This window comes from Enterococcus casseliflavus (assembly GCF_029215545.1).
Lineage (GTDB): Bacteria > Bacillota > Bacilli > Lactobacillales > Enterococcaceae > Enterococcus_D > Enterococcus_D casseliflavus.
The window spans coordinates 1,152,672-1,209,338 of the sequence record NZ_CP119393.1 but is presented as its reverse complement, the minus strand read 5'-3'; the positions used below and the strand labels follow the sequence as shown (position 1 = coordinate 1,209,338).

Here is a 56,667-nt window from a genome sequence, read left to right as displayed (position 1 = left end):
TAATAATAAACAACGTTAATGGTAACACAAAAAGACGCTCAATGGCGTCTTTTTCCTTTGTCTTTTTGCTTTTTCGTCTTTTTCTTGCTCTTTTTAACAGGAGTGTGTAAATTTTCAGGCGTTTTCTTGGAAATTTTCTGCACACTTGTTGTTTTCGTTTCTTTCTTGCTTTCTTTTTCGATAACAGGTGCTTCTGTGTGTAACTGTCCCCCATGCAGATAGACTTCCTTGAGTTCTATAGACAACTGATTGGCGATTTTTTTCAAATCCTTCAACGAATGGTCTTGAACGATCGTGACGACAGTTCCTTCTTTGCCCATTCTCCCAACGCGTCCTGCGCGGTGTAAATAGGATTCTTTTTCTAGAGGGACTTCTGTATTGATCACGTAAGGCAGATCCACGACATCTAAGCCGCGAGAGGCGACATCGGTCGTCAAAAGTTCCACTAGTTTGCCTTGACGAAAGCTCTCTAATGCGCCTTTTCGTGCAAGTTTGTTTTGATCAGATGCCAGAGAGGCCACCGGCAAGCCATGAAACAATAGCTTTTCTTCCGCATTCCCCATTGTGCTTAATTCATTGAAGAAAACCAAGGCTTGAAAGTTTGGTAAATGAGCAAAGCGTCTTAAAGCATCCACGATTCGTCGTTGCGGATAGTTCAAATAGTAATGATGGATGACGCCTTTGCTCTGATCTTCTTGGGTAACATCAATGATCAGCGGCTCTTTTGACACGAATGGTCGAATCTCATCGATCACTTCGTTCGCGGTTGCTGAAAAGAAACTATGCTGGATTTGTTTTGGTAATGTTTGATTGATCTTGGCTGCCAGGGTGAAGGCACCCTCTTTCAATAATTGGTCAACCTCATCCAATACCAACGATTGCAGCTGCTGGGTCTTGATTTTTTTGGCTTTGATCAACTCTAACACACGGCCTGGGGTACCGATCAAGACCTCGGGTTTGTCTTTTAGTTTTTCCACTTGGCGTTTTGTACTTGCGCCGCCAATTAGCGGCAGAACGGTCAAACCAATGGCTTGGGCCCATTCCCGTGCTACTTCTGTGACTTGCATCGCTAATTCTTGTGAAGAAGTCAAAATCAACAGCTGGTTGCCTTGCTTTTTTTCAACCTTTGTTAACAATGGCAAAAGATACGCCAAAGTTTTACCTGAACCGGTCGGTGAGATTCCTATGACAGACGCGCCGTCTTTTAAAGGACCAAAGGTTTTTTCTTGGATCAAGGACGGTGCGTGATACCCAGCCGCTTGCCATTTTTCCTGCCAGACGTCTGGCAATTGTGTCAATTCAAATACTGTCATAAATGTTCCATTCCTTATTTTTTATCTGCATCAAAAATGATGTCGGCCTGCTTACGCATCAAAGAGACGGTTTCATTGACACTGCGGGCAAGTTCCACCCATTCCTCATAGCGTTGTCCTTGTTTAGGATCATCTTTGTTTTCAATGATGTCTGCAAAGTCTTGCGCTTCTTCGATCATCGGATTGTCTAAAGCAGCGACTGCTAATGGATGCGTTTGTTTTGTTTGGCGTTCATAAAATGCTGCTTCTTCAATAGCATTGACGGCATTCAAATCTAATGTCCCGTCTTCAAAATAAATTTCTGATCGTAACTCTGAGTCAGCGATTTTGCCTGTTTGGATCGTGACATCAAAATCAGCATAGCGCAGCACAGCAGTCCCGATACCATCTACACCGGTCGGTAATTTGCGCGCAAAATAATGAACGTCCTGCGGTTTACCAAACCAAGCGACCGCCGCATATACTGGATACACACCCAAGTCGGCTAAAGCTCCGCCAGAAAAATGCGGAGAAAAGATATTTGGTTCCTCCCCAGCTAGTACAGCGTCATAACGAGACGAGTATTTCATATAAGAAAAGTTCGCCCCAAGAATGGCACCGCGTGTTGGTAAGAATTCGGCTACGGTTGAAAAACTCGCTTCATGAATGTTGCGAGCTGCTTCAAAGAATAAAACCTGTTGCTGATTTGCCAATTCGATGATCTCCGCCATTTCCTCAGGCGTTGAAAAGGCTGGCTTCTCCACAATGACATTTTTTCCTGCTAAAATCCCTTGCTTGGCTTGTTCAAAGTGCAAACTATTCGGAGACGCGATGTAGACCGTGTCCATATGAGCTAACCCAAAAAAAGTGGCCAAATCGGTCGCATATTCGATGTCTCCGTATTTTTCCCCAAAGCGTTGCGCTGTGGCTAATTTCCTTGAGTATACGGCTACCAATTGATACCGTTTGGTTTCGTGGGCTGCTTGTACAAATTGATCGGTGATCCAATTTGTGCCGATAATCCCTAAATGAATCATGTGTTTTCCTTCTTTCTTCTATAGATTGGGGTCGTCAAATTCGACGTTCAAATCAAAAGGGATCGGTTCTTTGACCGCGATCATCCCTTGGTTTACCTGGCAATTATAAGCAAACACTTCGACACCTTTGCTTTGCGCTTCAGCGATCTTATCGGCCAGATCCGGCTGCATCTGCCGATGGATCGTGGCGCTTTGCACCACTTCAAATTGGATCATGAACAAAACCGCCGCATAATAGCCTGCTTCTTTGGCATGGATCAATTCATTGACGTGTTTCAAGCCGCGAATCGTTGGCGCATCTGGGAAAGCGCCGATTTGCTTGTTTTCAAGTGTCATCCCTTTAATTTCTATAAACCCTTTTTCTTGTTCGTCTGTTTCAAAATAAAGATCAAACTTAGACATCCCATAGACGACTTCACGCCGCAAGAGGGCAATTTTCCCTTTGATATTTGGCAACTGGATCGTGCCATCCAAAAGGCCTTCATAGCCTAACCGATTGGGTACTTGACTATCAATATTGATCCATTGGTCTTCTTTCTTGACTGAGATCAAATCGTAATTGGTTTTACGCTTCGGATTGTCCCAATATTGGAGGGTCACGAGTGCCCCTTTGTGCAAGAGTTCTTTTCCTCGTCCCGTATTTTTCACATGGACGATCTCTTCTTGCCCATCGACTAGACATCGGGCAATGAATCGGTTGTCTCGAACGAGAAACGTGGCTAAGAGGGTATTCGGATAATTCATTTTCTCACCTGCTCTTTTGAATCATAGCATATTTTGATAAAAACTTCTAAACTTCAAACTAAAGTACCATGCTTTTTTACCTTCTCATGGTATACTTATGGCAATTATTTTCTAGTGTGCAGAAGCGGGCATCTTGTTCACAAGGTGCAACTAGATGAATCGTAAGTGATAGGACGTGTATAAATGAAGAAAAGGTCTCTATTGATTGGTTTATCTCTAGCAACGGGCGTGGTCAGCTCCTTGCTGTTGCGAAAGGAAAAACAAAAAAATGAAAACCGCCAAAATTTCATTGGAAATTGGCGTTTTACTTCAAAGACAAAAGAAGATGTCATTTTAGAAATTGCCAATGATTATTCATTGACCATCGAAGGCAAACCGTTGCCTGTTTCCATTGTTGAACTGACTCCGATGCGATTAGTGTTACTGGACACATTTGGCTATCATTTAGTCCTGGAACAAAAAGGCTCCGTTATTACTTTATATGATGAAGCAGAAGATTGCCACTATTCTTTGACAAAAATCACGTAAGGGACATGAGAAGATCGAGTTCATGTTTTCTTCACATTTTCTTCGGTCAATTCTCAGACTTTTTATCAGCATTTCCTGGCAATCCATGCTATCATTAACTTAACAAGTGGTTGAACAAGGTGTTCCGTTGAGTGATGTTTGATCGTTCATAGATTAAGGTGTAGGTTCGATTCCTACCTTCCACATTTATTTTAAACAGAAAGAAGGGATTTTTATGTTAACGACCTTTATTTCACTCTTTTCCATCTTTGCTTTAGCTGCGTTACTAGCTGGGACATTCTTTTTAGCAAAATTGGCCATGCAACAAGAAACGAGAGCAGTGAAAGTTCCCGTCAGAGCCCAAAACCAAAACCCGAGAATCCATTCCAATCGTCGCTAAGTGAAATCGTTTGACCCGATGTCAATTCAGAAAAACTTGTCTTCTTTATTAAATAGGAAGGCAAGTTTTTTTTGCTGTCTGTTGCCCTTAGGTCTTCTAAGTTGAAATGGTTTAACAACGCCCATTCCCCCTTTGAGCGGTCTTCTCGCAATTAAATGCTAAGTTTTCTCTTAGAGTATTGCAACAGCGGATACTCTTTGTTAAAATTTTTGCTTAGATACAACTTAAAAGGAGCTACTACATATATGCAGAAAATAACCAAGTTCGGGTATTCCTTCGTTGCTGCTTTGGCAATCCTCTTTGCTGCTGTCGGCATCCCCCTCGTTTCATATGCTGATGATACAGCAATGAGCATCGAAGAGATCCAAGATTTTTCGATTGACGCCAAAGCCGCCTACTCCATTGATTTTGACACAGGGAAAGTATTGTATGATCAAGATGGCGAGACAGCCATGGGTATTGCCTCCATCACCAAGATCATCAGCCTCTACCTTGTCGCTGAGCAAGTAGAACAAGGAACGATCGCTTGGGATGATCCTGTGCCGATTTCCGATTATGCCGCAAATCTCAGCGTGTCCCCTAACTTATCAAATGTCCCTTTGCATCAAGACGTTACCTATACTGTAAAAGATCTGTATGATGCCAGTTATATCCAATCTGCAAATGCTGCAATCGTCGCGCTCGCGGAGCTGATTGCTGGGTCTGAAAGTGCCTTTGTGGATTTAATGCAAGAAAAAGTGCAATCATGGGGCATCACCGATGCAAAGATCGTCAATGCTTCTGGCTTAAACAATGCTTATCTTGGGGAAAATATTTACCCAGGATCAACTTCAACTGATGAAAACGAACTATCCGCAAAAGATGTGGCATTGATTGCCCGTCATTTGTTACAAGACTTTCCAGATGTTTTGGAAGTAACCAGCCTTTCAACAAAACAATTTGGTGAAGGTTCCTATTCGCCTGTCGAGATGGTCAATTGGAACTGGATGCTTCCAGGTTTTACGAATACGAAAGATGGTGTCGACGGTCTGAAGACTGGTACGACAGATATGGCAGGTGCCTGTTTTGTCGGAACCGCCGTCAAAGATGGCCAACGAATCATCACCGTGGTGCTAAACGTCAATGGTCATGCAGAAAATCCAAGTGTTCGTTTTATTGAAACAGGCCGTTTGATGGATTACTCGTTTGATGCTTGGGAACAAGTAGAGATTTTACCAGAAAATGCGCAATTAGAAGATACCCAGACGGTTGCAGTCAAAGATGGGAAAGAATTGAGTGTGCCCGTTGCCTTAAATCAAGGTTTGACCTTATGGGTACGTGGAGATATGGATGCCACAGCCTTTGAAACAACCATTGACTTTAATGAGCATTATCGTGATTCTGCCCTGCAAGCGCCATTGACTGAGGGCACAGAAGTCGGTACCGTAAGTGCTTCGATTCCAGCTGATACGCTTGGTTATATTGATGATTCCGATCATGACGAGACTGCAGGATTGATCACAACACAAACGGTGGAAAAAGCCAACATCTTTGTTCGTGCTTGGCGCGGCGTGTCCAACTTTTTCAGTAATCTTTTTTAACCTAAACAAAAAAATCTGTCCGAAGCAAAGACTGCTTCTCGGACAGATTTTTTTATTCTACTGTTTCCACCGTTGCTGTTGCCAATGGCTCCACAGGGAAAAACAATTCAACTTCCCCCTCCTTAAAATGAGGAAGATACCTTTCTTGGATGGCAGCTGACAACTGGACGTTGTTTTCTGGTAAAACTTCCATCAGCATTTTTTCAGTCATCATCGTTAAGTTTTTTTCATCCGTTTTTACAACGAGATAGGTCATTGCGGGCATTTCCCAACGGACCCAACCGACAGGAGGAAAATTTTCTGTCTGGACTTGAACGCCTGCCAAGTAGCGACCGGTTTCTTGCCAAGGCTCTAACCAATTGGTGCCATCACTCATCAAGCCCCAAAATTCCAGTTCTTCTGCCTTTTGATCACTTACGAGAAATTCGATCTCTTCAAAATCCTTTGTTGCAAGTTCCCAGAGCGCTGGTACCCAAGAAGCACCTTCTTCTGCTAACCCCTTGCCCTCTTTTCCAATCACATAAAAAGCGGGTCGTTCGACGCGAATCACTTCACCTAATTGCATGTTCCTTCCTCCTTCTTTCCTTCATTTTAGCGAATTGCAAGAAATTCAGCAACTTTGACCTTAGCAACAAGCAATTTCTGTCATTTTTCGGTATACTAAGTGTATCGTTAAAGGAGTGAAAAACATGGATTTTACGCAATTGCTGATTTTTGCCATCAGCTATGTGTCGGGCGTGATCGTCGTTCAAAAATGGCGCAAGAAAAAAGATGATCCGGATATTTTCTTTTTTGAATGTTGTTGGACGATCTTAGCCCTGCTAATTTATTTAGCTGTCTCAGAATTACGGACAGGTAGTTTCTTTATTCTGATACCCGTCGCCTTCGCCGGCCTTTTTTTATTTTCTTATCGGCGCAACAAGCATCAACTCGTAAATGGCTTACTCTTTAATATGTTTGTGTTGGCTTTTGGCGGCTATTTAGTCATTAATTTATACCGAACCCAAGATATTCTTGTAGGTGGCCTATTGGCTGTTTTACTAGCGATTTTCTTTGCTGTACTATTATTCGGTTTGGCAACGCTCGTGGTCTTTCTTTACTGGAATTCCATTATTGTTCTACGAAGAGAATCGCGATCGATCGCCAATCTATTGACCCTGATCTTAGCGGTGGTTTTGACTGTATTACTATTTTCAGATACCCTTTTGCACTTTTTCCCAGATTGGATCCGAACCTTATTCGGCATTGTTCCCCTAAGTCTTTTGTATCTGTTTGTAGTCTTTTTGAACTTTTTATCCATTTCAGTCATTTATCAGTTCAACCATCCTCGCTATAATCAGGACTTTATCATCGTCTTAGGAGCAGGCCTTTTGAATGGCACCACGGTCTCCCCTTTATTGGCAAAACGCATCAATACAGCGATCTCGTTCTACGAAGCGCAATTTAAAGCCAAAAAAACCGCTCCTCGATTACTGATGTCAGGCGGACAAGGAAGCGATGAGCAGCTGCCGGAAGCTGTTGCTATGAAAGACTATGCGATTGCCCAAGGCGTACCAGAAGGTGAGATTTTATTGGAAACAAATTCCACGACTACTTATGAAAACATGAAATTTTCGAAAGAAATCATGGATTCGCTTAAGCCAAAGGGCTACAAAGCAATCTTTGCCTCAAACAATTACCATATTTTTCGTGCCGGTCTCTATGCGGATCAAGCCCAACTTAAAGCGGATGGCATCGGAGCACCTACTGCCTTTTACTATTTACCGAATGCCTTTTTAAGAGAATTTGTGGCAATCCTTTTTATGCACAAACGACGACATTTAACGGTATTGATCACCTTACTGATTCTCTATGCAGGAGCAGCGATCCTCCAACTTATTTTTGGCTAAACAAACAAAAAAAGTTCTTTGAACCAGTTGGTTCGAAGAACTTTTTTCTTATTGAATCGTGCGATGTTTCTTCCAGAAGCGTTGTTGCCATTTTTCTTTCATGCTGTCTGTAAGGGGTTCTGATGCTTCTTTGATCGCACAATATTTGTCCACCATCGTGACGATATAGCTTTCTTTATAGCGTGGCGGTGCAATCGTTGCTCCCCACATATGTTTCAAGATGATATCTTTTTCAAGATCACTAAGTTCAGTGATTTTTTCGGCATTTTTTACTGCGATTCGTGGATGCATGTACGCATGGGTACCTTCGTCAAACTTTGTAGTACGCCAATCGTAATAAAATAAATCATGAAGGAGTCCTGCACGAGCTGTTGCACGAGCATCGCCGCCCCATTTCTTGGCCAATTTGTAACTATAATAAGAGACGCTGATCGAATGTTCCAAACGTGTGGAGTTCATATGCTGCACAAAATTGGCTAATTTTTTTACAGCTTCTGTTTCTAACAGGTCAGCCACGTAAGACATATATTCGCTATCTTCTTGCCATTTTTCTGTCATAAATTTTTGTCTGCCACCTTTTTTTGATCTGCTTGATTGTTACAAGACAAAGTATAGCACCTATTCCTGCAAGTTTCTAGGTGAGGTGCAATAGATTCAAATAGTTTAACAGTTCCTTAAAAATCTAGCTGACAGCAAAATACATCAAAATACCTGCCGCAATGGCGACGTTCAATGATTCCGCCTGACCATAGATAGGAATATATAGATTTTTATCGGTCAATGCCAACAGTTCCTGATTGACCCCTTGCCCCTCGTTGCCTAAAATGAAGGCAGCCGCTTGTTCTTTAGGAAGCTCGGTATAAGGGACTGCTTCTTTGTTTAACTCGGTACCATAAATCGCCACACCAGCTGCCTGCAGCTGCTTTAAAAATGGCGGGATCGCTCCTTCTACGATCGGCAGATGATAGTTGCTACCTTGCATGCTGCGCAAGACTTTGGTGCTGTAGAGATCGGCTGTTCCTTCGCCGAGAAAAACCCCGCTGAATCCAGCGGCATCCGCTGTTCGAATCATGGTGCCAACGTTTCCAGGATCTTGCACATTATCTAAAATCAGCCAATTGCCCGTCAGTGTCTGTAAGTCTTGTTCTTGCTTTTCCACCACGGCAAAAATCCCTTGTGGTGTTGGCAAATCAGAAAGCATCGCTGCGATCTCCTCTGTGATCAAATAGCTTTCTTCCTGATAATCATCGAGTTGCCCGTTGGCTTCACTTAACCCTCGCGGGGTCACCAACAATGCTTTGATGGGTACTTGTGCATGCAATGCTTCTTGCACCAAATGCCAGCCATCAATCAAATAGCTATTGGTTTGTGTCCGATGTTTTTTTTGTGTTAGTTTTTTGATTTCCTTGATAAAGGTATTTTTTTTCGATTGAATTTCTTTCATCTTGTCACCTCGATTCATTATAGCATGAGTCAATCGATCTAACTTGTTCTTTTACTGAAAAAACGCTATCATATAAAGCAGAGGAGGGATTGTCCATGAAGAAACTACGAATCCATGTGCAAGGACGTGTCCAAGGCGTCGGCTTTCGTTATACCACAAAAATGCTTGCCGATCAGTTGGGCGTCACCGGATCTGTAAAAAACGAAGCGGATGGTTCTGTTTCGATTGAAGCAATTGGCGATGACAATGCCATCGATGCCTTTGTTGCTGGGGTTAAGGATTCTCCTTCACCCGCTGGGAAAGTAAATCAGATCGACATCCAACCAGACGATGCTATCAAAGAGCGTAGGAGTTTTGATGTAGTGTACTATTAACAATTGAATGTTTTCTAAGTCGAAAGATTGATTTTTCAATGAATTTCTCTTTGTACATTGAAATAGTCGGTCTTTTTTAGTATAGTTATTTTTGTCTAAATTTATTGTGAAGAGGAAGAATAGAATGTCTAAAATGAATAAATGGCTGCTTTCATCAGGATTATTTGGCCTGTTATTAGCATTATCAGGCTGTGTCAGTACCAATGCTGATGGTACGCCGAAAGAAACAGGAATGATTTATCGCTTTTTGGTGAAACCATTAGGGGATATGATCACGATGCTCGTAGAAAACTTCAACTGGTCTTACGGCTGGGCGATCATCGCGGTAACGATCGTTGTCCGTGTCATTATCTTACCATTAGGGATCCATCAGTCTCGAAAAACGATGGTTCAAAGTGAAAAAATGCAGTTTCTGAAACCTCAAGTGGATATTGCGCAAGCCAATTTGAAAAAAGCAACCACTCGGGAAGAACAAATGCAAGCGCAAGCGGAGATGCAAAAAATTTACTCTGAAAACAACGTCAGTATGTTTGGCGGTATCGGATGTCTCCCTTTGCTGATTCAGATGCCGATCTTCTCTGCTCTTTATTTCACCGCTCGTTACACACAAGGAATCCAAAACTCTGAATTCTTTGGCGTATCATTAGGCGACCCAAGTATCCTCTTTGTGGCGATTGCTGGTCTTTCCTACTTGGCACAAGGATATATCTCAACCATCGGGATTCCTGAAGAACAGAAAAAAACGATGAAAACCATGTTGATCGTTTCTCCATTGATGATCGTTTTCATGTCCATGAGTGCACCAGCTGGTGTGACACTTTACTGGGTAGTTGGTGGGGTCTTCAGTTGTATCCAAACGTTTATCACGAATGTCATCATGAAACCAAAAATTCGTGCCCAAGTCGAAGCGGAAATGAAAGCAAATCCGCCTAAAACGGTAGTTACGCCTCGTAAAGACGTAACGCCTGAAAAAACAGAAGCTGTCAAAAAAGCGTTGAACACGACAAAGCCTAACGGAAAAGGTCGTAACGCTGGCAAGCAGCAACGGAAGTAATTCTTGACCAAATCGCTCATTGAGCGGTTTGGTTTTTTGTTGTTTTCAAATGGGAATCAGTTGCTTCTTCTATTGCCTTTCGCTATAGTAAATGAGAGGTGAGCGCATGTTTCAAGCATATATCAATATTTTTGTCATTTTCAGTCTCATGTTTATCGGTTATTGGTTGTCTTACAAACAATGGTTTTCTAATCGAACCGCCGATACGTTTTCAAAACTGGTGTTAAATGTCTCATTACCCGCCAATATGTTTTTGACGATCATTAAAAACTTTACGAAAGACGAGTTTCTCTCATTAGTTTCCGGGATGATCATCCCTTTGCTTTCCATGATGATCACTTACTTCGCCGGTTATTTATGGCGCCGTTTCGCGCAAGTTGAAACCAAACACCAAGGGGCATTTTCCGCCATGTTTACCTTTTCCAATACGATCTTCATCGGCTTACCGATCAATTTAGCTATTTTTGGTGAAAAAGCCGTTCCCTATGTATTGTTGTACTACATCGTAAATACGACATTATTTTGGACCATCGGTATTTTTGAGTTAGCAAAAGATAACCCCGATTTCGGCGAAGCCCGCATTTCCTTTCATCCATTGGTCATGCTAAAAAAGATTTTTTCGCCAGCCTTGATTGGTTTCATTATCGGCTTGATCTGGATGCTGTTCACATTACCACTGCCCTCCTTTGTTGATGGGCTTGGAAGCTACCTAGCAGATTTAACGACGCCTCTATCAATGTTTATTATCGGGATCATCGTGTACTTTGGCGGGCTCAAGAACTTGCGAATGACCAAAGACATTGCTGGTGTCTTGTTTGGTCGCTTCATTCTTTCGCCCCTCGTTGTATGGCTATTAAGCAGAATCATCCCTGTTCCTGAATTGATGCTTTCTGTGTTTATTATTCAAGCCTCTATGCCCGTCCAAAACTCTGTCCCGATCCTTGTACGAAACTACCAAGGGGATGAAGAATTTGCAACTTCATGTCTAGGCTATTCCGTCTTACTGTACATGGTGTATCTGCCTGTTTTGCTTTTTTTCTTTTTTTAGCTAGTTAACGAACTTTGTCGAAAAATACTCGTTACCAAAGGCATTCGCTTCTTTCGGTAACGAGTATTTTTCTGATTTTCGCCAGATTGTGGCTGCTTGGGTCGATTTAACAAACAAGACAAAAAAGCCCATCATGCAGAAACTAGCTATACTAGATGCTGCAATGATGGGCTTATTTTTTTAAGTGAACAGCCGTTGGCTTACAACATATCGAACAACGACAACTGATTTTCATCTGGTAGATCTTTTAGAACACCGTTATCCGTCATGTATTCAATCAATGTCTTAGAAACTTTCCCGCGATTGGCGAGGTCTTCTTTCGATAAGAAGGGACCATCTTTTCGTGCTTCCACGATTTGTTTCGCTACGTTCAGCCCTAAACTCGGTACTGCTCGGAACGGTGCGATCAATTTTTTCCCATCGATCACGAAATTTTCTGCATCGGATTTATACAGATCGATCATTCCAAATTCATAGCCGCGCTCCAGCATTTCATTGGCTAATTCCAGAACCGTCAACAGATTTTTTTCTTTCGTTGACGCATCCATTCCTTTGTCATTGATTTCTTGCATCCGTTCTTTTACGGCATCTTTTCCTTTTGACATAGCAATCAAATCAAAGTCATCCGCCCGGACAGAGAAATAAGCACAGTAATAGAGAATTGGGAAGTACACTTTAAAGTAAGCCACCCGCAACGCCATCAAAACATACGCCGCCGCATGGGCTTTCGGGAACATGTACTTGATCTTCGAACAAGAATCGATATACCATTCAGGGACATTGTTCTCCCGCATCGCTTGCAAGTAAGTATCCCGCAAGTCGTCAGGGATCTTGTTCCATTGTCCTTTACGGACCGTCTCCATGATTTTAAAGGCCATCCCGTCATCTAAGCCGGCATGGATCAAATACACCATGATATCATCCCGACAGCCGATTACTTCCGCTAGGCTGGCATCTCCGCGACGGATCAATTCTTCCGCATTGCCCAACCATACATCGGTACCATGGGAAAGACCAGAGATCTGCAAGAGCTCAGCAAAGGTCGATGGATGGGTTTGATCCAACATCCCCCGCACAAAGCGTGTACCAAATTCTGGGATGCCTAATGTGCCGGTTTTCGAATAGATCTGCTCTTCGGTCACACCTAACACATCCGTGCCGCCAAAAATACGCATCACTTCTGGATCATCGGTAGGGATCGTTTTAGGATCGATGCCTGATAGATCCTGCAGCATCCGAATGACCGTCGGATCATCGTGTCCGAGGATATCCAGCTTCAAGATATTGTCATGAATCGAATGGAAATCAAAGTGGGTCGTTTTCCACTCCGCATTTTGATCATCCGCTGGGTATTGGATCGGGGTGAAATCATAGACATCCATATAGTCGGGAATAACGATGATTCCCCCCGGATGCTGACCAGTCGTCCGTTTGACGCCTGTGGCACCTTTTGCCAGGCGATCGACTTCGGCTGCTCGATAATGAAGATTATGATCGCGCTCAAAGCCTTTTACGAAACCAAAGGCTGTTTTGTCGGCTACGGTACCGATCGTTCCTGCACGATAGACGTATTCTTCACCGAAGAGTACTTTCGTATAGTTATGGGCTTCTGGCTGATATTCTCCTGAGAAGTTCAAATCGATATCGGGTACTTTGTCGCCGTGGAAACCAAGGAACGTTTCAAAGGGAATATCGTGGCCATCTTTGTTCAGACGGGTGCCGCATTTTGGACATTTTTTCTCTGGCATATCATAACCAGAACCATACGAACCGTCTTCGTAAAACTCCGAATACTGGCAATCGGGACAATAATAATGAGGAGCTAATGGATTGACCTCAGTGATCCCGGTCATGGTTGCCACGAAACTAGAACCGACTGATCCCCGTGACCCTACTAGATAGCCGTCTTCATTGCTTTTATGAACGAGTTTTTGTGAGATCAAATAGATCACGGAAAAGCCGTTCCCAATGATCGAATCAAGCTCTTTTTTCAAACGTTTTTCCACGATCTCTGGTAATGGATCGCCGTATAACTCTTTGGCACGGTTATAACTTAAGTCGGTGATCTCTTGTTCTGATCCGGGAATCTTTGGTGTATACAGATCATCTTTTACCGGAATGACTTTTTCACAAAGATCGGCGATTTTATTCGGGTTCGTCACCACGATTTCTTTCGCTGCTTCCGGACCTAAAAATTGAAAAGCGGTCAGCATCTCATCCGTAGTACGGAAGTGCACGTCTGGTAGGCTATGACGATTCAACGGATTGGCGCCTCCCATGGAATTGATCAAGACCTTGCGATAAATGGCGTCTTCTTCGTTTAGGTAATGGGCATTCCCAGTAGCCACAACGATTTTCCCTAACTCTTCCCCCATTTTTACCAGATTCCGAATGATGTCTTCTAGGTCTTTTTCACTTTTCACGAGTTCCGTTTCCAGAAGATGGGCATAAACTGCTTTGGGCATGACTTCGATGTAGTCATAAAACTTGGCAAGTTCTCGTGCTGCATCGACCCCTTTTTGCATCATTGCGACAAAGACTTCTCCTTTATCACAGGCGGTTCCGACTAACAATCCTTCCCGCAATTTCACCAATTCTGAGCGCGGGATCCGCGGAACTTTATCATGGAAGTACTTCACATTCGACATCGAGATTAGCTTGAATAAATTCTTCAATCCCGCCTGTGTTCGGGCTAAGATCGTGGCATGGAAAGGCCGAGCTGCTTTATAGGAGTTCTCACCCCCCACGTGTCGGTTCAAATCTTCGTGCAGTAGCATGTCATGTTTTTCCATCGCTTCTTTGACAAAGATCCACGCTAAATGACCGGTTGCCTCGGCATCGTAGATCGCTCGGTGATGTTGCTCCAAACTAACGCCGAATTTTTTGGAAAGGACACCTAAACCGAATCGCTTAAACTCTGGATACAAATAACGAGCGAGTTCCAATGTATCAATGACGGGATTTTCCGCTTCTGGAATACCGTATTTTCGATAACTGGTATTTAAGAAGCCCATATCAAATGACGCATTGTGGGCAACTAAAATGGCTCCTTCAGAAAACTCACGGAACAAACGTAAGACTTCTTCTTCTGATTTTGATCCGCGAACCATTTCATCGGTGATTCCCGTCAGTTCTACGGTCGTTCGCGATAACGGATGACCTGGATCGATAAATTCATCAAAGGATGCCTCCACGTTGCCTTTATGCATCCGCACAGCGGCCAACTCAATGATGGTGTCGTACACTGCAGACAACCCAGTAGTCTCCACGTCAAACACGATATAAGTAGCATCGGTCAGTGGAACAGGCTGAGGATTGTAGGCAACCGCTACGCCGTCATCCACGATATTGGCTTCCACACCGTAAAGAATTTTAACACCAGCCTTTTCTCCTGCATGATGGGCATCAGGGAACCCTTGCGCTCCACCATGATCGGTGATCGCAATCGCCTTATGGCCCCATTTGCCTGCTTGAGCGACAAAATCCGCCACGTTGTTGGTGGCATCCATCGTACTCATATTGGAATGCAGGTGGAGTTCGACCCGTTTTTCGCCTTCAGGTGCATAGTCTTTGCGGGCTTCGTGTTTAACTTCCAGCAAATCTTGCGCATTCATAACAAGATCTCGCATGAAGGTATCTTCTTGGACGCTACCGCGTACTTTGACCCAACTACCTTTGGCGATGGCATCAAAGACTTGTTCATCTTTTTCATTGTTGGAGAATTTTTTCACACTAAACGATGACGTATAGTCGGTGATTTTTAAGATCAAAATCTTCCGTTTTGAGCGCAGTTCTCGGACTTCTTTATCAAAGACATAACCTTGGATCGTGACCCGACGTTCTTCCTCAATGATATTGATCATCGGTGTCACAGGTTCATCGGCAGGAATATTACGCCCAAGCGCGATCGGTCCGTCAAATTCGACTGTTTTGACTTCTTTTTTGCGTTGCTCGTGCGCCATCAAGTTCTCAGCAGCTTGTTGTTGGAACGCTGCTGTTTGCTCTTCCTTGCGTGCTTCAAGTTCTTTTAAGGCCGCCTCCGCTTGCTCTTGGTCTAGCTGCGGCAAGATCCGAAATTTTTGAAAGCCGAAGGTACTATAATTTTCCTCAATGATCGGCAAGTACTGCTGCTGCAAAATCGTGATGACCGCATCATTGTTGACTGGCAAAATCACTTTGTTCTCTTGTAGCACAGGCATTTGGTTTTTGATCACTTGATGAACCAATGGCCGATCACAATTTTGATTGGCTAACGCCAATGGCCAATATTCTTGAATGAATTGCTCATCAAAGGAACCATCTTGAGCTTCAATGATAATACGAACTTCCGCAATCTCTTTAAACGCCAATTCAATATGTTGTTTAAAGGACTGATACACCATCACCGGTAATAAACGTTCAAATTGGAAATAAAACGTCCATGCTTTTGATTGTCGATGCACGGTCACTTGTTTGATTTGGGCAGTCTGCATCAACGGATGCTGCCGAAGATTTGGGGCAGCTGCAATTTGGTCTAATAATATCTCAAAGGTCTCTCTTTCTTTTGACAATTGAAGATCCTCCTTTTCTCAGTACTCACTAGTATACCTCTTTTTGCCCTCATTTTCATTAAAAAATCGAGAAAGGATTTCCTCTCTCGATCTGCTATTCATTCTTGTTCGTTCCTGTTTATTCCTGATTGGCCAACAAAATCGTCAGGGTCGAAGCGACTTCTTCTTTTCTCACTTCAACGGTCGCACCAGTATGCTTGATTTTGATCTCTACGATGCCTTCTACGGCTTTTTTACCGATAGTCAAGCGAATCGGACAGCCAATCAAATCGGCATCCGCAAATTTGACCCCTGCACGTTCATTGCGGTCATCTACCAGCACTTGATAGCCGACTTGGTTCATCATTTCTTCTACTTCTTCACTTAAGGCATTTTGATAGCTATCTTCAATCGACGTTTGAATGATATGCACATCAAATGGGGCAATTTCTTGGGGCCAATCGATCCCAAATTCATTGCCGTATTGTTCGACGATCGTTGAAAGCAGCCGAGAAACCCCCAGCCCATAACAGCCCATGATGATTGGTTGCTCATCGCCGTTTTCATCGACAACCGTCGCTTCTTGCACCTCACTGTACTTGGTGCCTAACTTGAAGATATGCCCAACTTCGATTCCTCGCGTAAAGGTTAAGGTTCCTTTTCCATCTGGGGAAGGATCACCTTCTTGAACCAAGCGAAAATCGGCAAAGGCTAATGGTTGAAAATCACGCCCCACATTCGCATTGAGATAATAGCTTTGTTTTTCTGCCGCTGGAACGATCAGATTCGCCATATCTTGGACATGCTGATCGGCGTACAACTGGATCGAATCAGCAAGCGCAATGGGACTGCGCAACTGCGTCTCACTCGTCAGATAAGACTCCGCTTCCTCGGCAGTCAGCACCTTCACGTGATCAGCGGCTAAGTAATGCTTGACCTTTGTTTCATTGAGGCTGTGATCGCCACGTAATAACACCATAATGACTTGCTCGTCAACGAGTAATAAAGATACTTGAACGATTTTTTGCAAGTCTGTTTCGTATGCCTGCGCCAGCTCCTCTAACGTTAAAGGCTCATCCTGAACGACTTTTTGTAATTCTAAATAGGTCTCGTGAGATTTTTTTGCGATGTATTGACTGGTTGCTAATTTCCAATTGGCGACATAATCGCTTTCGGTCGAGTAGCAGATCAGCTCTTCGCCGATCCCCGACAATGCCAAAAATTCTTTCGAATCTCTGCCACCCATCAAGCCATTGTCCCCGACCACTGCCCGATACTCGATCCCACAGCGTTTCAATATTGCATGATAAGCCATTTCGTAACGATTATAGGTTTGATCTAAGCTGGCTTCATCGGCATGAAAGGAATAGCCATCTTGCATGATAAATTCGCGGCTGCGGATCAATCCAAAGCGCGGCCGCTGTTCGTCCCGATATTTCGTTTGGATCTGATACAAGCTCAATGGCAGCCGTTTATAAGACGTGATCTCGTTTTTGATCAATGTCGTAAACGGCTCTTCATGAGTAGGTCCTAAAACGATCTCTCGTTCGTTTCGATCTGTTAATCGATACAAGGATTCACCATACAATGAGGCACGTCCTGACTCCTTCCATGGCTCATACGGAAGCAAAGAAGGCATCGCCATCTCTACGGCATCGATTTGTGCCAATTCTTCACGGATGACCCGCTTGATTTTTTCTAACACCCTTTGTGCTAGCGGCAAGTAAACATAAATGCCTGCCGCCACTTGTCGAATATACCCTGCCCTAACTAACAGTTGATGACTTAACGTCTCCGCATCGCTGGGGGTTTCCCGCAATGTCGGAATCAAACATTTTGACTGTTTCATTTTTTTCTCCTTTGCTACAAAAAATCATGTTCACCCGATCAACAATTGATTTGCTTGTGCGTCTTATTTTTAAAAGAAGAAACGTTGGATATCATTCCAGGTAACGAGAACCATCAGCAGCATCAAAAACCCAAACCCAATCAGAGTAATGATGCCTTCTTTTTCTTGGCTGATTGGCTTGCCTCGCAAACCTTCTAAAATATTTAAAACCAGCTTACCGCCATCCAATCCAGGAATCGGTAATAAATTAAAGATCCCCAAGTTGATAGAAATCATCGCCATCATCGCGATCACCGTTGTTACACCTTGCGATGCAGCTTGAGAAGACAGTTGGAAAATCGCAACCGGTCCACCCAATTTATTGATATCTGGTTGGGCAATCAAGTTGCCGACTGCTCTAAAAATCACCAGTGAATTGTCAATGGTCGTTTGCAAGCCACCCAGTAAGATATCTCCGATCCCAGTTTTTAAGGAAGCGGTGATCCCTAGGAAACCGATCGTGGTCTCCCCTGATTCTTGACTCGCAGGAGTTGCCGTCAAATCAAGTGTTTCTGATCCTCGTTTGACTGATAGAGCAATCTGAGTATCTGGATACTTTTGAATCTCAGTCGTTAATTCTGACCAGTTGGAAACATCGACGCCTTCGACAGCTAAGATTTCGTCGCCATTTTGCAGCCCGGCTTCAGCTGCCGGTGTTCCTGCTTCGATTCCTGTCGCGATGGTTGCATCTTGATTCGCAACACCACCTTGTGCAAACACCAACCCAGTGAATAAGACCAAGGATAAAATAAAGTTGTTCATCGGTCCAGCAAAATTCGTCAGCATTCGCTGCCAAAGCTTTGCGGACTGGAATTGAACGTCTTTAGGTGCGATCCGAACTTCAACGCCATCTTCATGGATGATCGTTGCATCATGATCCACAGCGTACGTAATCGCTTCTTGTTCATTGCCATTGATGAACCCTGTGATCGTCAACTTCTCCTCCAAGTCAAAGTCGGTCACTTCCATAGGGATCGCTTGCGGCAATTGGATCTTTTTGCTCGTATTGATTTTGATAACTTTGCCAGTTGCATCTTGAACCAAGGAGACTGGCATACCTGGTGTTAATTCTGTTTCATCTTCACCCCAGCCCGCCATTTGGACATACCCGCCTAATGGCAGCATCCGAATCGTGTAGGTCGTCCCATCTTTCGCTTGATGCGCGAACAATTTAGGCCCCATACCGATGGCAAACTCTCTTACTAAAATACCTGCCCGTTTTGCAAAGAAGTAGTGTCCAAACTCGTGAATCACTACCACTACGGAAAAGATAATGATAAATACAAGTATCGTTTTCATGCTCGTTCCTCTCTTTCACAGCATCCCTCTCATTCAGGGCAGCCTTTCCTTATTTTATCACACCGATTCCCGTTGAGGAACTCACATTCCCGTTGTAACAAGAATTTAAAAAAAGAAGCGCAAGCCAAGCCTGCACTTCTAAATAATTTCTAAAAAACACCGAATAAATACATGATTGGAAACACAAACAGCATGCTATCGAAGCGATCCAAGATCCCGCCATGTCCTGGCAAAAGATTGCCTGAATCCTTCACGCCATAATGACGTTTGATTGCCGATTCCACTAAATCCCCGAATTGACCAGCGATCGAAAAGAGGACCGTCAATAAGATCATGATGGCACTACCATGTCCAAAATAATCTTTCCCTGGAAATGCTAGCAGATACAGACCGGCTACGACCACCGCAGCAGCAATCCCGCCTAGGGCCCCTTCGATCGTTTTATTAGGGGAAATCTCTGGCCATAATTTTCGTTGTCCGTAACGCCGTCCCACCATGTAAGCCCCAATATCCGTTGCCCACACGATAAACAGACCGAAAACTAAAACGACTAAGCCATCTGTTGCTGAACGTGCCGTCAAGAAACGTTCAAACCCGACACCCGTATATAAGCTGACGATCACTGGAAAACCAGCTTCATCGATGGTATACGTATTTTTAGAAATAACCGCGATCCCTAGTAATAAAAGGACGATTACATAATACAAGGCACTTTTATCTGTGCCCTCTGGCAAAAAGAAAAACCAGCGTTCTTGAGGTAAAACTAAAATCACCGCACCGATGATTGAAAGAATTCCTTCAAAACTGAAAACAGCTAGTCCTTTCATCCGAAATAATTCATAAACACCGATCCCTGCCATCGCTGCTGCCAGCAATTCGACGGCAATGCCGCCAACGTAAATAATTGGCAGGAAAAAGGCTAATGCGACGACCGCAGTGATTACACGTTGTCTCACTCTTCTTCCTCCTTCGTTTTCAAACCGCCAAAACGCCGGTTTCGTTGTTGAAAGCTCCCGATCGCATCTTCTAGTAAAGCAGCATCGAAATCAGGCCAGAGCGCTTTCGTAAAGAATAATTCGCTGTAAGCAATCTGCCATAACAAGAAGTTGCTGATACGTTCTTCGCCACTCGTGCGAATCACCAATTCAGGATCACGTAACGCGTTTGGCAAAAAACCAGTCATCAAATGTGTCGCCAGCATGTCTTCCGTGAGCTTGGGCAGGGCTTCCTCCGAAGCTGCAAGCTCTTCATAAAGGGCTTGGACCGCAGTCAAAATTTCTGCGCGGCTGCCGTAATTTAAAGCAAAATTCAAGATCATCCCAGTATTATCTTTGGTTTGGTCAATCGCTCGCTTGACCGCTTCTTGTGTATGCGCGGGTAAAGATTCCGTGAACCCCATCACTTTGACTTGAACATTTTCTTTGATCAGCTCAGGAACAAACGTGTCGAAAAAGTCGACGGGCAGTTGCATCAAAAAGTCCACTTCTTCGTTTGGCCGTTTCCAATTCTCTGTTGAGAACGCATAAAGAGTCAATACTTTCACACCAAGGTGTGAAGCATGTTTCGTGATCTTTTTTACCGTCTCCATGCCTTCTTTGTGACCAGCTACTCTTGGCAAGCGCCGGTTTTGCGCCCATCTGCCATTGCCATCCATAATGATCGCGATGTGTTGGGGAATCGGCAGTGATGGATCAAATTCATGTTCAGCCGCTTCTTTGATATATTTGTCTTTTTGTGGAAAAAAACGCAGCATCGTATTCGCTCCTCTTCCAATTCTTGAAATTCATCTTTTACATTATAACAATAATCAGATTTCTTGCCTATGAAAACCAAGAAAAGATTTCCATATTAAGAAAAAACAAAAAAACAGTCGTGATATTCAAGTACATACGGCACTTTCGACCATAAAAAAAGAGCCGCTGAAGCGACTCTTCGTCATTCCTTTTAAACCTCAAGTAGCTCTTGTTCTTTTTCAGCTGCGATCGCATCGATTTCTTTGATGCTGTTATCTGTAGCAGTTTGCACTTCTTTTTCAGATTCACGCAAATCATCTTCTGTGATATCGCCAGCTTTTTCTTGTTTCTTGTAAGCTTCCATCGCATCACGGCGAATGTTACGGACCGCGATTTTCGCATTTTCAGCTTCTTTTTTCACGTCTTTGGCTAATTCTTTACGACGTTCTTCCGTTAATTGAGGAATCACCAAACGAATGACTGTTCCGTCATTGGCAGGCGTGATACCAATATCACTTTGCATGATAGCTTTTTCTACTTCTTGGATCATTGTTTTGTCAAAAGGTGTGATCATCAAAATTCTTGCTTCTGGAATCGTAATTGAAGCCATTTGGTTCAAGGGTGTTGGTACACCATAGTAAGTAACCATTACGCGGTCTAAGATGCTCGCGTTCGCGCGGCCAGCACGGATTTGTCCTAATTCCCGCTGCAAGTTTTCTGCTGCTTTTTTCATTTTGTCTTTTGCTTCTGTTAAAATTTTGTCAGCCATGTTATTTCCCCCTTACTGTCGTTCCAATATGTTCACCTAAAATGGCGCGGCGAATGTTTCCATGCTCATTCAAGTTGAATACGACTAATGGAATATCGTTGTCCATACTTAATGAACTTGCGGTTGAATCCATTACTTGCAATCCTTTAGAAATGACTTCTAAATGGGTCAATTCATCAAATTTCACAGCACTTTGGTCCGTTTTAGGATCTGCTGAGTAGACGCCATCAACATTGTTTTTCGCCATCAAAATGACATCAGCGTTGATTTCAGCTGCCCGTAAGGCTGCGGTCGTATCAGTTGAGAAATAAGGGTTTCCTGTTCCGCCTGCAAAAATGACGACCCGCCCTTTTTCTAAGTGACGTTCTGCTCTGCGACGAATATAAGGCTCTGCGATTTGACGCATTTCGATCGAAGTTTGGACACGCGTTGGTACACCAGCATTTTCTAGCGTGTCTTGTAATGCTAAAGCATTCATCACAGTCGCTAACATGCCCATGTAATCAGCTTGTGCTCTTTCCATCCCCATTTGTGCGCCGATTTGTCCACGCCAAATGTTTCCGCCGCCGACCACGATCGCCATCTGTACGCCTAATTCGTGGACTTCCTTGATCTCTTTAACGATCTCTTGGATCGTCGGTGGTTTGATCCCAAAGCCTTCGTCACCCGCTAATGCTTCACCACTTAATTTTAATACAACACGTTGATATTTTGGTTTGCCCATCATGATTCCTCCGTACATTCTCCAATACTATTGTAGCATATTGGTGCTCTTTCGTTGAAAATTATCTACACTATTTCTTCAAAAACCGTTTTTGCTTAAAAAAAGGGAGCGCACTTCCATGCGTTCCCATCTGTTCGAGGAACAGAATTATTTTTTCACTTGGCTCATTACTTCTTCAACGAAGTTGTCTTCGCGTTTTTCGATACCTTCGCCGACTTCAAAGCGGACAAAAGATTTCACAGTTGCGCCTTTTGATGCAACGTATTTTTCAACCGTCATATCTGGGTCTTTAACGAATGGTTGGTCAACCAAAGCGATTTCTGCTTTAAATTTCTTCAAGCGTCCTTCAACCATTTTTTCAACGATGTTCGCTGGTTTGCCTTCGTTCAATGCTTGTTCTGTCAAGACTTGTTTTTCATGATCCAATTCTTCTTGAGAGATTTGTGCTTCGTTCACGTAGCGAGGGTTGATCGCTGCAACGTGCATTGCAACATCTTTCGCAACTGATTCGTCAGTTGTTCCTTCAAGAACAGTCAATACAGCAATACGTCCGCCCATGTGTAGGTAACCGCCGAAAGCAGCATTGTCATCTTTTTCAACAACTTCAAAACGACGGAAGCTGATTTTTTCTCCGATTACTTGTGTTGCTTCGATCAACGCAGCATCCATTGTGCCTTTAGAAGTTTCTAATTTTAAAGCAGCATCCATATCAGCTGGTTTGTTTGCTGCGATTACTTCAGCGATTTCTTTTACTAAGTCTTGGAACATTTCGTTTTTAGAAACGAAGTCAGTTTCTGAGTTCACTTCAACGATTGCTGCTGTGTTGCCGTTGATCGCTACAGATGCTAAACCTTCAGCAGCAATACGGTCGTTTTTCTTCGCAGCTTTTGCCATACCTTTTTCACGTAATAAGTCTACGGCTTTTTCGATGTCGCCTTCTACTTCAACTAATGCACGTTTTGCGTCCATCATTCCTACACCAGTCATATCGCGTAATTCTTTTACTAATTTAGCTGTTACTTCTGCCATTTTTTGTTTCCTCCTAAATGTTTTTAAACAAGATTGCTTGTCTTTAAAAAAAGCTGTTTCAAAGGAGAGTGAGGCTTGGCGCCTAGCCTTTGAAACAGCTCCATCATTTATTATTCAGCTGATGCGTTGTCGCCTTCGACAACATCAACGATTTCTTCGATTGAAGTTGCGTTTTCTGTTGATTCAGCAGCAAAATCTTCTTCTGCTACTTGGTCTTCGCCTTGGTTACCTTCGATGAAAGCATCTGCCATTTTCGCAGTGATCAATTTAACGGCACGAATAGCGTCATCGTTTGATGGGATAACAACATCGATTTCGTCTGGATCACAGTTTGTATCGACCATAGCTACGATCGGGATATTTAATTTGCGTGCTTCTTGGATCGCGATACGTTCTTTACGTGGGTCAACAACGTACATTACATCTGGAATTCTTGGCATATCAGCGATACCGCCTAAGAATTTTTCAAGACGTTCGCGCTCTTTGTTCAAGCCAACGACTTCTTTTTTAGGAAGAACAGCAAATGTGCCATCTTCTTCCATTTTGTTGATTTGTTTCAAACGAGCAACACGTTTTTGGATTGTTTCCCAGTTTGTCAAAGTTCCACCTAACCAACGATGGTTAACATAGTATTGACCTGAACGGATTGCTTCTTCTTTGATTGCTTCTTGTGCTTGTTTTTTAGTACCTACGAACAATGCAACGCCGCCTTCTTCAGCAACATTTTTCATGTAGTCGTAAGCTGCGTCTACTAATTTCACTGTTTTTTGCAAATCAATGATGTAGATGCCGTTTCTTTCTGTGAAGATATATTTCTTCATTTTTGGGTTCCAGCGACGAGTTTGGTGACCAAAGTGTACGCCGGCTTCTAGTAATTGTTTCATTGAGATTACTGCCATGTTGTGTTTCCTCCAATTTGGTTTTTTTGTTTTCCTCTCTTGCTCTTTTACTCCTTGAAGAACTGAATCGATCAGCACCGCTTCGCAGATGGAACAAGATGTGGGATTGACGTGAAAAACTCACGCCTTAAACAGTATACAGTAGCTAAAAAAGAAATGCAACTGATTCAAATGAAAAAACTACGATTCGTGGTCCAGCTTTTTTTTAACGTTCTAATTCTTTTCTTATTATATCTAGGTTTTTTCGGCTTTATCTGCTATGATAAGGCTGACTTAATCAATCATGCTTAAAGGAGTTTACCTATGCGAAAAGCTGATCGCCATTTACTTATTAGACAAATCATTACTGAACATACTGTACGCACGCAAGAAGAATTATTGCAGCAATTGGAAGCCCAAGGCGTCTCCGCCACGCAAGCGACCATCTCTCGCGATATTCGTGATTTGAAAATCGTGAAAGTGCCCGATGAAACAGGTCAGACGAAGTTTGTCATTTTTCAAGGAATGCAATCGTCAGAAGATGAAAAAGAAGAAGAGCAGCGTTTGATACAGATGATCGAAGACGTTGTCACTAAAGTAGATCGTGTGCAATTTATGACGTTGATCCATACCGTTGCGGACAATGCGCCTTTGCTTTCGGCTGCGATCGATGAAGTGACTATGCCAGAAAAAGTTTGCTCGTTGGCGGGCTTTGATACAGTAGCGGTGATTTCCCGCAGCGACGAAGATGCCGAAACTTTTTATCAATTTATCAGAAACCACGCGGTCTTATAAGACACCGAACAAATGTGACCTATCTGTATTTTTACTACAAAAAAGCTGTGTCCTTGTCGAAACAAGGACGCAGCTTTTTTTGTTACATTTTGTCGGGTGCATGTAAACCAAGCAACCGTAAATCTTCTTTTAATAAGGTCGTTACTGCATAAACTAGAGCCAGACGTGCGTCTTTTTCCGCATCTTCAGCTAAGATTTTCACATTGGCGTAATACTTATTAAAAGCCTGTGCCAATTTGATGGCATGTTTAGCAATGACGGATGGTTCATATTTTTCTGCTGCTTGCAGCACGGTTTCTGGGTAGCGCTGAATCAATTTGATGACTTCCCAGCTCTCAGTATCTGCCAAGGCCAGACTGCTGACAGCAGCAGGATCAAAGTCGGCTTTTTCAAGAATGCTCATGGCACGGGCATGAGAATATTGCACATAGGGTCCGGTCTCTCCTTCAAAACGGACAACTTCTTCTAGCGTAAAGTCGAAATTATTCAAACGGTCATTTTTCAAGTCGTGGAAAACGACTGCCCCGACACCGACTTGTTTTGCAACTTCTTCTTTGTTTTCAAGCGTTGGGTTCTTTTCAGTGATTTGTTCTTTCGCTGAATCGATCGCTTCATTCAATACTTCTTCTAAAAGAACGATCTTCCCTTTTCTCGTAGATAATTTTTTCCCATCTTTGGTGATCAATCCAAATGGTACGTGGGTCATATCATCTGCCCACTCAAAGCCCATTTCCTTCAAAACAGCTTTTAATTGCTTGAAGTGATAACTTTGCTCATTTCCTACCACGTACAATGATTTGGCAAAATTGTAGGTCCGTTTGCGGTACAGCGCTGCGGCCATGTCCCGTGTGATGTAAAGAGTCGCACCATCGGATTTGCGGATCAAGGCTGGATTTAAGTCATACGCAGCCAAATCAACGATCTCTGCCCCTTGGTCTTCTTTCAACAAGTGTTTTTCCTCTAATAATTCCACGACTTCTGTCATTTTATCATTATAGAAAGCTTCGCCATTCAATGAATCAAAGGAAACTTCCAACATATCATAGATTTTATTGAATTCTTTTAATGATTCATCACGGAACCATTGCCACAAATCCATTGCTTCTTGGTCACCATCTTCTAGTTTCTTGAACCAAGCTCTCGCATCATCTTCTAATTGTTTATCTGTCTCGGCAGCTTCGTGAAAATCAACATACAAACGCAACAGTTCGTTGATTGGTTCCGCTTTGACCGCTTCTTCTGACCCCCATTTTTTATAGGCCACGATCAATTTCCCAAATTGTGTGCCCCAGTCGCCTAAATGGTTGATGCGAATTGGCTGGTAACCGATTTTTTCTAAAATAAAGCCGATCGAGTTACCGATCACAGTGGAACGCAAATGCCCCATTGAGATGGGTTTGGCAATATTTGGTGAAGACATATCGATGGGTACTGCTTGCTGATTGCCGATGGTTTGATCGCCAAAATGATTTTTTTCTTTGAGAACCATCTCTAAGACGTGGGCAGAGATTGCTTTTTTATCCATAAAGAAGTTTAAATATGGACCGACCACTTCAATTTTTTCAAAAGACGCTTGATCGATTTTTTCTGCTAAGTCTGCGGCAATTTGCTGCGGCGCTTTCCGATAGACTTTTGCTAGCGAGAAGGCTGGGAATGCCACATCCCCATGGTCAGCTGACTTTGGATTTTCCAGTAATTGCTGAACTTGTTCGATCGATAGATCTTCTTTTACTACTTGATGGATGGCTTGTGCGACGATTTCTTTGTTATTCATAGTATCCCTCCTATAATGACTGAGCCCATGTTTTGATGAAAAGTTGTTTGAAGCAAGCAAACAGCTGTATGTTTTTCATGCAAGAAATGATTGATAAAAACAAAAAAGCCTCTAGCGCATAACATGCACTAGAGACGAGATTTCCCGCGGTACCACTCTGATTGTCCTTTTCGGACCTACTTTTTTCTGATAACGGCAGAATTCCGTTTGCTTGGCAAATTCTCACAAGTGCGTTTCACAATCTGATCAATTCGGCTTCCACCACCCCGAACTCGCTAACTGATACTCGAATCGCTACTTCTCTTGTTTCATCAAATCAAGGCTATTTACTTCCCAGAAAGTATAGCAAAGAAATGTTTGTTTGGCTAGCGAGATTTTGGCATTTTCAAAAAAAATTATTTTATACTTTAGGAATAAATAGATCTCCAGCAGTCACTGCCATGATCGCTTTGATTGAGTGCAAACGATTTTCGGCTTGATCAAATTGACGGGCATACTTACTGCGAAAGACCTCATCAGTGACTTCCATCTCAGAAATTCCATACGCCTGCGCTGCTTTTTTGCCATACGTGGTCTGATCATCATGAAATGCTGGCAAACAATGCATAAAAATCACTTGATCGTTTTGTGTTTTTTTCATCAACGATTGGTTGACTTGATACGGCACCAGCTGTTCGATCCGCTCTTGGAATTTTTCTTCTTCACCCATTGATACCCAAACATCGGTATACACGACATCAGCGCCTAGAACACCTTGATCCACATCATCAGTCACCAAAATCTTTGCGCCCGATTGCTTGGCATAGGCTTGTGCCTGTGCGATGATGGTTGCTTCTGGCTGCAAGACTTTCGGAGTGACGACATGAATATTGACCCCTAAAATCGCACTGGTCACTAATAAAGAATTAGCGACATTGTTGCGCCCATCCCCACAGTATGCGATGGTCAAGCCAGTCAGCTCACCGAAGTTTTCTTGAATGGTTAAAAAGTCAGCAATCATTTGCGTTGGATGCCATTCATCCGTTAAGCCATTCCAAACAGGTACGCCTGAATAGCTGGCCAGATCTTCGACAACCTGTTGACTAAAGCCGCGAAACTCGATCCCGTCGAACATGCGGCCGAATACTTTGGCGGTATCTTCAACAGATTCTTTAGACCCCAACTGAATATCATTGGCCCCTAAAAATTCCGGATGTGCCCCCAGATCCACCGCTGCAACCGTAAAGGCTGCTCGCGTCCGTGTCGAATTCTTTTCAAACAGAAGTGCAATATTTTTTCCTTCTAAGTAGCGATGTGGTTGATTGTTGGCCTTCATCCCTTTCAAGTGCTGGGAAAAATCAATCAAATATTGTAGTTCTTCTTTTGTAAAATCCTTTTCTGCTAAAAAACTGCGTCCTTTAAAAACCGATGTCATTGCATACCCGCCCTCCAATTAACTAATAATTATACATTATGATATCAAATAATGAAATAAAATACAACAAAATCTTCTGTTTGCTCATAAAGAAACTAAAAAAATACACCTAAGAACGGATCTTAGGTGCAATCATCTTAAGAAATCGTATGGGCAAAGCTGACACTTGGATCAGCATTCAATGAAAGATCTGCTAAGCGCTGCTTTTTCAACGCAACATGGGCATAGGCACCAATCATGGCCGCATTATCTCCGCAAAGACGCAACGGTGGAATCAACAATTCCACTTCCGGCAATTCCTGCATCGCTTTTTGTAAAGCGTCACGCAAGCCTTGATTCGCCGCGACTCCCCCAGCAACGATCAGCTGGTTTACAGGATAAGCTTGGCATGCCCGCAACGTTTTGTGAACCAATACTTCGACAACGCTGGCTTGGAAACTAGCTGCTAGATTTTCTACTGACAAAGCTTCCTCTCTTTGCTGTGCATTATGCACAAAATTGATAAAGGAACTCTTTAAGCCGCTGAAACTAAAATCAAAATTATCTTCTTGTATCATTGCTCGAGGAAAGTGATACGTATCACTGCCTAGATGCGCAAGGCGATCAATTTCTTTCCCACTAGGATAAGGCAAACCCAGAACACGACCGACTTTGTCATAGGCTTCACCAGCGGCATCATCTCTCGTTTCACCGATGATCTCAAAAGAGCCATCTTCTGCCATATACACCAATTCGGTATGGCCACCGCTGACCAATAATGCCATTAAAGGAAAAACCAATGGCTTCACTAGGCGAGCTGCATAAATATGTCCTGCCATGTGATTGACCGGAATCAGCGGTAAGCTGTGGGCCCAGGCAAAGGCTTTTGCTGCAGACAGCCCAATCAACAGTGCCCCAACCAACCCTGGACCATAGGTAACAGCAACAGCTGACAACTCTTCAGGTTGGGTGTCGGCCTGTGTCAATGCTTCTTCGATACATAAAGTAATCTGTTCGACATGGTGACGACTAGCGACTTCTGGTACGACACCGCCGAAGCGCTGGTGGCTCTTGATCTGCGAAGCAACAATGTTACTTAAAATGGTGTCGCCGTTTTTAATCACTGCCACACTGGTTTCATCACAACTGCTTTCAATGGCTAAAATCAATTCATTCATTTGATTTTTGTCCGCCTACTTTCTTTTCCATAATCAACGCATCCTCTTCTGGATGACTGTAATATTTTTTTCTACGACCGATGACTGTATAGCCCATACGTAAATAAAGAGCTTGTGCTTGCAAATTCGACACACGCACTTCAAGATAGATGCGCCGACCATCGGTTTGTTCCACGAGCGATTCCATTTGCTTCAACAATTCTTTCGCCAAACCACGACCTTGATACGCTGGTAAAACCGCTACATTAAACAGCTCTGCTTCATCCAGCACTTGCTGAAAACAGAGAAACCCAATCAGCTCTTGATTGGTTTTTCCATAACGGAACAAATAGCGACTGTTGCTGTTTTGCAAATCTTGTTGAAATTGCTGCACATTCCAAGGCGAGCCAAAGGGATAGCTCTGATCTGCCAATGACCAGAGCATTTGCGGTGTCGGGATCGTTTGATCTGCTTGTTCGTTAGTCATTTAAAAATTTCACCATATCCAATGCGTCTTCATTGCCTTCGGTGTAGTACGCCGTTTTGATCGCCTGTGAAACAAACCCGAGGGTCCGATACAAACGTTGCGCATCACGATTGCCCAGGCGCACTTCTAATGTCAAACGGTCGCATTTGTTTTTCCGTGCATAACGTTCGATTTCTCCTAGCAAGAAAGAACCGATCCCTTTTCCTTGATAATCAGGAATGATCGCGATATTGGTGATATGGGCATCAGCGCCTAAAATCCGCACCCCGATAAACCCAATCATCCGCTCATTATGCAAGATGCCCAAATAAAGATGTTTGACCCGTGAATAAAGCTCTGACAAAAAGGCGCTCTTGGTCCAAGGCAGTTCCCCAGCATACACGAGACGCTCCACCTGCAGCAGCTCTTTAATGTCATCTCCGACTAATTCACGAACAACGTACGTTTCCCCTCGTATCTCTTTTTTACGCTCTGGGTATTGAATCTGACGGAAAAGAGCCAGCTTTCCCGTCATCGTTTTAAATTTTTTCAACATAGGCATCCACTCCCGGTTCATGCGAGGCTAACCATTTTTCTTCGGCTTCAACTAATTTTAAATAGTCTGGTACAAAATCATGGATCGAAGCGACCGGCGCTTCTTCTTTCGCAATAGCAGCTAAAACAACGCCATTCGGGTAATTCCATAACGATACTTGATTGATATGGGCTGTCGGCAGTTCCGCCTCGATCATGTCTTTAAATTTGATGGTATCGGCGCCGACAAATAGCACTTCTTGACCATCGACTGCTTTTAACTGGGTCAATAATTCAGACAGTGAGATATGCTGGTCTTTGATCCTTGTTTCTAAGGTCCCATTATGCCATTGGTAGGCACCTGCGTAGACATTTTGACGGCGAGCGTCAAACAACGGCACGATCACTTGCGATACGCCCACACAATTGGCAGCGACTGCTTTCAAACTAGAAACACCAATCAGCGGGATGTTCAATGTTTGCGCCAGCGTTTTTGCTGTTGTGACGCCGATTCGCAAACCTGTATACGAACCAGGACCTTTCGCAACAACGATTTGCTCCAGCTCTTTAGGTGCCATCCCCACCGCTTGCATCAATCCATCAATGGCAGGCATCAATGCTGTGCTGTGGTTTTTGATCGCCATCGTCTGGCTTTGTCCCAACACTTCTTGACCATCGACCACCGCAACCGCCAGTGTCTGGTTTGAGGTATCAATCGCTAATGTTTTCATCTTTCTTCTCCCCATTCAAAAAACTCTCTCATATTCTACCATATTCTAATCAAATGCCCAACCAAGTCTCCCAAAAGATGCCTGCGTTTAGAAAAAAAACAATAGGACAACAATACCCGAACCTTTGAAAAAAGCAAGCACGGCTGCAGCTGCAAACCGACGAGGCTGTTTAAAGGTTCGGGTAAGACGATAGTCATTTTTTTGTTATTCCATTAAAACTCAGTTGACGTGTGTAACGACATCCTTCGGTGATTCAACTGGTTGCTAGGAGGATTGACGCGTAATCAGTTCCGTTGCGATCGTAACTTTGCGAGGAACGGGTGCTGCATTCGTAATGATATCCAGCAAGGTCGTCACTGCCAGTTCCCCCAACCATTCCGTATGAACTTTGATGGTTGACAGCGTCGGAAAGACGTACTTTGCAACACTGACATCGTTGAAGCCGATAATTGCGATCTCCTCAGGAATCTTGATGTTTTTTTCTTGCAAAGCACGCATAGCGCCAATCGCTAAGGCATCACTGGAAGCAAATAAAGCACTTGGCAACTCTTTGTTTTGCTGCAAATACTCTTTCATCGCCTCATAACCGCCCTCTACTGTAAACGGTGCGCTGAGGTGATATTGCGGGTGGTGCAGCTTCAACCGACGTAGCCGTTCCTCAAAAATCCGGCGCCGAGGGTCTTCGATTTCTTGGTGATGATCCTTGGTAAACTCAACGCCTGATAACAAGCCGATCTTTTGGTGGCCTTTTGCAATAAAGTCATCGATCACTAAATCCACCGCTTGTTGAAAGTCCACTACCAGAGAATTGACGCCCTGAGCCAATGCGTCAAAATCGACCATCAACAAATTGGATTGGCTTTTTTTCAATTGTCGAATCTGGTGATCATCGAATTTTCCTAGTGCAATCGTTCCATCGACTGCGGTATCAGTCAATCCTTCGTAGGGTTCTTTCAGCAAACGAATCCCTAATTCTTCGGTTTTGTTTTCAATCCCGATACGGATCGCTAAGTAGTAAAGATCTGCTAATTCTTCCTCGGTATCAAACCATTGGATCAAGCGCATACTACTGGTTTCCGGCTGACTCTTCTTTTTATGTTTTGTGTAATTGAGTGCTTCTGCGGCTTTAAAAATTTTCTCTTTGGTTTCAGAACTGACCGATAATTCTGAATCGTAATTCAGCACCCGTGATACAGTGGCTGGCGAGACGCCAGCCTGTTGTGCAATATCTTTGATCGTTGCCATCTTCCAGCCTCCTTTTTTGCGGGGAACTTTTTTATAAAGTAGCTATAAAGCGAGCAAAGGCCGCTTGCCCTGTCTGGTCTCGCTTGAAGACGCCTGCATGCGTCAATACTTGCGTAAAGACTTCCCCTAATGCATTACGCAAAATCTGCGACACGTTATCGGCATTGCATTCTGGGTGCTGGGCTTTGATCGCATCTGCCCAAGGAATATGGTATGCCGCGATTTGATTGGGCTGATCCAATAGATAAGCAGTCACTTCTTCTAGTTCCGGAGCTAAACGTGGCGGGAGAACTGCCAAGCCCATGACTTCAATCAATCCAATATTTTCTTTTTTTATATGCTGCACTTCTTGATGCGGATGAAAAATGCCGTCAGGATGTTCTTTAGAAACATTATTATCCCGCAAGACTAAGTCCATTTCAAACAGCTCTCCTTGCTTGCGTGCGATCGGTGTCACCGTATGATGAGGCGTTCCATCTTCTGAAAAGGCATTAATCGAAACACTTGGATCTGAGTACTGTTGCCATTGGGCTAACACATATTGGCAAGCAGCGGCTAATTTTTGTTTGTTTTTCGCTTGTAGTCGTATCACCGACATTGGCCACTTCACGATCCCCGCAGCGACATCAGGAAAACCAGTTAAAGAAAAGCGTTGCTCGATCGGCGCTTTTGCCATGGCAAACGTGTGCCGTCCTCCTTGATAATGGTCATGAGACAAGATCGAACCCCCAACGATCGGCAGATCGGCATTGGACCCGACAAAATAATGCGGCATCACTTCAATGATCTGCAACAAGCGAGCGAAGGTTTGCAAATTGATTTTCATAGGACGATGTTCTAAAGAGAGAAAAATCGAATGCTCATTGTAGTAGGCATAGGGCGAATATTGAAAGCCCCATGCTTCATTATCCAAATTCATGCGGATGATCCGATGGTTGGTCCGCGCTGGATAATTGACTCGTCCTTGGTAGCCTTCATTTTCCAAACACAACAGACATTTCGGATAATCTACAGAAGCAGCAGCTCCTTCTTTCGCTATTTGCTTGGGATCTTTTTCAGGTTTTGATAAATTGATCGTGATCTCGATCTCCCCATATTCGGTATCAACTGGGAACACGATATTCTTTGCGATGGCCCGAGTCTTGATGTAATCATTTTGACGGCACAGCTCAAAGAAATAATCCGTCGCTTCTTTAGGATCATTGGCATAATGCTGCGCAAAAAAAGCATTGACTACTGAAGGCGGTGGCGTCAAAAAGTCCATCAACTGTGCTTCAAAGATTTCTCTTTCTGCGTGAGAATCGCCAATTTGCTGATTGCTCAAAGCGCATGCCACCAGCTCGTCCATCAAATCAATGGAGGACCGATCGACAGAACGAATTTCGCTGGGCTCAAAAACAGCTTCCCCGATCATGGCTAGTATTCGGTTTTGCAAATAAATACGATCCATTTCCATCCAGCCGCCAGCCTTGATTGCTAAAGTGACGAAATCGCTGATTGTTTGGCTGATCGTCATTGGTTATTCCTCCTGACCTTGATACCCATTTGGATGGCTGACATGCCAATTCCAAGCAGTCTCGATGATTGCTTCGACGTCGGTATAGACTGGTTTCCAGCCTAAAACCTTTCGTGCTTTTTCACTCGATGCCACTAAGGTACTTGGATCACCGGCACGGCGAGGCGCCACTCTGGCTGGGATCTCTTTTTTCGTTACATTGCGAGCAGCTTCCACCATTTCTTTCACAGAGTACCCATGATTGCTGCCTAAATTGAAGACATTGCTCTCATTGCCTTTTTGTAAATATTCTAATGCCAACAGGTGAGCAGCGATCAGATCTTCGACATGGACATAATCGCGAACACAAGTACCATCTGGAGTATCGTAATCCTCCCCAAAAATCGCGACTTCTTTGCGTTGTCCTAAAGCAGCTTGCAAGATGATCGGTACTAAGTGTGTTTCTGGATCATGGTCTTCACCGATCGAAGCATCCGACTTCGCGCCAGCCACATTGAAATAACGCAATGCGACATACTTCATTCCATAGGCTTCATCGCACCAACGCATCATTTTTTCCATGATCAACTTGCTTTCGCCATATGGATTTTTAGGATTTGTTGGGGTTTCTTCCGTGATTGGACTATGGTCAGGTTCCCCATAAGTTGCTGCTGTAGAGGAAAAGACGATATGTTTCACTTGATGTTCCTTCATCACTTCTAAGAGGACCTGCATCCCATACACATTATTGTTGAAATACTTCAATGGTTTTTCCACAGATTCTCCCACCAAAGAGCTGGCAGCAAAGTGAATCACGCCATCAATCGTTTCTTTTTCAAATACCGATTGTAAAAATGCTTTGTCGCGAATATCTCCTTCATAAAAGGTTGCTGCTGGATGGATCGCTTGGCGATGTCCTGTCAGCAAATTGTCAACGACAACGACTTGTTTTCCTTGTTCGATCAATTGATCGACTGCATGAGAACCGATATAGCCGGCTCCTCCTAATACTAAAATCGCCATATTTTCAGCCTTCTTTCTTCATTCCTTCATCGTTTCTTATTCTACAGTTTTCGTGCACCATCATCAATACTTGCTTGATAAATGTCGGTTGCGTAGCCGATTTCTGCTAAATAGGCTGCTTTGACTGACGCTTCGAAATCAGCCCATTCACTTGCTTTGACCAATGCGATCCCGCAACCGCCAAAGCCCGCACCAGTCATCCGCGCACCTAGAACAGCAGGGTGCGCTTGAGCGGCTGCGACTAGTGTATCTAGTTCATGCCCTGTCACTTCATAATCATCTCGCAATGAAGCATGGGAGGCATTTAATAACTGGCCGAATTCTTCAAGATCACCAGCAGTCAAAGCAGCTTTTGCTTTCAATGTCCGTTGGTTTTCCGTCACCGCATGTTTCGCCCGTTTGATCAAGCGTGGATCATCGATCAATGCTGTATTTGCAAAAAAGGTTGCTTCGTCTAATGCGCCCAATGAATCAATGGCTAATGATTTTTGCAAACGAGCCAATGCTTCTTCACATTCTGCACGTCGTTCATTGTATTTAGAATCAGCCAATTCGCGTCGCTTATTGGTATTCATGATCGCTACGACATAATCGCCAAATGCCGCTGGTACGACTTCATAATTTAAAGTGTTCGTATCTAAAAGCAATGCATGGTCTTTTTGACCCATTCCGATCGCAAATTGATCCATGATCCCTGAGTTAACGCCAATAAACTCATTTTCGACTTTCTTGCCGATTTTAACTAAGTCCAAGGTCGTCAGGGTTAAATCAAAGAGATCTTTTAGACAAACCCCCGTCAGCAATTCAATCGATGCCGAAGAAGAAAGACCTGCGCCATTCGGAATGTTGCCATAAAAAGCGATGTCAAAGCCTCGATCGATCACTTGCCCCGCTTCTTTTAGGAAACGAACGACCCCTTTCGGATAGTTTGTCCAATCATCTTCTTTTCGGTAATCCAGCTCATCTAACGAAAAGGAGATCACGCCTTTTTCTGGAAAGTTCTCCGAATAGAGTTGGATCAACTGGTCTTCACGTTTTCGCGCTACTGCATACGTCCCTAATGTGATCGCCGCCGGGAAAACATAACCGCCATTGTAATCCGTGTGTTCACCGATCAAGTTGATTCTCCCTGGTGCAAAATACATGCCTGTGCCTTCTGTTCCAAATTTATCAATAAATATCTGTTGCAATTGCTCCATTTCTCTCACTCCCACTTTCTTTTTAGTAAACTTATTGTAAAATATTTACTAAATTATTTCAAGCGTTTTCAATCCCAAAAGTGATTTTTTTTGATATTTTTTCCGTTTTCATTCATAATGAACCTATAACTAAAGGCGAGGTGTTTAATGATGAAACGATTTCTTTCAGGATTTTTAGTAGGAACAGTCGCAACGGTTGCTGCAGCTGCAAGTGTTGTTATGACGGTCAAGAAACAAGTGATTGATCCAATTGATGAACAACAAGCGGATCATGATGAAAAACGGAAACGTGCGATGCGTAAAAGCGTTGCCCGTTAATCATTTGCTACAAAAGAGCCGTCAGCCTTCAATAGGCTGGCGGCTCTTTTAGGTAATCATTCTTCCTTCTTCAGTAAGTCCTGCAAAATCACGGCTTGATTTTGTTCTTCATTTTTCGCTCCGTATAGTAAGGTAACGGTCTCTTGTTCAGCAACCAACGCGTTTAACTGTGCCAAGGCATCTTTAGCGGGCGCTTTCTCTAATTCTTGTAGATAGCGGTCTTTAAACGCATCAAAACGTTCAGGATCATGCCCAAACCATTTGCGCAATTCAGTACTTGGTGCGACTGCTTTGAGCCATAGATCGATCTGAGCTGTTTCCTTTTTCATCCCTCTAGGCCAGATGCGATCCACCAATACCCGATAGCCATCTATCGTTTCCGCCGCTTCATAAATTCTTTTTCGCTTGATCAACGCACACTCTCCTTATTGATAGACCTAAGTTCAAATAAAGGCAAAAGCCCACAATGTAAATTGAACAATGACTTACTTGAAACACTCCGTTTGGTGTTTCGTCACTCATTCAAATTTGCTTGTGTTCTTTTGCCTTGAGTTCTCTGTTTTATAAACTATTTTTCTTTTTCGTCTTGCCGCTCCAGCCTTCATATCCTTCTTTTAGGATATAGACATTGGTAAAGCCTTCTTTACGTAATTTATTCGCTGCGCGAATACTCAACGATTTACGCGTGTCATATAAGTAGATCGGTTGATCTTTACGAAATGCGCTGAAGGAATTCGTCAAAACAGTAAAAGGAATATTACGCGCCCCTAAAATATGTCCACTGTCAAACTCATTTTTTTCCCGAACATCGATCACTTGGGCTTTCTTCATTCCTGCTTTGAATTCATCTTCTGAGATGATCGTTGCTGAACGGCGTCCCATGATTTGAAAATACGCCCAGTTCAAAGCGATTGCTAAGATGATTAATCCCAAAACCAAGTTTAGCCACATAATTGGTGTCATTTCTTCTATTCCTCTCTATTGTAACAATCATTCTTTTTTTGATTTATGCTGCTTGAATGTATCATTGCCTAGCAGCTTGGCATCTAAGCTTTTGCTGCAAATTGCAAAGCTAATGATGCTGCCCCGATCACACCGGCATCATTCCCAAGTTCTGCCAATTTGATTTCGGTACTTTCCGTTACCTGTGGGAAGGTAAACTGAGCAAAGTAGGCAGCAACCCGTTCACGTAAAAATTCACCGGCTGCTGATACGCCTCCACCTAAAACGATACTTGATGGATTTAATGTGTTTCCTAAATTTCCGCATGCCAACCCAAGGTAGAAGCACACTTTATCAACGACCATCAAGCCAAATGGATCGTTTGCTTGAGCCGCTTCAAAAATATCTTTACTTGAAACATCTTCCCCATTGTCCAGCTGCTGTTTCAATGCCGAATCGCCAGCATATTCTTCTGCCAACTGTCGAGCAACTCGCACAACACCCGTCGCACTAGAAACCGTTTCTAAACAACCACGTTTGCCGCAAGTACATTCAAACCCTTCAGGATCAACAGTGATATGACCGATTTCTCCAGCACAACCAGCAACCCCATGAAGCAATTGCCCTTCCATGATGATACCGCCGCCAACACCTGTACCTAGTGTGATAAAGATGACATCAGGATTGTTATCCCCTGCCCCTTTCCAGCGCTCACCTAAAGCTGCTACATTGGCATCGTTATCGATGGCAAAGGGGATTTTTGTGCCTTTTTCAATCAGTTCTTTGACTGGCTGAAGTGTTTTCCAGTTCAGATTGTAGGCACCGATGACGGTTCCTTTGTCACGATCGACACTTCCTGGTGTCCCCATACCAATACCGATAAATGCTTCTGGCTGTAAGCCATATAATTCTAGGCGATGATTGATCGATGCCACGATTTCTGGCACAATATGTGAGCCTTCATCAAGAATATTGGTGTCAATACTCCATTTTTGCTGAATCTCGCCTTCGCTCGTTAAAATAGCGAATTTCACCGTTGTTCCGCCTAAATCAATTCCGATGATTTTTTTGTCCATCACTTGTTTTCCTCCCGGCTTTCTTCAATTCGATGCTCCCGCGTAAGAATTCGCCGGGCAGTCAGATATACATCCCGATCTATCAAGCGACTGTCATAAAAGTTTTTCAGCTCGATTTGCATCAGTTCTATATCGTAGATCCGCTTGCCGACATATACGTAAACACCAAATTGTTTCAGTAATTGTTGTACGTCATATAACGTTTCCATTTAACCACTTCCTGCTTATTATACAAGTAATTAATATTTTTTAAAACCATATATCACAAAAATAGCCAATAAGAAAACAAAGAGTACGCCAGAGAGGATTCTGGTGTGTATCGAATATTTTCCATAGTTCTTTGGCAATGCCAAAAGATTCCCTAACAATAACCCACCGAGGATCCCCCCAATGTGTCCCCACATATCGATCGTTTGATCAAACACCCCAAAAACCAGATTCAATCCAACGAATAGGGCAAATTGCCGTACCATTGCTTGGATGCGGTAATCATTTCTAAAATGCCAACCTAAAATCAAAAATGCCCCGAAAAGTCCGAATAAAGAAGTACTCGCGCCTGCTGATTGAACCCCTATTTGGTTGAAGGCAAAACTCATGGTATTGCCCATGATGCCGCTTAGCAAATACAAGGCAAAAAAACGGCTATGACCATAGATGGCTTCTACTTGCTGCCCCATATAATACAGAATCACAGAATTGATCGCAAAATGAGCCAAACCGAAATGTAGAAAGATCGGGGTAACGAAACGCCAATATTCATTTAAATAAACGACAAACGGACCAAACATCACCCCGCCTGATTGAATAGAGGGACTAAAATAACCTAAGATAAACACAATTGTTTGGATAGCTAAAAACAGATACGTGAAGACCGGCTGATTCAGCCATCTTTTCATTTGAGAATTCATTGACGTGCTCCTTTACGTGCGAATAAGAGAATCCGTATAGATTTTATCGATTGGGATGTCGAATACATCTGGTGTCCATTGATCGTTGAATTGCTCTCCGAAGACCAAAGAAACGGTCTTGCCATCGAAAGCTGACAAGAAACGATCATAATAGCCGCCGCCAAAGCCGATGCGATAGCCGTTTTTAGAAAACGCCAAACCGGGAACAATCAACAAATCCAAGTGATGGGCTTCTTGCTCACTGATCGGCTCTTCAACCCCAAATGCCGACGCTTCATAACGCGTTGTCGGCTCCACATGATAAAACTGCAATTTTTTCTGTTGTGCTTTCGGCACTGCGATTCGTTTGTTTTGTTCAAATCCTTTAGCAAAAATAGCCGCTGTGTCAAATTCAAATGGCAACGAACGGATCACACCTACTGACTCAGCTGTTTGCCAAATCTGAGAAGAAAACAGCAACTGCAAAATCACCGTTTCTTTCTGCTGCTTTTGTTTGATTGGCATTTGTTTTAATGTTTGGATCATGTGCTCTCTAATGACTGGTTTTTCCATTGGATCACTCCTCTCAGAAATAGTACCAAAAACTGTGTCCAAATAGCAAACTAGAATCGCAGATTTCTTGACAAGATCATGACTAGTTGCTCATCCTTCTTTACGTCGGATCAGCAAAAAAACAAAGTATGGTGCCCCTACGATAGAAATGATGATACCAGCTGGGATCTCGCCGCTTGTCAATAGCAAACGACCGATCGTATCACTGACTAAGACTAGCAGACTGCCGATCATTCCCGCTAAGAAAAAGGCACTGCGAGATTCTCTGCCGATGAGTCCCTTAGCGATATGAGGCGCCAATAAGCCCACAAAGGCTAAATTACCAGTATAGCCAACCGTACTGGCAGCCAAACCAACCGCGATCACTAAAAACCACGTCCGCAAACGGGTCAAAGAAACCCCTAAGCTAATTGCCTGCTCCTCGCCAAAGCCAAGTAAGTTAAGCCTTGGTACGGTCCAGAAAGCTGCGGCAGACAATACGATGACCCAAGGAAGCAGACTGGTGATTTGCTGCCAAGAAGTTCCCCAAATCGAACCAGAAAGCCACGCTGTTACAAAGCGATAGCGGTCTTTTGATAATTCCACCGTAAAGAGTAAGGTAGCCGCCGCCAGCCCTGCATTGACGGCGATTCCCGCCAGCAGTACTCGCTCCATCGATAACAATTGGCGGTGCTTATAGGCAATCAAATAGACCAGTACAGCAGCTAATAAACCACCGATAATCCCAACGACAGGCAAAAGCTGCGATCCTTGGGTATAAAAACCTAAGTAGATCATCACAAAGAGCCCTGCCCCATTGTTGATTCCTACGATACTTGCATCAGCCAACTCATTTCTCGTTACTCCTTGCAAGACAAACCCAGAAAAACCAAAGGCACCACCAGCGATCAGCGCTAGACAAGCCCGTGGTAGTCGAAACTCAGTAAAAGTCAGTACTTGACTCGAAGATGCCGTTCCTTGAAAGATTGCCCCTAATGCCTGAAAGGATAAAATTGTTTTTCCCACCATGACACTTCCTAAAAAAGCGACCATCAGCAGTAGGAAAAAAACAGAGAGTGTTTTTTTCATCAGCCTTCCCTCCGTATCTTGATCAATAGAAAAGGCACACCAATCAATGCCATTAGTATCCCAAAGGGTGTCTCAAAGGGCGGATTGATCAGGCGGCCAGCCAGATCAGCGGCCATCACCAGTGTTCCCCCTCCAAGGATCGTCAAAGGCAAAATCAGTTGATAGTTTTTGCCCACCATTCCCCGCACGACATGAGGAACCATTAAGCCGACAAAACTGACCGGTCCAACAAGCGAAACCGCCATTCCCGCCAAAACTACGACTAACAGTAAGGCAGATGCCCGAATCAGATGCGGGTGCTTGCCTAATGAAATGACGGTGTCATCTCCTAGCGCTAACAGATTCAACGCTTTTCCTAGACGTAGCACAAAAACGATGGCAATCAGATAGATGGGGCCCACAAAACGCAGTTGCTGCCAAGTCACATTTGCGGCACCACCGATAAACCAAAAGGCTAGCTCTTGATTTAAATCAAATTGCAGTGACAGGGTCTGACTGATGGCTGAGAAAAAAGAACTTAGTGCCACACCAGCCAAAATCAAACCTGTAGGTGACATACCCAATTTGGCATAGCGAGTCAATAAAAAAAGCAGCGCAGTTGCCGCAAAGGCACCAAAAAACGAAAATAGCGCCGCTTGACTCGGTTGAATACTAGGAAATAGGATAAATGCGATCGCTAATCCCATCGCAGCCCCACTGTTGACACCTAAAAGACCGCCATCTGCCAGAGCGTTTTTCGTAATTCCCTGCATGATAGCTCCCGTAACAGCAAAACAACTTCCTACTAGAAAAGCAGCCAACACACGGGGCAATCGGATATTGCGCAAGACTTGATGCAGCTGATTCTCATAATCAAAAGCAAAAATAGCATGCCAGATCGTTTCAAAGGAAAGGTCTGCAGCGCCTTGGGTGATCGCCAAAAAGAAACAGATAATAAAGCAGCCGCTAAAAAGCAGCAGCAACCAAGGAAACTTTTTCATGCTTGGGCTCCTAACTCATAGGTCAAGACCAATGGCTTTGTGCTATTAGGAAAGGTTCCTAACATGGCGTCGATCTCAAACAAACGCTGCAGCCACTCTTTGGTCAGCACTGTTTCTGGTGTACCAGAGACCAACAGTTCTCCACCTTTTAATGCATAAATATAATCAGAAAAACGTGAGGCATGATTCAGGTCATGAATCGACATAATGATCGTTTTTCCGTAGGTTTTATTGATTTGCTGTAATAAGAGCAAAATTTCTAATTGATGCGCTGGATCTAAAAAGGTCGTTGGTTCATCTAAAATCACGATATCCGTATCTTGCGCAAGTGCCATGGCGATCCAGACGCGCTGTTTTTGTCCCCCTGACAGCGTGCTGATCGTTTCATCTGCTAGTGCTGTCAAACCCGTTGCCTGCAAGGACCAGTCGATCGCCGCAAGATCTTGTTCCGATAAACTATTTAGTCCTTTTTGATAGGGAAAACGACCATAAGAAACAATTTCGCGAATCGTCAAGCCAATCGATGAATCGCTAACTTGTGAGAGCAGCGCAATCTTTTTCGCTACTTCTTTGGTTTTGATGTTTTGCAGGTTTTGTGCATCTAAAAGGACCTCACCAGACAATGGCTGTAAAATTCGGGCAAGTGCCTTTAAAAACGTCGATTTCCCACTGCCGTTCGGACCAATCAAGCCGATGATTTTCCCTTCTGGCATCTCAATTGTTAGATTTTGCACAATTTTTTGTTTTTGATAGCCGACACTCAAGTCAACTGTTCGTAATTTCGCCATATTCGTCCCCAAAATAAATGATTGATAATGCTTATCAATTATGAATGTAATCCTACTATTCGTCAATAGTTCTAAAAAAAGGAAATAAAAAAATAAGATTGACAAAGGAGCGTTTCTTCGTGATAATAGCTATCAGTAAATGAGAACTATTCTCAATTAAAACAATAAGTGCTCAACATGTAACAAAGGAGGAAGTGTTTCTATGAAACAATGGTCAAAAAGAAGTACTTGGCTTACCCTGCTAGCTGCCTGCTCCCTTACCCTACTGGGTGCTTGCAGCACGAATAATGACTCAACGGATAGCAGTGGATCAGCCACTACTTCTTCAGAAATAGCAACAACCTTTACCGATGCGATGGGAAATGAAGTCACTGTTCCCGAAAACCCACAGCGGGTGATTGGTAGTTATTTGGAAGATTATTTGGTCGCTTTAGGGGTAACACCGGTTGCTCAATGGACCGTCGGCAATGACAGTGATCAAGCATACTTGCAAGACAAACTGGCGGAGGTTCCAAGGATCAACTACGATCTGCCCTTTGAAGATGTCTTGAGCTTTGAGCCAGACCTGCTGCTGATGGATAGCAATTCCATGGTGGAAGGCGACAAATATGATCAATACAGTAAAATCGCGCCGACCTATGTGGTCACAAATGGCGAGGACGTGACTTGGCGGGAACGTCTGACAGATATCGCAAAGGTGTTACACAAAGAAGAGCAAGCTGCCCAAGTAGAAGCTGATTATTATGAATTAGTCGCTGCTACCAAGGAAACGTACGCTGATCAAATCCAAGGCAAGTCGATCGCTGTATTATGGGTGGTCAATAATTCTGTCTTCATGGTTTCAGAAACAAAATCAAGCGGTCAGCTGCTGTATCACGAACTCGGGTTTGAAGTTCCCGCACTGGTTTCGGAAATCAGTGAAAGTGCCACTGCTGATTGGTCTGCCGTTTCTCTGGAAAAATTAGCAGAATTGGATGCCGATTACCTGATTTTAGTGAATAGTGATAAAGGCGCTGATTTTTTCAGTGAACAAGTCTGGCAAAATCTTAATGCAGTCAAAAACAATCATTTATGGGAATTCGGCCCTGAATCAAGCTGGCTCTACAACGGTCCGATCGCCTACACCAAAATGATCGAAGATATCCAGAGCAAATTGGACTAATGCGTTTCAAGAAATTCGTCAAGTAAAACTACTTAACAAATTTCAGGAAAAAGCTAGCATTCCCTCACGAAACATGCTATTATATTTTAGTCTGAGAGATTTCTTAGAGGATTCTTGTATCGTTAGGGGGGAAAATCATGCGCGTAAACATCACATTAGAGTGCACTTCTTGTAAAGAACGCAACTACTTATCAAACAAAAACAAACGTAACAATCCTGATCGTTTGGAAAAGAAAAAATATTGCCCACGCGAAAGAAAAGTTACTTTACACCGCGAAACAAAATAATGCTATTTAAGAAGTTCGCAAACGCTGATAACCAAGGCGTTTGCGAACTTCTTTTTTTGTAAAAACTAGCTTTGAGGTGATGGTTTTGAATGGAACTCCCCTTCTATTAGCCCTTGTTCTTTCAAACTTAGATAGTAATTGCATCGTCTCCTTGATTACTCTTTGTTTTAGCTGCTTCTTGACTTCTCTTCTTTGGACTTTTAAGCCATTTCTTTGTAAAGTCACAAAAATAAATTTTAATGTATAATGTATAGAAAAAAGGAGAAATTAAATGTTTAACAAAGAAGAAAAAGAGTTTCGTTGCAACCATTGCAAAAAAGTGATCGACACAGGGGAAGTCGTTTGGACAAAATGGCCGTTTCCGCCGAAAGCTTCTGCTTACCAACTAAAACCCAGAAAAGAATTAGCACTGATAAACGCGCCGATCCTTTGCCTAAATTGCTCAGAAAAGCTTCTCCTGGAACACATCGAATAACTATTCTTTTCATCGTTTTATTGTCTCTCTTTGTCCATCATAAAAAAAAGCAGGCAGTAGCCAAATTCACTTAGTGAATGTATTGCTGCTTTTTTTGAATAAGCATCAGGAGAACGCATGAGCAGCAACAAAGATTTCAGGGGCGATTAAGCGGCAGCTTTATTTTCCGAAATTTTTTGCAGTATCTCTCCCGCGATTATGCGCGAGATGATTTTGGCAATAACCATAATATAAAGCCGCTCTCTCCCGTTGCCACCTTTTCTGTATACTTTGATCTCCGATCGACCCTTTCATGCTATACTGCCTATAGGAGGTGAACCCATGCTTGGCAATTTTACGTATCTACCTAGTAACTATCGTCTGTTTTATGGTGCTTTTCTTTTTGCTCTTATTGGAAATATGCTTTTCATTTTCATCAAACACCCTGCTTGGACCTTTAGCCTACCGACGGTGATTGTCCTCTTCTTAATAAATGTCTTCTTTTGGACCAAATACACGAAGAAACTTATTCCTTGCGCAACAGATGCACTGTTTTATGTTCTGCTCTTCCTCTTGGTATTTCACAATCACTAACATAATGCTTCTTTTGATACTGATTGTTTCTCTTTCCCCTATTTCGTCATAGCAAAGGAGTGTTGATGCGATGGAGATTTCCCATATCACGTTGATCGTACAGAATTTAGCAAAGACGACAACGATGCTGGAAACATTGTTTGATGCAGAGGAAGTTTATGATAGTCAGGACCAGGCCCATTCTTACTTCCCAGAAAAATTCTTTTTGATCGATGGCTTATGGCTTGCTGTTATGGAGGATGCCTCCCAGAAGCTGCCAAAAACGTATAACCATATTGCCTTTAAAATCGATCAAGCTCAAATCGATTCCTTGATTACGCGCATCCAAGGACTAGGATTGAAGATCGAAAAAGATCGTTCCCGCAGCAAAGGCGAAGGTGCTTCTATTTATTTTTATGACGATGACAACCATTTATTTGAATTGCATACTGGTACGTTGGCTGAACGGTTGCACCATTACCGTCTGACAAAAACGAGGTGATCTTCATTGCTAGCAACTGCATTGACTGTTATGTAAAGAACGCCCACATGAAAGGAAGAAAACAATGAAACTAGATATGGTCGGTATTATCACAAAAAACATGGAACAGGCACTGGCTTTTTATCAAGTACTTGGCTTCACGCCATTAGGTCAGCACTCAGAAGATTATATGGAATTAGCAAACGACGGGGTTCGCATCTCCTTGAATAGCCGCCAGATGGTTGCTGGGATCTACGGACATGCACCAATGACTGTGGGTGATACGATTGAATTAGCCTTTTTATGTGATTCTCCTGAAGAAGTTGATGCCCTTCATGCAAAAGTCGTTGCTGCCGGGTATCAGTCTTTCAAAGAACCTTGGTCTGCCTTTTGGGGGCAACGCTATGCCATTGTCAAAGACATAGACGGCAATCTCTTAAGTTTGTTTGCAACTCTACCTGCCGAAAATTGATTTAAGCTACGACAGTCGGTCCAATGGATCGGCTGTTTTTTTATCCGTTTTTCGGGTAAAAAGACAAAACCCCGTATGTATGTCCAATCGAATTCTGATAATCTGAAATGAATGTATTCCTTATAAACCAACGTTTCCCATCATTATAAAACAAAAATAACTTCTCTATAAAAAAACAAATCCCCCTCATCCGCTCCTGTTCACTTGACAAAAAAGAACAAACGTTCGTATAATCTCGGTAAGGAGTGATAAAAATGGGTGGTTTTAATTATGCGCTCGAGCCAAAACGCGATATCTTATTTATCGATGTCAAAAGTTTTTATGCTTCTGTCGAATGCATCTCTCGCGGGTTAGATCCTATCCAAGCGATGCTGGTCGTCATGTCACATTCTGACAATACTGGTAACGGCTTAGTCTTAGCAGCTTCCCCAAAGGCAAAATCGGTATTGGGGATTTCAAATGTGACTCGCAATGACAACCTGCCGACACATCCCGATTTGTACAAAGCATCGCCGCGTATGAGTTTTTATATCAAAGAAAATACCAAAGTCAATAATGTCTTTCGCAAATATGTTGGACAAGACGACTTGCTGCTCTATTCGATCGACGAAACGATGATGGATCTGACCCGTACATTGGATCTTTTCATTCCCGATAAAACGATCTCTCGCGAAGAAAAACGTTGGTTGATTGCCCAGCAAATTCAAAAAGACATTTACGAAACAACGAAATTGTATGTCACCATCGGCATTGGCGACAATCCATTGTTAGCAAAACTAGCTTTAGATAACGAATCCAAACACAATCGTTCCTTGATCGCTGAATGGACCTATGACGATGTACCGACAAAAGTTTGGCAGATCGCCCCTATGACAGAGTTCTGGGGGATCGGTCGGCGCACAGAAAAACGACTTCACTTGATGGGGATTGAAACGATCGAACAATTGGCTCACGCCAGTCCTGATCTTTTACGCAGTCGCATGGGGATCATTGGCGAGCAGCTCTATCATCACGCCCACGGCATTGATCGCACGATTTTATCTGAACCGACACCACAAGTGATGGAAAAAAGCTACGGCAATAGCCAAGTTCTACATCGCAATTATTATTTACAAGAAGAAATCGAGATCGTCATCAAGGAAATGGCGGAGCAAGTTGCCGCTCGAATTCGCCGCCATCATTGTCAGACCGCTTGTATCAATGTTTACATCGGCGTAGCCTTTGGTGAAACTGCTTCTGGTTTTTCCCGGCAAATGAAAATCCCGCCAACTGACAATACCCGTAAACTTGTCGCTCATTGCCTATTTCTCTTTCGAAAATTTTATACCGGGCAAGTCGTTCGCCACATCGGTATTACCTATTCAAAATTGGTTTATACAGAAAATGTCCAGCTGGATCTTTTTGAGCAAGCAGAAGCGCAGTTGCGCCAGCGTAAATTAGATTTGATCATCGATAAGATTCGTGAGAAATATGGCTTCACTTCGATCGTTCACGCCACAAGCCGAATGGAAGGCGCTCGCGCCATTGCTCGCAGCAAATTAGTCGGCGGACATGCCGGTGGTCTAGATGGGATCGCTAATATAGGACCCGTCCATCAGCAAAAGGAAAAAGAACCGTTTGCTGATGGTTCGAAAAATACTGGCACTTGATTCGTTTTTCTTTCCTTTTTGCTGACAAATCTTAAGATAACATTAACAAACGGTCCATTTTTTAAAGATTTATGTAATTTCGATTCGCCCACCTCCCCCTTTGTTCTTTTCTAAGGTACTTTAATAGCAAGGAGTGTGAGCAGATGAAAATTGACAAAATCGAATACAAACGAGTCATCAACGGTGCGGGACACCTTGAGTACGATTTGCTGCAATATTTAGAAAAGAATCGGGCGACTGCTGCACAAAACCTGAAACAGTCTGAGATCGATTACCTTTTAGAAAAAGATATTCAGCATCGTATCATCCAACATGCACGTAAGAGTTTCTTTGGCGATACGATCGTTTTAAAAGATGAATATGCCGAAGATTATCTTTTATTAAAAAAGTATACGGACATGTTCCAAGAATCATTCTAAAAAAAACGCAGAACCAACTGGTTCTGCGTTTCAGACTGTAGACAAACCTTATACAAACATGAGGTTTGTCTTTTTTCTATGTAATATTCTATGGATAATCGATAGATTAGGCAGTTTTCCTTTAGGAAAACGTCTCTTTTGCGCTCTGATCCTTTTTATTTTTGCCAGCTTTTTCATATTAAGACACGCAAAAGTAAGCCCAATTTTCATGTGCATTTTTTCAATTCCTATTTGATTGGTATAACGTAACCCATGAAATTCTTTTGCTGTCCCAAAAATTCGTTCAATGGTTTCTTTTCTCTTTTTATAAAGTTCTTTGAACCAACTTTGATGGCGTATCTCTTCACAGGTCTCTATAGCTTCAGCCCAAATGTGTCTAGTGATTACTTTGGTATGATTTTTTGAGTTGGTACACTTAGACAAGAAAGGACAATTTTTACAATCCTTTGGATTGCTTTTGTATTCGATATATCCTTTGCGATTGGTAGTGGCATAAGAGAGTATTTTATTATTGGGACAGATATAACAATTATAGTAATCGTCATAAACATATTCATGTTTCTTGAAATAGCCTTTTTTAGTCATAGGACGTTTGTATGGGAAAATTGGGGTCAATTTATGTTCGAGTAGTAAATGTGCAATTGCTGGTGTCTTATACCCAGCATCCATAATTAATTTTTCTAGGGGAAAAGCTCCTTTGAGCTTGTTAAATAAAGAAACAAACGTACGACTGTCATGAAAGTTCCCTGGGTGTGTAGTATAACCTAATATCCATCCATGTTTATCACACGCCACTTGTGAGCTATAGGCAAAAACTTCTTTGTGTTCACCTTTATGAAACCAACCACTTTCAGGATCAGTCGTACTTCTTTTTTTCAAGGAAGTTTTACTTTCTGCGTTTGTTTCTTTTAAGGGCTTTTTTAAATGTTTTTCTCGATTCTTGGTGATTTCTTTTGTCAGCTTATCTGTATAAAAAACAGCTTGTTCCATTACTTCGACAGATTCTTTTTTGTTACGATTCGCATGTGCTTTAATATGCGTACTATCAATAAATACTTCGGAAGTATCTACGATACCTTCAGCGATACATTGTTCTAGAATTTCATAAAAAATTTTTTCAAAGAGATCTGTTCCTTTGAACCGTCGCGTATAGTTTTTACCAAATGTTGAAAAATGAGGAACAGGATCTTCTAAACTCAAACCTAAAAACCAGCGATAAGCGATATTCACTTCTATTTCTTTTATTGTTTGTCTCATACTTTTAATACCAAATAGATATTGAATCATTGGTAATTTAATTAGAAGAATAGGATCCAAGCTAGGACGTCCTTGGATTTCATCGTATTTCTCTTTAACCAATTCATAAATAAAGGAGAAATCAATACATTGATCTATTTGCCGAAATAAATGGTCCTGTGGGACCAAGTCTTCAAGAGAAAAGAAACCGATTTGTGCGCGTTTACTCATATCTTGTTTTGAGAGCATCTGGATACACCTCCAATTGATACTCTTATTTTAACGGATAAAAAAAGACAAAGCACTAAAAACTAGTACTTTGTCTACAGTCTGAAACGCAGAACCAACTGGTTCTGCGTTTTTCTTATTCTTCGAAATGTTCTTTATAAACATCATCGACTGTCTGGTTCGGGTCGATCACGATATAAAGGCTCTTCGTTTTCTCACTGATTTTTGTTGATTGGTATACGTTATCCAATCCTTCCGTATCTTTGTCCTTATATGGGAAATACACAAGATCCGGTGTACCGTTACGGTAAAGAATTTCCATCCGTTCGATATCTTCATATTTCAACGCACGGGCAAACATCCCTAATTCAAGCCCACCTAAGTTGATGTCATGCGTTGCCACATGATCGCCTTCTTGGAAGATTTCAATTTTGAACCCAGCACATGGATGAATCTCAACAAATTCGCTTCCGTGGATGCGGCCAAAACTGGTCGTGATTTGTTTGATCCACAAGTCACCGATGTAACGGCGCTCAATCGTCCATGTTTCTCCATTACGGAAATAAAATTTTAAAGCTTTCATTTCTCTAGCCATGACAAAACGCTCCTTTTTATTAGTAATACACTTTAATTCTAACACATAGTCGCCATCGGGACACAAATTAACTTTGTTTTTCGTTGACTTTTTTCATGAACCGAGAGATTTCCACTGCTGCTCGTTGATGCGTCCCATTGGCAATGATCTGTTGTTTCTCGTCGATTACCTGATAATGAAATTGGAGCCCCTGTTCTTTTTCCCACTGCACAAGAACTGTGATTGTCGCTCCAACTGGTGAAGGCTTCAAATGATTGATCGAAAACTTTGTACCGACGGTAGTAAACCCTTTATCTAAAGTAGGCTCAAGGGCTTCCCAACAGGTGTTTTCCACCATTGCTACCAATCGTGGGGTTGCTAAAACGTCTAATCCCCCAGAACCCAAAACAGCCGCAGTGTCTTGCTGTCCCACGATAAATTCTTTTTTGCTTTCCATTTTTCAGTTATCCCTCCTTTGCTAAATACGCTTGGACAAACGCTAATAGTGCTTCTTTTTCATTAGGGATTTTTCGTGTGATGACTGCAGCTTCGGCAGCGGTCAAGACTTCTTTGAGCCACGGACCAGAAGAACGATCGATCGTTTGTAGTAAATCACGTCCATTGATCGCCAACTCCTTCAGTGAATGGATCGGCAGCTGCTGATAGCGCTGACTGATTTTTGCTGGATCGTTGGGCTGATTGTCATAACGCAATAATCCTTCGGCTAAACAGGTTGCTTCTAGCCCGAACTGATACAACACTAGGTCATTCCATTCGCCGTTTCGACGCGCGAGCAGTGCTTGATAAGCTGTGTGTACTTGGCGGATGCAGTCATTGGAACATTTCCAAGCTTTTAAAAAGCTGCGGACTGCCTCTGGCGCTAAACCCATTTGGTCAATGAGCAAAACCCAGGCCGCCGTTTCGTTTTCTAATGGGATCGCTGGCAGGTCTGCCATCCGCAGTAACGCCTCACCGTATCCCCGCAAGCCTGGGCAATAGATATAGCATTCGGTTTCTACTAGCGCCCGTAGTGCTTGGTTCCGATGATTGCCTAACAGCAATTTCACGAATTCAATCATGATCCGTTCAACAGAGATTTTTCCCAATAAGGCATGATTCGCATGGATAGCAGCCAATGTTTCTGTTTCTAAAACAAAGCCCAATTGACTGACAAAACGCAGCCCCCGCATCATTCGTAGGGCGTCCTCATGGAAACGTTCCTGGGGGTGACCCACTGCTCGTAAGATTTGATTATCGATATCTGCCAGACCATCGAAAAGATCAATGATGACACCATCTTCTTGAAGTGCCAACGCATTGATGGTAAAGTCCCGCCGTTTTAGATCTTCTTTCAGGGAACGGACAAAATCCACTTTGTCGGGTCTGCGGTAATCTTGATAGGCTGCTTCCGTTCGAAACGTAGTGATCTCATACTGCGCCTGCTCCCACAAAACCAACACCGTCCCATGCTCGATGCCAATGTCAATGGTTCGAGGAAAAAGCGCCTTGATTTCGGCTGGAAATGCACTGGTAGCAATATCGACATCATGGATCGGCTGGCCTAAAATCGTATCCCGCACGCTGCCGCCAACAAAGTATGCTTCATAGCCCGCGGCTTCGATTTTTTTTAGGAGTGGCGCAGCTTCTGCAAATTCTTTTGGTAGTTTAGTCAGCTTCATGTACTTTCCCATCTTTTCTTTCAAAACGATACGCATCCCGCTGATTGAATTTTGCCATATTTTCCTCAAACACTTCAGTCAGGTCGATGTCTAGTGAATTGGCCATGATCATCGTCACAAAGAGTACATCGCCCAGTTCTTCAGCCACGGTCTTTTCAACTTCATCGCTTTTTTTATTTTTTTCCCCGTAATAGTGATTCACTTCTCGCGCCAATTCGCCAACTTCTTCAGTCAAACGAGCCATTTGGGCGAGGGGGCTGAAATAGCCAGTTTTAAATTGTTGAATATAGGCGTCGACTTCTTCTTGCATCGATGCCAAGGAACGTTTATCTGTCATCTTCTTCACCCTTTCTCGTTTATCTTACCAAAAGAATGGCTGCCTGCCTAGATAGAGCCCCCCTCAGGATTTGTTGTACATTCAATGATTTCGTGCTACATTGATACTTGTGGAAGTTGAATAACGGAGGAAACAGGATGCGGGCATTTTTTTCATGGCGAACGATTCGCGACATTGTTTTGATTATTTTTGGTACAAGTATCTATGGCTTCGGTCTAGTCTATCTAAATATCCCAAATGACTTAGCAGAAGGCGGTGTGACGGGGATCACCTTGATCATGCGAGCCTTATGGGGAATCAATCCTGCCATCAGTACACTGATCTTAAATATTCCGATCATTTTGATCGGTGGCAAAATTCTTGGTCGACGCTCATTAGTGTATACGATTTTAGGAACTTTTGGTTTGTCTTTTTGGTTGGCATTTTGGCAGAATGTTCCCCTGTTGATCGATCTGCAGCACGATCTGCTGATCGTTGCGCTCTTGGCTGGTTTGATTGCAGGGATCGGTAGTGGGATCGTCTACAAAGTCGGGGGAACGACTGGTGGAGTCGATGTATTGGCACGTATTTTAGAGAAAAACTTTGGGGTGACAATCGGTCGTTCCCTTTTGATCTTTGATGTGTTCGTCCTGTTGCTTTCTTTGACTTATATAGATTTGAACCGCATGATGTATACCTTGATTTTTTCTTATGTCTTCACGCGCGTGATCGATTCGATCCTAGATGGCGGCTATTCAGCCAAAGGGATCTTAGTGATCAGCAATCACAGCGAAGAGATGGCTCCTGTTTTAATGGATGAATTAGAACGAGGCGTCACGTTTTTACAGGGCGAAGGGGCTTACTCAAGAGTGTCGAAACAAATCATTTATATGGTGGTCAGCGGGCGGGAGATTTCTGAAGTCAAGCGCATCGTTCATGACTTTGATCCGCAAGCGTTTGTTTCTGTCATTAATGTCCATGAAGTCGAAGGTGAAGGCTTTACCTACTTAAGACCTAAGTCGCGGTTCTTACAGCGCAAAACCGCTGTTTCTAAAACAAAATAGAGACTGAAAAAAGCAGCCCCGGTTAAAGGGCTGCTTTTTTGCGGCTCTATAATTTATGGGACTGATGAATCAGAATTAATTCTTCAGCCCCATTTTCATTTTAGGTATTAAAAAACATATCGTTCTCTAGTATGATTAAATCACCACAAAATAAACAACTGAGAGGACGATATGCTATATGAATGATTCTATCAAAAAAATGCTGAGAATAATAGAGAAAGATTTGATGATTACAGAGGTCTCTTACGAGACCCTTCAGAAGAAAAAGACGTTGGTCGTCGATGCTGTTCTCTCGCCTACTCCTCGTGCTTGTAGAAGTTGTGGTTCTACTGTGGTAGATGGAAACGGGAAAGCAATTATAGTGAAAAATGGGAAGAAGGAAACGATTGTCCGTTTTGAACAATACAATCATATGCCTTTGATTATGCGCCTAAAAAAGCAGCGCTATACCTGTAAAAACTGTCGCACCCATTGGACTGCTCAAAGTTATTTTGTCCAACCCAGACATTCAATCGCAAATCATGTTAGATATAAAATTGCTTCTTTACTGACTGAAAAAGTATCTTTATCTTTTATTGCGAAAAGCTGTCAGGTATCTTTGACCACCGTTATTCGTACATTGAAAGAGTTTAAAAGCTATTTACCAAAGCAATCTAAGAAGATTCTCCCAAGAGTATTGATGGTTGATGAATTTCGTTCGCATGCTTCCATAGAAGATAAAATGAGCTTTATTTGCGCAGATGGCGAAACAGGAAAACTAATAGATGTTTTGCCTACGCGTAAATTACCCCGATTAACAAGTTATTTCTTAGGTTGTACCAATCCGGAAGAAGTAGAATTCTTGGTGACAGACATGAACGCCGCCTACTTCCAGCTCACCAAACGTGTTCTGCCAAATGCGAAAGTAGTGATTGATCGGTTTCATATTGTCAAACACATGAATCAAGCGTTCAATGAGTTGCGTATCCGTGAAATGAATGAACTTCGTAAAGCCGGACAGAAAAGCCATGCAGAAAAACTGAAAAAGAACTGGCGCTTTTTGCTAAAAAATCGTGCAAACATCAACCATTATGAATACAAAACATGGAAAAGTTTCCGAGCACCAAAATACCCATTTCTTACTGAAGCAATGATGATTGATCGATTGCTTGAGTTTTCTCCGCCCCTAAAGGAGGCGTATCCCTTTTTTCATGAATTAGTTGAAGCCTTTCGAGACAAAGACCCTGACTTATTTTTCTCCTTATTGGCAGAACTTCCCGAAACGTTAGATGACAGCTTTCGGGAAAAGCTTCAAAACCTTCTTACCCATGAAGAAGGCATCACCAACGCAATGATCTATCCTTATTCCAATGGAAAAATAGAAGCGAAGAATACCCACATAAAGACAATGAAACGAGTATCCTACGGATTTAAATCATTCGAGAACATGAGAATTAGAATCTTTTTGATCAATCAATTAATCAATGTAAGATAACAAAAAATCTGAGCCAGAATGTGGTTCATTCTGACCCAGATTTGATTTTGCACAACTCATCAGTCCTTATTGACAAAGAGCCCTTTTTGCTTGTTAACGGCTTTCTTCTTTTTGCTGGAGCAAGTGTCTATTTACTTCATCCGAAAGTTCTAAGAAGGCATCACGATCCCCATTTTCCAAGGCTAGATCGATTTGCCGATACAAGGTATCGATTTTGGTTTTTGTTTCTTCTTTTTCAAGATACTGGGTAACATGTTGGGTCATTTCTTGATCCAAGTGGTCGTTCCAACGTTCATAAGGATTGTCTTCTAAAACTGCTAAATAAAAGGATTGCGACCAAGAATCTGGGAAGAGACATTCAAGATACAAGGGTTGTTTCCAATTCATGCGAATCTCATGAAAAATCTGATCAATGTCATAAAAGGTCTGCCCTTCGATGCTCAAGACAAACGGTTCGCCCCCAATTTCTGTACTGCGGACACTCAAGCCCCGTTTGGCTGCGGCTGCCCCTTCTACAAAATGAACATTGGTCAAGATCGCTTCATGGTTCGCCAGATAGTTTAACACCCAAGAGACTTCTCGGCGGCTGAAGGAAACGGTCGAAACTAACCAATTAAGAAACTTTTTCTTTTCTTGTACATTGATGTTCATTTCTCTCACCTATCTTTCTAATAAGTCCTCCACGATCGACTGTACTTCTAAATCACCTGGCTCATGCGCCAAATAATGTTGCAGCAAATGAAGTGCTTCAGGTAAACGCCCTTCTTCACGTAAGAAAATGCCATATTCTTTCATAAATGCTGGCTCATGGTGCAAATCAGCATTGGCTTCTTCGTAATAGTTTGCTGCTTTGTCAAAATCTTCCAGCGCATTATACGCTTGCGCCAAATTCCAAAGGGCATGCGGCTGCTCATTGTCTTCCATTCGTTCGATGGTCAAGATCGCTTCTTGCCAACGCTCTTCATTCAAGTATAAATTACTTAAGGTCAGTAACGTATCATCTTCTTTGTCACCAGTCTCCAGTGCTTTTAGTAAAAATGATTCTGCTGCTTCACTGTCATGAAGTCGGTAAGCATTCTCGGCAGCAAAATGATAGAAATCCACTTGATATGGATCTTCATGAATCCCTTCTTCGATCACACGCTGCGCTTCTTCCAGCTGCTCTTCTTCTTGCAATGCTTCTGCAAGATAAAGATACAAGGCACGGTATTGCGGATTCATGACCCGCAACTGCTGCAAGTAGCGAATCGCTTGTTCATTTTCTTTTAGCTGCAAATAGACTAAAGCTGTTTGAAAAAGACGCTCATCGGTCTGTTCGTCTTCTAGGCTTGCTTCAAAATATTCCAATGCCTCTTCAAACTTGCCCGCCATACTCAATGATGTACCAGTCCGTTCAACGATCGAGATCCCCGAAATATCCGTGATTTCTTCTTCCAGCAATCCTTGATAAAGGTCAACGGCTTCTTGATAGCGATCAGTCGAAAAGGCTAATTCAGCTAAGGCAAACCGTATCAAAGGTTCATCTGGCACAATGCTTTGCGCTTCTTTTAGTTTGGCTTCACTAACTTCAGGGATACCGATCAATTGGTAAAGATCCGCACTCAATAGCAAGGCTTGCAAATACGCTTCACTGGTCGGTGGTATTTGATCAATATAGGCAAAAGCCGTTTCGATCTGGTCTTCTTCCATCGCAATTTCTGCTAAAGGAAGCAGCAAAGCTTCATTATCAGGATGTCGTTGCTGCAAGGTTTCAAATAACGTTTTCGCCTCTTCCAAAAAGCCGATCTGCAATAGTTCATCACCTAAAGCGCCTAATGTCTCATCATCATCTTTTTGCAGAGCTTCGGTAAAATTTAATTGTGCTTCAGCCAGTTCTTCCGCGGCTAATGCTTTTAACATTTTTTCACTATATGTTTCCATTTAAACCCCTCGAATCT

Annotated in this window: 61 protein-coding genes and 1 other annotated feature (1 of these 62 cut by a window edge); of the genes, 19 read left to right on the top strand and 42 right to left on the bottom strand. The window is 42.9% G+C overall.

Translation table 11 applies throughout. From position 1 onward, the window contains the following. Positions 1-38: 38 nt before the first annotated feature. From P0G38_RS05925 to sfsA, 3 genes are read right to left on the bottom strand one after another with little or no spacing between them, the layout of a single operon-like run. Positions 39-1,313, bottom strand: a complete 1,275-nt coding sequence (locus P0G38_RS05925) for a DEAD/DEAH box helicase (protein ID WP_074536764.1) — start codon at positions 1,311-1,313, stop codon at positions 39-41. A 14-nt stretch (positions 1,314-1,327) separates the two neighbouring features. Then, the gene (locus tag P0G38_RS05920) at positions 1,328-2,329 is read right to left on the bottom strand and encodes a Gfo/Idh/MocA family protein (RefSeq protein WP_074536765.1); all 1,002 of its coding nucleotides are present in this window, start codon (positions 2,327-2,329) and stop codon (positions 1,328-1,330) included. Positions 2,330-2,347: 18 nt separating this feature from the next. Then, positions 2,348-3,073, bottom strand: a complete 726-nt coding sequence (gene sfsA, locus P0G38_RS05915) for a DNA/RNA nuclease SfsA (RefSeq protein ID WP_074536766.1) — start codon at positions 3,071-3,073, stop codon at positions 2,348-2,350. A 183-nt stretch (positions 3,074-3,256) separates the two neighbouring features. Between sfsA and P0G38_RS05910 the strand changes: the two genes are divergently transcribed. The 3 genes from P0G38_RS05910 (at position 3,257) to P0G38_RS05900 (ending at position 5,560) form a co-directional block, all read left to right on the top strand. Beyond that, positions 3,257-3,601, top strand: coding sequence for a DUF4828 domain-containing protein (locus P0G38_RS05910; protein ID WP_015510045.1), 345 nt, complete (start codon positions 3,257-3,259; stop codon positions 3,599-3,601). A 214-nt stretch (positions 3,602-3,815) separates the two neighbouring features. After that, entirely contained in the window at positions 3,816-3,980 is a 165-nt protein-coding gene (locus P0G38_RS05905) for a hypothetical protein (RefSeq protein WP_005229460.1), read from the top strand. A gap of 245 nt (positions 3,981-4,225) precedes the next feature. Beyond that, entirely contained in the window at positions 4,226-5,560 is a 1,335-nt protein-coding gene (locus P0G38_RS05900) for a serine hydrolase (RefSeq protein ID WP_010749328.1), read from the top strand. A 52-nt stretch (positions 5,561-5,612) separates the two neighbouring features. Here the strand turns inward: P0G38_RS05900 and P0G38_RS05895 are convergent, their stop codons facing one another. After that, positions 5,613-6,125, bottom strand: coding sequence for a GyrI-like domain-containing protein (locus tag P0G38_RS05895; protein WP_010749327.1), 513 nt, complete (start codon positions 6,123-6,125; stop codon positions 5,613-5,615). A gap of 124 nt (positions 6,126-6,249) precedes the next feature. Between P0G38_RS05895 and P0G38_RS05890 the strand changes: the two genes are divergently transcribed. Continuing rightward, a complete protein-coding gene (locus P0G38_RS05890) occupies positions 6,250-7,449 on the top strand; it encodes a YdcF family protein (protein ID WP_074536768.1) in 1,200 nt (399 codons plus the stop codon). Positions 7,450-7,497: 48 nt separating this feature from the next. On the opposite strand, the gene P0G38_RS05885 is transcribed toward P0G38_RS05890, so the two are convergent. Together P0G38_RS05885 and P0G38_RS05880 are read right to left on the bottom strand one after the other, a co-directional pair. Next, positions 7,498-8,007 (bottom strand): HD domain-containing protein, encoded by a 510-nt coding sequence (locus P0G38_RS05885; protein ID WP_005229452.1) that lies wholly within the window; start codon positions 8,005-8,007, stop codon positions 7,498-7,500. A 124-nt stretch (positions 8,008-8,131) separates the two neighbouring features. Next, positions 8,132-8,893 (bottom strand): TrmH family RNA methyltransferase, encoded by a 762-nt coding sequence (locus P0G38_RS05880; protein WP_074536769.1) that lies wholly within the window; start codon positions 8,891-8,893, stop codon positions 8,132-8,134. 95 nt (positions 8,894-8,988) lie between these two features. Here P0G38_RS05880 and P0G38_RS05875 point away from each other — a divergent pair, with 95 nt between their 5' ends. The 3 genes from P0G38_RS05875 (at position 8,989) to P0G38_RS05865 (ending at position 11,369) form a co-directional block, all read left to right on the top strand. Further along, positions 8,989-9,267 (top strand): acylphosphatase, encoded by a 279-nt coding sequence (locus P0G38_RS05875; protein WP_074536770.1) that lies wholly within the window; start codon positions 8,989-8,991, stop codon positions 9,265-9,267. Positions 9,268-9,391: 124 nt separating this feature from the next. After that, entirely contained in the window at positions 9,392-10,321 is a 930-nt protein-coding gene (yidC, locus tag P0G38_RS05870) for a membrane protein insertase YidC (RefSeq protein ID WP_010749323.1), read from the top strand. A gap of 106 nt (positions 10,322-10,427) precedes the next feature. Then, entirely contained in the window at positions 10,428-11,369 is a 942-nt protein-coding gene (locus tag P0G38_RS05865; RefSeq protein WP_010749322.1) for an AEC family transporter, read from the top strand. 200 nt (positions 11,370-11,569) lie between these two features. On the opposite strand, the gene P0G38_RS05860 is transcribed toward P0G38_RS05865, so the two are convergent. From P0G38_RS05860 to rpsB, 9 genes are all read right to left on the bottom strand, one after another. Beyond that, positions 11,570-15,919 (bottom strand): PolC-type DNA polymerase III, encoded by a 4,350-nt coding sequence (locus tag P0G38_RS05860; protein ID WP_151195665.1) that lies wholly within the window; start codon positions 15,917-15,919, stop codon positions 11,570-11,572. A 118-nt stretch (positions 15,920-16,037) separates the two neighbouring features. Then, a complete protein-coding gene (locus P0G38_RS05855; protein ID WP_275854407.1) occupies positions 16,038-17,747 on the bottom strand; it encodes a proline--tRNA ligase in 1,710 nt (569 codons plus the stop codon). Between the two features lie 69 nt (positions 17,748-17,816). Beyond that, positions 17,817-19,085: an RIP metalloprotease RseP gene (gene rseP / locus P0G38_RS05850; protein ID WP_275854404.1), complete on the bottom strand. Its 1,269-nt coding sequence runs from the start codon at positions 19,083-19,085 to the stop codon at positions 17,817-17,819. Between the two features lie 149 nt (positions 19,086-19,234). Continuing rightward, positions 19,235-20,041, bottom strand: coding sequence for a phosphatidate cytidylyltransferase (locus P0G38_RS05845; RefSeq protein ID WP_010749318.1), 807 nt, complete (start codon positions 20,039-20,041; stop codon positions 19,235-19,237). Continuing rightward, positions 20,038-20,838 (bottom strand): isoprenyl transferase, encoded by an 801-nt coding sequence (locus tag P0G38_RS05840; protein WP_010749317.1) that lies wholly within the window; start codon positions 20,836-20,838, stop codon positions 20,038-20,040. Before P0G38_RS05840 ends, P0G38_RS05845 begins: the two co-directional genes overlap by 4 nt. Before the next feature lie 191 nt (positions 20,839-21,029). Beyond that, entirely contained in the window at positions 21,030-21,587 is a 558-nt protein-coding gene (gene frr, locus P0G38_RS05835) for a ribosome recycling factor (protein WP_005229434.1), read from the bottom strand. Position 21,588: 1 nt separating this feature from the next. Then, positions 21,589-22,311, bottom strand: coding sequence for a UMP kinase (pyrH, locus tag P0G38_RS05830; protein WP_275854398.1), 723 nt, complete (start codon positions 22,309-22,311; stop codon positions 21,589-21,591). A gap of 147 nt (positions 22,312-22,458) precedes the next feature. Next, positions 22,459-23,340 (bottom strand): translation elongation factor Ts, encoded by an 882-nt coding sequence (gene tsf / locus P0G38_RS05825; RefSeq protein WP_005229432.1) that lies wholly within the window; start codon positions 23,338-23,340, stop codon positions 22,459-22,461. Between the two features lie 110 nt (positions 23,341-23,450). Then, the gene (gene rpsB, locus P0G38_RS05820; protein WP_005229426.1) at positions 23,451-24,239 is read right to left on the bottom strand and encodes a 30S ribosomal protein S2; all 789 of its coding nucleotides are present in this window, start codon (positions 24,237-24,239) and stop codon (positions 23,451-23,453) included. Between the two features lie 303 nt (positions 24,240-24,542). Here rpsB and P0G38_RS05815 point away from each other — a divergent pair, with 303 nt between their 5' ends. Then, the gene (locus P0G38_RS05815) at positions 24,543-25,013 is read left to right on the top strand and encodes an arginine repressor (protein WP_005229424.1); all 471 of its coding nucleotides are present in this window, start codon (positions 24,543-24,545) and stop codon (positions 25,011-25,013) included. A gap of 82 nt (positions 25,014-25,095) precedes the next feature. Here P0G38_RS05815 and argS read toward each other — a convergent pair whose 3' ends face one another. From argS to P0G38_RS05765, 10 genes are all read right to left on the bottom strand, one after another. Then, complete coding sequence (gene argS / locus P0G38_RS05810; RefSeq protein ID WP_275854394.1) at positions 25,096-26,787, bottom strand: arginine--tRNA ligase; 1,692 nt, start codon at positions 26,785-26,787, stop codon at positions 25,096-25,098. A 127-nt stretch (positions 26,788-26,914) separates the two neighbouring features. Then, positions 26,915-27,108: a binding site (T-box leader), on the bottom strand. Between the two features lie 79 nt (positions 27,109-27,187). Beyond that, complete coding sequence (gene argF, locus P0G38_RS05805; protein ID WP_275854391.1) at positions 27,188-28,201, bottom strand: ornithine carbamoyltransferase; 1,014 nt, start codon at positions 28,199-28,201, stop codon at positions 27,188-27,190. A gap of 137 nt (positions 28,202-28,338) precedes the next feature. Further along, positions 28,339-29,358, bottom strand: coding sequence for a tRNA (adenosine(37)-N6)-threonylcarbamoyltransferase complex transferase subunit TsaD (gene tsaD, locus P0G38_RS05800; RefSeq protein ID WP_015510054.1), 1,020 nt, complete (start codon positions 29,356-29,358; stop codon positions 28,339-28,341). Next, positions 29,351-29,824 carry a ribosomal protein S18-alanine N-acetyltransferase gene (rimI, locus tag P0G38_RS05795; protein ID WP_005229417.1) on the bottom strand — a complete coding sequence of 158 codons (474 nt, stop codon included), beginning with the start codon at positions 29,822-29,824 and terminating at the stop codon, positions 29,351-29,353. The genes tsaD and rimI (P0G38_RS05795) overlap by 8 nt, the downstream gene beginning before the upstream one ends. Then, entirely contained in the window at positions 29,817-30,359 is a 543-nt protein-coding gene (gene rimI, locus P0G38_RS05790; RefSeq protein WP_005237007.1) for a ribosomal protein S18-alanine N-acetyltransferase, read from the bottom strand. The genes rimI (P0G38_RS05795) and rimI (P0G38_RS05790) overlap by 8 nt, the downstream gene beginning before the upstream one ends. Continuing rightward, positions 30,343-31,068, bottom strand: coding sequence for a tRNA (adenosine(37)-N6)-threonylcarbamoyltransferase complex dimerization subunit type 1 TsaB (gene tsaB / locus P0G38_RS05785; RefSeq protein WP_010749312.1), 726 nt, complete (start codon positions 31,066-31,068; stop codon positions 30,343-30,345). Before tsaB ends, rimI (P0G38_RS05790) begins: the two co-directional genes overlap by 17 nt. 264 nt (positions 31,069-31,332) lie before the next feature. Further along, positions 31,333-32,313 carry a LacI family DNA-binding transcriptional regulator gene (locus P0G38_RS05780; protein WP_275854385.1) on the bottom strand — a complete coding sequence of 327 codons (981 nt, stop codon included), beginning with the start codon at positions 32,311-32,313 and terminating at the stop codon, positions 31,333-31,335. A gap of 31 nt (positions 32,314-32,344) precedes the next feature. Next, on the bottom strand, positions 32,345-33,829 hold the full coding sequence (gene galT / locus P0G38_RS05775; protein ID WP_275854382.1) for a UDP-glucose--hexose-1-phosphate uridylyltransferase: 1,485 nt from the start codon (positions 33,827-33,829) through the stop codon (positions 32,345-32,347). A 3-nt stretch (positions 33,830-33,832) separates the two neighbouring features. After that, on the bottom strand, positions 33,833-34,831 hold the full coding sequence (galE, locus tag P0G38_RS05770) for a UDP-glucose 4-epimerase GalE (protein ID WP_005229400.1): 999 nt from the start codon (positions 34,829-34,831) through the stop codon (positions 33,833-33,835). A gap of 41 nt (positions 34,832-34,872) precedes the next feature. Next, the gene (locus P0G38_RS05765; RefSeq protein WP_010749309.1) at positions 34,873-36,030 is read right to left on the bottom strand and encodes a galactokinase; all 1,158 of its coding nucleotides are present in this window, start codon (positions 36,028-36,030) and stop codon (positions 34,873-34,875) included. A gap of 150 nt (positions 36,031-36,180) precedes the next feature. Here P0G38_RS05765 and P0G38_RS05760 point away from each other — a divergent pair, with 150 nt between their 5' ends. Beyond that, a complete protein-coding gene (locus P0G38_RS05760) occupies positions 36,181-36,348 on the top strand; it encodes a DUF3042 family protein (protein ID WP_017144401.1) in 168 nt (55 codons plus the stop codon). A 56-nt stretch (positions 36,349-36,404) separates the two neighbouring features. On the opposite strand, the gene P0G38_RS05755 is transcribed toward P0G38_RS05760, so the two are convergent. The 9 genes from P0G38_RS05755 to P0G38_RS05715 form a co-directional block, all read right to left on the bottom strand. Next, complete coding sequence (locus P0G38_RS05755) at positions 36,405-36,761, bottom strand: DUF488 domain-containing protein (RefSeq protein ID WP_275854378.1); 357 nt, start codon at positions 36,759-36,761, stop codon at positions 36,405-36,407. Between the two features lie 148 nt (positions 36,762-36,909). Continuing rightward, positions 36,910-37,311, bottom strand: a complete 402-nt coding sequence (locus P0G38_RS05750) for a rhodanese-like domain-containing protein (protein ID WP_005229396.1) — start codon at positions 37,309-37,311, stop codon at positions 36,910-36,912. An 83-nt stretch (positions 37,312-37,394) separates the two neighbouring features. Continuing rightward, positions 37,395-38,366, bottom strand: coding sequence for an ROK family glucokinase (locus P0G38_RS05745; RefSeq protein WP_005229395.1), 972 nt, complete (start codon positions 38,364-38,366; stop codon positions 37,395-37,397). Further along, positions 38,366-38,575 carry a YqgQ family protein gene (locus tag P0G38_RS05740; protein ID WP_005229394.1) on the bottom strand — a complete coding sequence of 70 codons (210 nt, stop codon included), beginning with the start codon at positions 38,573-38,575 and terminating at the stop codon, positions 38,366-38,368. Before P0G38_RS05740 ends, P0G38_RS05745 begins: the two co-directional genes overlap by 1 nt. Before the next feature lie 30 nt (positions 38,576-38,605). Continuing rightward, positions 38,606-39,274 carry a rhomboid family intramembrane serine protease gene (locus P0G38_RS05735; protein WP_005229393.1) on the bottom strand — a complete coding sequence of 223 codons (669 nt, stop codon included), beginning with the start codon at positions 39,272-39,274 and terminating at the stop codon, positions 38,606-38,608. 12 nt (positions 39,275-39,286) lie between these two features. After that, positions 39,287-39,826: a 5-formyltetrahydrofolate cyclo-ligase gene (locus P0G38_RS05730; RefSeq protein ID WP_005229392.1), complete on the bottom strand. Its 540-nt coding sequence runs from the start codon at positions 39,824-39,826 to the stop codon at positions 39,287-39,289. A 90-nt stretch (positions 39,827-39,916) separates the two neighbouring features. After that, positions 39,917-40,894 (bottom strand): FecCD family ABC transporter permease, encoded by a 978-nt coding sequence (locus P0G38_RS05725; RefSeq protein ID WP_087627760.1) that lies wholly within the window; start codon positions 40,892-40,894, stop codon positions 39,917-39,919. Then, entirely contained in the window at positions 40,894-41,874 is a 981-nt protein-coding gene (locus tag P0G38_RS05720; protein ID WP_005229390.1) for a FecCD family ABC transporter permease, read from the bottom strand. Before P0G38_RS05720 ends, P0G38_RS05725 begins: the two co-directional genes overlap by 1 nt. Next, complete coding sequence (locus tag P0G38_RS05715) at positions 41,871-42,662, bottom strand: ABC transporter ATP-binding protein (RefSeq protein WP_015510060.1); 792 nt, start codon at positions 42,660-42,662, stop codon at positions 41,871-41,873. The genes P0G38_RS05720 and P0G38_RS05715 overlap by 4 nt, the downstream gene beginning before the upstream one ends. Before the next feature lie 202 nt (positions 42,663-42,864). Here P0G38_RS05715 and P0G38_RS05710 point away from each other — a divergent pair, with 202 nt between their 5' ends. From P0G38_RS05710 to P0G38_RS05675, 8 genes are all read left to right on the top strand, one after another. Next, positions 42,865-43,824 carry an ABC transporter substrate-binding protein gene (locus tag P0G38_RS05710; protein WP_275854369.1) on the top strand — a complete coding sequence of 320 codons (960 nt, stop codon included), beginning with the start codon at positions 42,865-42,867 and terminating at the stop codon, positions 43,822-43,824. Between the two features lie 137 nt (positions 43,825-43,961). Beyond that, positions 43,962-44,111: a 50S ribosomal protein L33 gene (gene rpmG / locus P0G38_RS05705; protein ID WP_005229384.1), complete on the top strand. Its 150-nt coding sequence runs from the start codon at positions 43,962-43,964 to the stop codon at positions 44,109-44,111. Positions 44,112-44,382: 271 nt separating this feature from the next. Next, positions 44,383-44,586: a hypothetical protein gene (locus P0G38_RS05700; RefSeq protein ID WP_015510062.1), complete on the top strand. Its 204-nt coding sequence runs from the start codon at positions 44,383-44,385 to the stop codon at positions 44,584-44,586. A gap of 321 nt (positions 44,587-44,907) precedes the next feature. Further along, positions 44,908-45,159 (top strand): hypothetical protein, encoded by a 252-nt coding sequence (locus tag P0G38_RS05695; protein ID WP_087627764.1) that lies wholly within the window; start codon positions 44,908-44,910, stop codon positions 45,157-45,159. 70 nt (positions 45,160-45,229) lie between these two features. Further along, positions 45,230-45,640, top strand: a complete 411-nt coding sequence (gene fosX / locus P0G38_RS05690) for a FosX/FosE/FosI family fosfomycin resistance hydrolase (RefSeq protein ID WP_005229379.1) — start codon at positions 45,230-45,232, stop codon at positions 45,638-45,640. 64 nt (positions 45,641-45,704) lie between these two features. Further along, the gene (locus P0G38_RS05685; RefSeq protein WP_086338038.1) at positions 45,705-46,091 is read left to right on the top strand and encodes a VOC family protein; all 387 of its coding nucleotides are present in this window, start codon (positions 45,705-45,707) and stop codon (positions 46,089-46,091) included. A 254-nt stretch (positions 46,092-46,345) separates the two neighbouring features. Beyond that, positions 46,346-47,740 (top strand): Y-family DNA polymerase, encoded by a 1,395-nt coding sequence (locus P0G38_RS05680; protein WP_015510066.1) that lies wholly within the window; start codon positions 46,346-46,348, stop codon positions 47,738-47,740. A 143-nt stretch (positions 47,741-47,883) separates the two neighbouring features. After that, positions 47,884-48,159 (top strand): hypothetical protein, encoded by a 276-nt coding sequence (locus P0G38_RS05675; RefSeq protein ID WP_005229370.1) that lies wholly within the window; start codon positions 47,884-47,886, stop codon positions 48,157-48,159. Between the two features lie 48 nt (positions 48,160-48,207). On the opposite strand, the gene P0G38_RS05670 is transcribed toward P0G38_RS05675, so the two are convergent. The 5 genes from P0G38_RS05670 to P0G38_RS05650 form a co-directional block, all read right to left on the bottom strand. Then, positions 48,208-49,644, bottom strand: a complete 1,437-nt coding sequence (locus P0G38_RS05670) for an IS1182 family transposase (protein ID WP_275854126.1) — start codon at positions 49,642-49,644, stop codon at positions 48,208-48,210. Positions 49,645-49,759: 115 nt separating this feature from the next. Next, positions 49,760-50,218: a hypothetical protein gene (locus P0G38_RS05665; RefSeq protein WP_005229368.1), complete on the bottom strand. Its 459-nt coding sequence runs from the start codon at positions 50,216-50,218 to the stop codon at positions 49,760-49,762. A 67-nt stretch (positions 50,219-50,285) separates the two neighbouring features. Then, complete coding sequence (locus P0G38_RS05660; protein WP_074536674.1) at positions 50,286-50,654, bottom strand: thioesterase family protein; 369 nt, start codon at positions 50,652-50,654, stop codon at positions 50,286-50,288. A 7-nt stretch (positions 50,655-50,661) separates the two neighbouring features. Then, on the bottom strand, positions 50,662-51,876 hold the full coding sequence (locus tag P0G38_RS05655) for a CCA tRNA nucleotidyltransferase (RefSeq protein WP_156236081.1): 1,215 nt from the start codon (positions 51,874-51,876) through the stop codon (positions 50,662-50,664). Next, a complete protein-coding gene (locus P0G38_RS05650; protein ID WP_008381054.1) occupies positions 51,863-52,213 on the bottom strand; it encodes a nucleotide pyrophosphohydrolase in 351 nt (116 codons plus the stop codon). Before P0G38_RS05650 ends, P0G38_RS05655 begins: the two co-directional genes overlap by 14 nt. A gap of 137 nt (positions 52,214-52,350) precedes the next feature. Here P0G38_RS05650 and P0G38_RS05645 point away from each other — a divergent pair, with 137 nt between their 5' ends. Next, the gene (locus tag P0G38_RS05645) at positions 52,351-53,256 is read left to right on the top strand and encodes a YitT family protein (protein ID WP_275854356.1); all 906 of its coding nucleotides are present in this window, start codon (positions 52,351-52,353) and stop codon (positions 53,254-53,256) included. 178 nt (positions 53,257-53,434) lie between these two features. Beyond that, positions 53,435-54,730: an ISL3-like element ISEfa11 family transposase gene (locus P0G38_RS05640; RefSeq protein WP_275851878.1), complete on the top strand. Its 1,296-nt coding sequence runs from the start codon at positions 53,435-53,437 to the stop codon at positions 54,728-54,730. Between the two features lie 93 nt (positions 54,731-54,823). Here P0G38_RS05640 and P0G38_RS05635 read toward each other — a convergent pair whose 3' ends face one another. The 3 genes in view from P0G38_RS05635 to P0G38_RS05625 are tightly spaced (at most 9 nt apart) and all read right to left on the bottom strand, a layout consistent with a single transcriptional unit that may run on beyond the window. Next, the gene (locus tag P0G38_RS05635) at positions 54,824-55,381 is read right to left on the bottom strand and encodes a YpiB family protein (RefSeq protein ID WP_005229358.1); all 558 of its coding nucleotides are present in this window, start codon (positions 55,379-55,381) and stop codon (positions 54,824-54,826) included. A 9-nt stretch (positions 55,382-55,390) separates the two neighbouring features. After that, on the bottom strand, positions 55,391-56,650 hold the full coding sequence (locus P0G38_RS05630) for a tetratricopeptide repeat protein (protein WP_005229356.1): 1,260 nt from the start codon (positions 56,648-56,650) through the stop codon (positions 55,391-55,393). Further along, on the bottom strand, positions 56,651-56,667 hold the 3' portion of the coding sequence (locus P0G38_RS05625; protein WP_005229354.1) for a hypothetical protein. The gene runs 1,033 nt beyond the window's last position; 17 of the gene's 1,050 nt are visible here — the last part of the coding sequence; its start codon lies off the right edge, out of view; the stop codon is at positions 56,651-56,653. It abuts the gene before it with no gap.

Bases quoted from the DNA above. Each gene is read 5' to 3' on its own strand.
- P0G38_RS05760 (WP_017144401.1), top strand. From the start codon at position 36,181: ATGAAACGATTTCTTTCAGGATTTTTAGTAGGAACAGTCGCAACGGTT.
- P0G38_RS05630 (WP_005229356.1), bottom strand. From the start codon at position 56,650: ATGGAAACATATAGTGAAAAAATGTTAAAAGCATTAGCCGCGGAAGAA.
- P0G38_RS05895 (WP_010749327.1), bottom strand. From the start codon at position 6,125: ATGCAATTAGGTGAAGTGATTCGCGTCGAACGACCCGCTTTTTATGTG.
- rimI (WP_005229417.1), bottom strand. From the start codon at position 29,824: ATGACTAACGAACAAGCAGATCAAACGATCCCGACACCGCAAATGCTC.
- tsaB (WP_010749312.1), bottom strand. From the start codon at position 31,068: ATGAAAACATTAGCGATTGATACCTCAAACCAGACACTGGCGGTTGCG.
- P0G38_RS05900 (WP_010749328.1), top strand. From the start codon at position 4,226: ATGCAGAAAATAACCAAGTTCGGGTATTCCTTCGTTGCTGCTTTGGCA.
- rseP (WP_275854404.1), bottom strand. From the start codon at position 19,085: ATGAAAACGATACTTGTATTTATCATTATCTTTTCCGTAGTGGTAGTG.
- P0G38_RS05875 (WP_074536770.1), top strand. From the start codon at position 8,989: ATGAAGAAACTACGAATCCATGTGCAAGGACGTGTCCAAGGCGTCGGC.
- P0G38_RS05840 (WP_010749317.1), bottom strand. From the start codon at position 20,838: ATGCTGCGTTTTTTTCCACAAAAAGACAAATATATCAAAGAAGCGGCT.
- tsaD (WP_015510054.1), bottom strand. From the start codon at position 29,358: ATGAATGAATTGATTTTAGCCATTGAAAGCAGTTGTGATGAAACCAGT.
- fosX (WP_005229379.1), top strand. From the start codon at position 45,230: ATGGAGATTTCCCATATCACGTTGATCGTACAGAATTTAGCAAAGACG.
- P0G38_RS05685 (WP_086338038.1), top strand. From the start codon at position 45,705: ATGAAACTAGATATGGTCGGTATTATCACAAAAAACATGGAACAGGCA.
- P0G38_RS05910 (WP_015510045.1), top strand. From the start codon at position 3,257: ATGAAGAAAAGGTCTCTATTGATTGGTTTATCTCTAGCAACGGGCGTG.
- P0G38_RS05635 (WP_005229358.1), bottom strand. From the start codon at position 55,381: ATGAACATCAATGTACAAGAAAAGAAAAAGTTTCTTAATTGGTTAGTT.
- P0G38_RS05640 (WP_275851878.1), top strand. From the start codon at position 53,435: ATGAATGATTCTATCAAAAAAATGCTGAGAATAATAGAGAAAGATTTG.
- P0G38_RS05700 (WP_015510062.1), top strand. From the start codon at position 44,383: ATGTTTAACAAAGAAGAAAAAGAGTTTCGTTGCAACCATTGCAAAAAA.
- P0G38_RS05670 (WP_275854126.1), bottom strand. From the start codon at position 49,644: ATGCTCTCAAAACAAGATATGAGTAAACGCGCACAAATCGGTTTCTTT.
- P0G38_RS05645 (WP_275854356.1), top strand. From the start codon at position 52,351: ATGCGGGCATTTTTTTCATGGCGAACGATTCGCGACATTGTTTTGATT.
- argF (WP_275854391.1), bottom strand. From the start codon at position 28,201: ATGACATCGGTTTTTAAAGGACGCAGTTTTTTAGCAGAAAAGGATTTT.
- P0G38_RS05885 (WP_005229452.1), bottom strand. From the start codon at position 8,007: ATGACAGAAAAATGGCAAGAAGATAGCGAATATATGTCTTACGTGGCT.
- P0G38_RS05710 (WP_275854369.1), top strand. From the start codon at position 42,865: ATGAAACAATGGTCAAAAAGAAGTACTTGGCTTACCCTGCTAGCTGCC.
- P0G38_RS05920 (WP_074536765.1), bottom strand. From the start codon at position 2,329: ATGATTCATTTAGGGATTATCGGCACAAATTGGATCACCGATCAATTT.
- tsf (WP_005229432.1), bottom strand. From the start codon at position 23,340: ATGGCAGAAGTAACAGCTAAATTAGTAAAAGAATTACGCGATATGACT.
- P0G38_RS05680 (WP_015510066.1), top strand. From the start codon at position 46,346: ATGGGTGGTTTTAATTATGCGCTCGAGCCAAAACGCGATATCTTATTT.
- galE (WP_005229400.1), bottom strand. From the start codon at position 34,831: ATGGCGATTTTAGTATTAGGAGGAGCCGGCTATATCGGTTCTCATGCA.
- P0G38_RS05865 (WP_010749322.1), top strand. From the start codon at position 10,428: ATGTTTCAAGCATATATCAATATTTTTGTCATTTTCAGTCTCATGTTT.
- P0G38_RS05660 (WP_074536674.1), bottom strand. From the start codon at position 50,654: ATGGAAAGCAAAAAAGAATTTATCGTGGGACAGCAAGACACTGCGGCT.
- rimI (WP_005237007.1), bottom strand. From the start codon at position 30,359: ATGTTGAAAAAATTTAAAACGATGACGGGAAAGCTGGCTCTTTTCCGT.
- P0G38_RS05745 (WP_005229395.1), bottom strand. From the start codon at position 38,366: ATGGACAAAAAAATCATCGGAATTGATTTAGGCGGAACAACGGTGAAA.
- P0G38_RS05815 (WP_005229424.1), top strand. From the start codon at position 24,543: ATGCGAAAAGCTGATCGCCATTTACTTATTAGACAAATCATTACTGAA.
- yidC (WP_010749323.1), top strand. From the start codon at position 9,392: ATGTCTAAAATGAATAAATGGCTGCTTTCATCAGGATTATTTGGCCTG.
- rpmG (WP_005229384.1), top strand. From the start codon at position 43,962: ATGCGCGTAAACATCACATTAGAGTGCACTTCTTGTAAAGAACGCAAC.
- P0G38_RS05655 (WP_156236081.1), bottom strand. From the start codon at position 51,876: ATGAAGCTGACTAAACTACCAAAAGAATTTGCAGAAGCTGCGCCACTC.
- sfsA (WP_074536766.1), bottom strand. From the start codon at position 3,073: ATGAATTATCCGAATACCCTCTTAGCCACGTTTCTCGTTCGAGACAAC.
- P0G38_RS05735 (WP_005229393.1), bottom strand. From the start codon at position 39,274: ATGAATTCTCAAATGAAAAGATGGCTGAATCAGCCGGTCTTCACGTAT.
- P0G38_RS05720 (WP_005229390.1), bottom strand. From the start codon at position 41,874: ATGAAAAAGTTTCCTTGGTTGCTGCTGCTTTTTAGCGGCTGCTTTATT.
- P0G38_RS05905 (WP_005229460.1), top strand. From the start codon at position 3,816: ATGTTAACGACCTTTATTTCACTCTTTTCCATCTTTGCTTTAGCTGCG.
- P0G38_RS05675 (WP_005229370.1), top strand. From the start codon at position 47,884: ATGAAAATTGACAAAATCGAATACAAACGAGTCATCAACGGTGCGGGA.
- rpsB (WP_005229426.1), bottom strand. From the start codon at position 24,239: ATGGCAGTAATCTCAATGAAACAATTACTAGAAGCCGGCGTACACTTT.
- galT (WP_275854382.1), bottom strand. From the start codon at position 33,829: ATGACGATCAGCCAAACAATCAGCGATTTCGTCACTTTAGCAATCAAG.
- P0G38_RS05665 (WP_005229368.1), bottom strand. From the start codon at position 50,218: ATGGCTAGAGAAATGAAAGCTTTAAAATTTTATTTCCGTAATGGAGAA.
- P0G38_RS05780 (WP_275854385.1), bottom strand. From the start codon at position 32,313: ATGGCAACGATCAAAGATATTGCACAACAGGCTGGCGTCTCGCCAGCC.
- P0G38_RS05730 (WP_005229392.1), bottom strand. From the start codon at position 39,826: ATGGAAAAACCAGTCATTAGAGAGCACATGATCCAAACATTAAAACAA.
- P0G38_RS05890 (WP_074536768.1), top strand. From the start codon at position 6,250: ATGGATTTTACGCAATTGCTGATTTTTGCCATCAGCTATGTGTCGGGC.
- P0G38_RS05855 (WP_275854407.1), bottom strand. From the start codon at position 17,747: ATGAAACAGTCAAAATGTTTGATTCCGACATTGCGGGAAACCCCCAGC.
- P0G38_RS05715 (WP_015510060.1), bottom strand. From the start codon at position 42,662: ATGGCGAAATTACGAACAGTTGACTTGAGTGTCGGCTATCAAAAACAA.
- P0G38_RS05695 (WP_087627764.1), top strand. From the start codon at position 44,908: ATGCTTGGCAATTTTACGTATCTACCTAGTAACTATCGTCTGTTTTAT.
- P0G38_RS05650 (WP_008381054.1), bottom strand. From the start codon at position 52,213: ATGACAGATAAACGTTCCTTGGCATCGATGCAAGAAGAAGTCGACGCC.
- argS (WP_275854394.1), bottom strand. From the start codon at position 26,787: ATGAATAACAAAGAAATCGTCGCACAAGCCATCCATCAAGTAGTAAAA.
- P0G38_RS05880 (WP_074536769.1), bottom strand. From the start codon at position 8,893: ATGAAAGAAATTCAATCGAAAAAAAATACCTTTATCAAGGAAATCAAA.
- P0G38_RS05765 (WP_010749309.1), bottom strand. From the start codon at position 36,030: ATGGAGCAATTGCAACAGATATTTATTGATAAATTTGGAACAGAAGGC.
- P0G38_RS05750 (WP_005229396.1), bottom strand. From the start codon at position 37,311: ATGACACCAATTATGTGGCTAAACTTGGTTTTGGGATTAATCATCTTA.
- P0G38_RS05925 (WP_074536764.1), bottom strand. From the start codon at position 1,313: ATGACAGTATTTGAATTGACACAATTGCCAGACGTCTGGCAGGAAAAA.
- P0G38_RS05740 (WP_005229394.1), bottom strand. From the start codon at position 38,575: ATGGAAACGTTATATGACGTACAACAATTACTGAAACAATTTGGTGTT.
- P0G38_RS05725 (WP_087627760.1), bottom strand. From the start codon at position 40,894: ATGAAAAAAACACTCTCTGTTTTTTTCCTACTGCTGATGGTCGCTTTT.
- frr (WP_005229434.1), bottom strand. From the start codon at position 21,587: ATGGCTGACAAAATTTTAACAGAAGCAAAAGACAAAATGAAAAAAGCA.
- pyrH (WP_275854398.1), bottom strand. From the start codon at position 22,311: ATGGGCAAACCAAAATATCAACGTGTTGTATTAAAATTAAGTGGTGAA.